This window comes from Fusibacillus kribbianus (assembly GCF_030053595.1).
Taxonomy (GTDB): domain Bacteria; phylum Bacillota; class Clostridia; order Lachnospirales; family Lachnospiraceae; genus Lientehia; species Lientehia kribbiana.
Genome location: NZ_JASGBQ010000015.1, coordinates 1 through 57,671, shown reverse-complemented (window position 1 = coordinate 57,671; position 57,671 = coordinate 1). Strand labels below are relative to the sequence as shown.

At 49.1% G+C, this 57,671-nt stretch carries 54 protein-coding genes (1 of these 54 running past the window's edge); 6 read left to right on the top strand and 48 right to left on the bottom strand.

The features are described 5' to 3' along the window. Positions 1-405 carry the 5' end (the start) of an aldo/keto reductase gene (locus QJ036_RS09040; RefSeq protein ID WP_283231065.1) on the bottom strand. 555 nt of this gene lie to the left of the window's left edge, so only the first 405 of its 960 coding nucleotides appear in the window; its start codon is at positions 403-405; its stop codon lies beyond the left edge, outside the window. Between the two features lie 418 nt (positions 406-823). Between QJ036_RS09040 and glmS the strand changes: the two genes are divergently transcribed. Beyond that, a complete protein-coding gene (gene glmS, locus QJ036_RS09035) occupies positions 824-2,644 on the top strand; it encodes a glutamine--fructose-6-phosphate transaminase (isomerizing) (protein WP_283231064.1) in 1,821 nt (606 codons plus the stop codon). Between the two features lie 80 nt (positions 2,645-2,724). On the opposite strand, the gene QJ036_RS09030 is transcribed toward glmS, so the two are convergent. The 7 genes from QJ036_RS09030 to QJ036_RS09000 form a co-directional block, all read right to left on the bottom strand. Continuing rightward, complete coding sequence (locus tag QJ036_RS09030; protein WP_283231063.1) at positions 2,725-3,363, bottom strand: cytidylate kinase-like family protein; 639 nt, start codon at positions 3,361-3,363, stop codon at positions 2,725-2,727. Between the two features lie 64 nt (positions 3,364-3,427). Next, entirely contained in the window at positions 3,428-4,339 is a 912-nt protein-coding gene (locus tag QJ036_RS09025) for an RluA family pseudouridine synthase (RefSeq protein WP_283231062.1), read from the bottom strand. Continuing rightward, positions 4,336-4,908, bottom strand: a complete 573-nt coding sequence (gene lspA / locus QJ036_RS09020; RefSeq protein ID WP_283231061.1) for a signal peptidase II — start codon at positions 4,906-4,908, stop codon at positions 4,336-4,338. The genes QJ036_RS09025 and lspA overlap by 4 nt, the downstream gene beginning before the upstream one ends. Positions 4,909-4,938: 30 nt before the next feature. Next, the gene (gene aroB / locus QJ036_RS09015) at positions 4,939-6,045 is read right to left on the bottom strand and encodes a 3-dehydroquinate synthase (RefSeq protein WP_283231060.1); all 1,107 of its coding nucleotides are present in this window, start codon (positions 6,043-6,045) and stop codon (positions 4,939-4,941) included. Between the two features lie 33 nt (positions 6,046-6,078). Then, on the bottom strand, positions 6,079-6,840 hold the full coding sequence (locus tag QJ036_RS09010; RefSeq protein ID WP_283231059.1) for a YlmH family RNA-binding protein: 762 nt from the start codon (positions 6,838-6,840) through the stop codon (positions 6,079-6,081). Positions 6,841-6,851: 11 nt separating this feature from the next. Further along, positions 6,852-7,355 (bottom strand): cell division protein SepF, encoded by a 504-nt coding sequence (locus QJ036_RS09005; RefSeq protein WP_283231058.1) that lies wholly within the window; start codon positions 7,353-7,355, stop codon positions 6,852-6,854. Between the two features lie 92 nt (positions 7,356-7,447). After that, entirely contained in the window at positions 7,448-8,884 is a 1,437-nt protein-coding gene (locus tag QJ036_RS09000) for a biotin/lipoyl attachment domain-containing protein (protein ID WP_283231057.1), read from the bottom strand. A gap of 87 nt (positions 8,885-8,971) precedes the next feature. On the opposite strand from QJ036_RS09000, the gene QJ036_RS08995 reads away from it, so the two are divergent. After that, complete coding sequence (locus QJ036_RS08995; RefSeq protein ID WP_283231056.1) at positions 8,972-9,181, top strand: DUF378 domain-containing protein; 210 nt, start codon at positions 8,972-8,974, stop codon at positions 9,179-9,181. Between the two features lie 84 nt (positions 9,182-9,265). Here the strand turns inward: QJ036_RS08995 and QJ036_RS08990 are convergent, their stop codons facing one another. The 33 genes from QJ036_RS08990 to QJ036_RS08830 all read right to left on the bottom strand — a co-directional run bounded on the left by QJ036_RS08990 (position 9,266) and on the right by QJ036_RS08830 (position 43,596). Continuing rightward, complete coding sequence (locus QJ036_RS08990) at positions 9,266-9,685, bottom strand: twitching motility protein PilT (RefSeq protein ID WP_283231055.1); 420 nt, start codon at positions 9,683-9,685, stop codon at positions 9,266-9,268. A 91-nt stretch (positions 9,686-9,776) separates the two neighbouring features. Next, positions 9,777-10,811: a D-alanyl-D-alanine carboxypeptidase family protein gene (locus QJ036_RS08985; RefSeq protein WP_283231054.1), complete on the bottom strand. Its 1,035-nt coding sequence runs from the start codon at positions 10,809-10,811 to the stop codon at positions 9,777-9,779. A gap of 23 nt (positions 10,812-10,834) precedes the next feature. Beyond that, positions 10,835-11,230 carry a methylglyoxal synthase gene (locus QJ036_RS08980; RefSeq protein WP_283231053.1) on the bottom strand — a complete coding sequence of 132 codons (396 nt, stop codon included), beginning with the start codon at positions 11,228-11,230 and terminating at the stop codon, positions 10,835-10,837. Positions 11,231-11,232: 2 nt separating this feature from the next. Beyond that, positions 11,233-12,378 carry an FtsW/RodA/SpoVE family cell cycle protein gene (locus QJ036_RS08975; RefSeq protein ID WP_283231052.1) on the bottom strand — a complete coding sequence of 382 codons (1,146 nt, stop codon included), beginning with the start codon at positions 12,376-12,378 and terminating at the stop codon, positions 11,233-11,235. A gap of 10 nt (positions 12,379-12,388) precedes the next feature. Next, complete coding sequence (minE, locus tag QJ036_RS08970) at positions 12,389-12,670, bottom strand: cell division topological specificity factor MinE (RefSeq protein ID WP_283231051.1); 282 nt, start codon at positions 12,668-12,670, stop codon at positions 12,389-12,391. 11 nt (positions 12,671-12,681) lie between these two features. Next, positions 12,682-13,473, bottom strand: a complete 792-nt coding sequence (minD, locus tag QJ036_RS08965) for a septum site-determining protein MinD (protein WP_283231050.1) — start codon at positions 13,471-13,473, stop codon at positions 12,682-12,684. Positions 13,474-13,504: 31 nt separating this feature from the next. After that, positions 13,505-14,179, bottom strand: coding sequence for a septum site-determining protein MinC (gene minC / locus QJ036_RS08960; protein WP_283231049.1), 675 nt, complete (start codon positions 14,177-14,179; stop codon positions 13,505-13,507). A gap of 16 nt (positions 14,180-14,195) precedes the next feature. Beyond that, positions 14,196-17,078, bottom strand: coding sequence for a penicillin-binding transpeptidase domain-containing protein (locus QJ036_RS08955; protein WP_283231048.1), 2,883 nt, complete (start codon positions 17,076-17,078; stop codon positions 14,196-14,198). Further along, positions 17,071-17,595, bottom strand: a complete 525-nt coding sequence (gene mreD, locus QJ036_RS08950) for a rod shape-determining protein MreD (RefSeq protein WP_283231047.1) — start codon at positions 17,593-17,595, stop codon at positions 17,071-17,073. The genes QJ036_RS08955 and mreD overlap by 8 nt, the downstream gene beginning before the upstream one ends. Next, positions 17,592-18,452, bottom strand: coding sequence for a rod shape-determining protein MreC (gene mreC, locus QJ036_RS08945; RefSeq protein WP_283231046.1), 861 nt, complete (start codon positions 18,450-18,452; stop codon positions 17,592-17,594). The genes mreD and mreC overlap by 4 nt, the downstream gene beginning before the upstream one ends. 1 nt (position 18,453) lies before the next feature. Then, on the bottom strand, positions 18,454-19,146 hold the full coding sequence (gene radC, locus QJ036_RS08940) for a RadC family protein (RefSeq protein WP_283231045.1): 693 nt from the start codon (positions 19,144-19,146) through the stop codon (positions 18,454-18,456). A 43-nt stretch (positions 19,147-19,189) separates the two neighbouring features. Then, a complete protein-coding gene (locus QJ036_RS08935) occupies positions 19,190-19,444 on the bottom strand; it encodes a DUF4321 domain-containing protein (RefSeq protein WP_283231044.1) in 255 nt (84 codons plus the stop codon). Between the two features lie 115 nt (positions 19,445-19,559). After that, on the bottom strand, positions 19,560-20,843 hold the full coding sequence (locus QJ036_RS08930; RefSeq protein WP_283231043.1) for a methionine gamma-lyase family protein: 1,284 nt from the start codon (positions 20,841-20,843) through the stop codon (positions 19,560-19,562). Between the two features lie 13 nt (positions 20,844-20,856). Further along, entirely contained in the window at positions 20,857-21,828 is a 972-nt protein-coding gene (gene miaA / locus QJ036_RS08925; protein ID WP_283231042.1) for a tRNA (adenosine(37)-N6)-dimethylallyltransferase MiaA, read from the bottom strand. Positions 21,829-21,847: 19 nt separating this feature from the next. Continuing rightward, on the bottom strand, positions 21,848-23,809 hold the full coding sequence (gene mutL / locus QJ036_RS08920) for a DNA mismatch repair endonuclease MutL (RefSeq protein ID WP_283231041.1): 1,962 nt from the start codon (positions 23,807-23,809) through the stop codon (positions 21,848-21,850). 17 nt (positions 23,810-23,826) lie between these two features. Then, positions 23,827-26,457 carry a DNA mismatch repair protein MutS gene (mutS, locus tag QJ036_RS08915; RefSeq protein ID WP_283231077.1) on the bottom strand — a complete coding sequence of 877 codons (2,631 nt, stop codon included), beginning with the start codon at positions 26,455-26,457 and terminating at the stop codon, positions 23,827-23,829. Positions 26,458-26,509: 52 nt separating this feature from the next. Next, complete coding sequence (locus QJ036_RS08910) at positions 26,510-27,505, bottom strand: SH3 domain-containing protein (RefSeq protein WP_283231040.1); 996 nt, start codon at positions 27,503-27,505, stop codon at positions 26,510-26,512. A 12-nt stretch (positions 27,506-27,517) separates the two neighbouring features. After that, on the bottom strand, positions 27,518-28,957 hold the full coding sequence (miaB, locus tag QJ036_RS08905; RefSeq protein WP_283231039.1) for a tRNA (N6-isopentenyl adenosine(37)-C2)-methylthiotransferase MiaB: 1,440 nt from the start codon (positions 28,955-28,957) through the stop codon (positions 27,518-27,520). A 13-nt stretch (positions 28,958-28,970) separates the two neighbouring features. After that, entirely contained in the window at positions 28,971-30,218 is a 1,248-nt protein-coding gene (locus QJ036_RS08900; RefSeq protein ID WP_283231038.1) for a glutamate-5-semialdehyde dehydrogenase, read from the bottom strand. A gap of 36 nt (positions 30,219-30,254) precedes the next feature. Next, positions 30,255-30,821: a 5-formyltetrahydrofolate cyclo-ligase gene (locus tag QJ036_RS08895; RefSeq protein ID WP_283231037.1), complete on the bottom strand. Its 567-nt coding sequence runs from the start codon at positions 30,819-30,821 to the stop codon at positions 30,255-30,257. Between the two features lie 13 nt (positions 30,822-30,834). Further along, entirely contained in the window at positions 30,835-31,062 is a 228-nt protein-coding gene (locus QJ036_RS08890) for a DUF896 domain-containing protein (protein WP_283231036.1), read from the bottom strand. A gap of 52 nt (positions 31,063-31,114) precedes the next feature. Further along, positions 31,115-31,957 carry a glutamate 5-kinase gene (gene proB / locus QJ036_RS08885; protein ID WP_283231035.1) on the bottom strand — a complete coding sequence of 281 codons (843 nt, stop codon included), beginning with the start codon at positions 31,955-31,957 and terminating at the stop codon, positions 31,115-31,117. 78 nt (positions 31,958-32,035) lie between these two features. Continuing rightward, the gene (locus tag QJ036_RS08880; protein ID WP_283231034.1) at positions 32,036-33,670 is read right to left on the bottom strand and encodes an NAD(P)/FAD-dependent oxidoreductase; all 1,635 of its coding nucleotides are present in this window, start codon (positions 33,668-33,670) and stop codon (positions 32,036-32,038) included. Continuing rightward, positions 33,667-34,893 carry a BaiN/RdsA family NAD(P)/FAD-dependent oxidoreductase gene (locus tag QJ036_RS08875; RefSeq protein ID WP_283231033.1) on the bottom strand — a complete coding sequence of 409 codons (1,227 nt, stop codon included), beginning with the start codon at positions 34,891-34,893 and terminating at the stop codon, positions 33,667-33,669. The genes QJ036_RS08880 and QJ036_RS08875 overlap by 4 nt, the downstream gene beginning before the upstream one ends. A gap of 81 nt (positions 34,894-34,974) precedes the next feature. Further along, on the bottom strand, positions 34,975-35,604 hold the full coding sequence (locus QJ036_RS08870) for a hypothetical protein (protein WP_283231032.1): 630 nt from the start codon (positions 35,602-35,604) through the stop codon (positions 34,975-34,977). An 87-nt stretch (positions 35,605-35,691) separates the two neighbouring features. After that, the gene (locus QJ036_RS08865; protein ID WP_283231031.1) at positions 35,692-37,359 is read right to left on the bottom strand and encodes a putative polysaccharide biosynthesis protein; all 1,668 of its coding nucleotides are present in this window, start codon (positions 37,357-37,359) and stop codon (positions 35,692-35,694) included. A 17-nt stretch (positions 37,360-37,376) separates the two neighbouring features. After that, on the bottom strand, positions 37,377-37,880 hold the full coding sequence (gene ybeY, locus QJ036_RS08860; RefSeq protein ID WP_283231030.1) for an rRNA maturation RNase YbeY: 504 nt from the start codon (positions 37,878-37,880) through the stop codon (positions 37,377-37,379). Then, entirely contained in the window at positions 37,877-38,875 is a 999-nt protein-coding gene (locus QJ036_RS08855) for a PhoH family protein (RefSeq protein ID WP_283231029.1), read from the bottom strand. The genes ybeY and QJ036_RS08855 overlap by 4 nt, the downstream gene beginning before the upstream one ends. A gap of 80 nt (positions 38,876-38,955) precedes the next feature. Next, positions 38,956-40,152 (bottom strand): sporulation protein YqfD, encoded by a 1,197-nt coding sequence (locus QJ036_RS08850; protein ID WP_283231028.1) that lies wholly within the window; start codon positions 40,150-40,152, stop codon positions 38,956-38,958. Then, positions 40,145-40,408, bottom strand: coding sequence for a YabP/YqfC family sporulation protein (locus QJ036_RS08845; RefSeq protein WP_283231027.1), 264 nt, complete (start codon positions 40,406-40,408; stop codon positions 40,145-40,147). Before QJ036_RS08845 ends, QJ036_RS08850 begins: the two co-directional genes overlap by 8 nt. Positions 40,409-40,499: 91 nt before the next feature. Beyond that, positions 40,500-40,676 (bottom strand): 30S ribosomal protein S21, encoded by a 177-nt coding sequence (gene rpsU / locus QJ036_RS08840; RefSeq protein ID WP_003504099.1) that lies wholly within the window; start codon positions 40,674-40,676, stop codon positions 40,500-40,502. A gap of 108 nt (positions 40,677-40,784) precedes the next feature. Continuing rightward, entirely contained in the window at positions 40,785-43,427 is a 2,643-nt protein-coding gene (alaS, locus tag QJ036_RS08835) for an alanine--tRNA ligase (RefSeq protein WP_283231026.1), read from the bottom strand. Between the two features lie 25 nt (positions 43,428-43,452). Then, positions 43,453-43,596 (bottom strand): hypothetical protein, encoded by a 144-nt coding sequence (locus QJ036_RS08830; protein WP_283231025.1) that lies wholly within the window; start codon positions 43,594-43,596, stop codon positions 43,453-43,455. 143 nt (positions 43,597-43,739) lie between these two features. Here QJ036_RS08830 and QJ036_RS08825 point away from each other — a divergent pair, with 143 nt between their 5' ends. Next, positions 43,740-44,546: an amidohydrolase family protein gene (locus QJ036_RS08825; protein WP_283231024.1), complete on the top strand. Its 807-nt coding sequence runs from the start codon at positions 43,740-43,742 to the stop codon at positions 44,544-44,546. Here QJ036_RS08825 and rnhA read toward each other — a convergent pair. The 4 genes from rnhA to QJ036_RS08805 form a co-directional block, all read right to left on the bottom strand. Then, the gene (gene rnhA, locus QJ036_RS08820; protein ID WP_283231076.1) at positions 44,543-45,034 is read right to left on the bottom strand and encodes a ribonuclease HI; all 492 of its coding nucleotides are present in this window, start codon (positions 45,032-45,034) and stop codon (positions 44,543-44,545) included. The genes QJ036_RS08825 and rnhA overlap by 4 nt on opposite strands. 12 nt (positions 45,035-45,046) lie before the next feature. Further along, entirely contained in the window at positions 45,047-46,750 is a 1,704-nt protein-coding gene (locus tag QJ036_RS08815) for a MutS-related protein (protein ID WP_283231023.1), read from the bottom strand. 120 nt (positions 46,751-46,870) lie between these two features. Further along, positions 46,871-48,343, bottom strand: coding sequence for a stage IV sporulation protein A (gene spoIVA / locus QJ036_RS08810; RefSeq protein ID WP_283231022.1), 1,473 nt, complete (start codon positions 48,341-48,343; stop codon positions 46,871-46,873). A gap of 61 nt (positions 48,344-48,404) precedes the next feature. Next, positions 48,405-49,523, bottom strand: a complete 1,119-nt coding sequence (locus QJ036_RS08805; protein ID WP_283231021.1) for a DUF3048 domain-containing protein — start codon at positions 49,521-49,523, stop codon at positions 48,405-48,407. Between the two features lie 249 nt (positions 49,524-49,772). Between QJ036_RS08805 and QJ036_RS08800 the strand changes: the two genes are divergently transcribed. Continuing rightward, on the top strand, positions 49,773-50,828 hold the full coding sequence (locus tag QJ036_RS08800) for a PTS sugar transporter subunit IIC (RefSeq protein ID WP_283231020.1): 1,056 nt from the start codon (positions 49,773-49,775) through the stop codon (positions 50,826-50,828). Between the two features lie 62 nt (positions 50,829-50,890). On the opposite strand, the gene QJ036_RS08795 is transcribed toward QJ036_RS08800, so the two are convergent. Genes QJ036_RS08795 through deoD form a run of 3 tightly spaced genes read right to left on the bottom strand, consistent with a single transcriptional unit; the run spans position 50,891 to position 55,023 of the window. After that, positions 50,891-52,717 (bottom strand): glycoside hydrolase family 2 TIM barrel-domain containing protein, encoded by a 1,827-nt coding sequence (locus QJ036_RS08795; RefSeq protein ID WP_283231019.1) that lies wholly within the window; start codon positions 52,715-52,717, stop codon positions 50,891-50,893. A gap of 42 nt (positions 52,718-52,759) precedes the next feature. Further along, positions 52,760-54,292, bottom strand: a complete 1,533-nt coding sequence (gene cls / locus QJ036_RS08790) for a cardiolipin synthase (protein ID WP_283231018.1) — start codon at positions 54,290-54,292, stop codon at positions 52,760-52,762. A 17-nt stretch (positions 54,293-54,309) separates the two neighbouring features. Beyond that, positions 54,310-55,023, bottom strand: a complete 714-nt coding sequence (gene deoD / locus QJ036_RS08785; protein WP_283231017.1) for a purine-nucleoside phosphorylase — start codon at positions 55,021-55,023, stop codon at positions 54,310-54,312. A gap of 148 nt (positions 55,024-55,171) precedes the next feature. On the opposite strand from deoD, the gene QJ036_RS08780 reads away from it, so the two are divergent. Next, complete coding sequence (locus QJ036_RS08780) at positions 55,172-56,068, top strand: DMT family transporter (protein ID WP_283231016.1); 897 nt, start codon at positions 55,172-55,174, stop codon at positions 56,066-56,068. Positions 56,069-56,170: 102 nt separating this feature from the next. Next, entirely contained in the window at positions 56,171-57,535 is a 1,365-nt protein-coding gene (locus QJ036_RS08775; RefSeq protein ID WP_283231015.1) for an MATE family efflux transporter, read from the top strand. Positions 57,536-57,671 lie beyond the last annotated feature (136 nt).

The following is a 57,671-nucleotide window of genomic DNA, read 5'->3' as shown; positions in this document are numbered from 1 at the left end:
CTCCTCAGGCTCCATAAGAGTGTCCGGACGATGCAAAAGCAGAAAGTCCAGATATTCTGTTCCCAGACGCTTTAATATGCCGTCTGTGGCCTCAATAATGTGTTCCTTGGAAAAATCATAGGCACCGGTCGCACTTTTGATAATGCCGCATTTGCTCTGGATGATCATTTGCTCGCGAACAGACGGCTTTGAAAGAGAAACTGCCTTTCCAAAAATTTCCTCACATTCGCCCCGAAGGCCGGCGCTTCCATACACATCAGCATGATCAAAGAAATTGATGCCTTCGTCCATGGCTGTCCGGATGATGGCCTCTGCTTCCTTTGGCGTTTTTCCCTTCAGCCTCATGCAGCCCATGATCAGATTGGATGCCTGAATTCCGGATTTTCCAACTTCAATATATTTCATGATGCCATTCCCTCCTGTTTCAATAGACTAAAAAACATACTGTAAAACAGTGACCCATATCCTATTATAGAATTATCTTTTTTCTCAGGCAAGCAGAATTTTGAGATAACGCCAAAAGCTTTCCAAAACTTGACTCATATTGTCCGAAATGTTATAGTTAAGTAGGCTGTTGTTTAAGGAGGCAATTGCAGAAAAATTGAATACTGATAAGCGCCATGTCCCTTATTTGTAAGTATTTGTAAGTATTTGTAAGTAAGGGTAACGAGGAGAAGAGAAAATCGAAAATTCGGCGGATGCTCTTCCATGCTCCCTGAGCGTGAATATATTGGCAAATATGCCGGAAACGGCAAAACAAATTCAATATAATCAGGGATCATAATCAGACTTTTACATAATATGGAAATATAAGGAGATTTTTATGTGCGGAATTATTGGATATACAGGACATCTGGATGCCCTGAAGGTTTTGCTGGACGGATTGGAACAGCTGGAATACCGGGGCTATGACAGTGCCGGTATTGCCCTTCTTTCCGGGAAAAATGACGACCGGCTGCTCATCAAAAAAGCCGGACCTGTTTCTACCCTGAAGGATGCCTGTTCCACTCTTAACGTGGAAGCCCACTGCGGCATTGGTCACACCAGATGGGCGACTCACGGAGGCGTCAATGATACCAATGCCCATCCTCATATTGCAGGAAAGGTGACGCTGATCCACAACGGAATTATTGAAAATTACCACAATTTGATTGAACGATTTGACTTCCGCGGCAGCCTGGTTTCAGAAACAGATACAGAGGTTGCTGCCAGAGTTCTCGATTATTATTATGAGGGTGATCCTTATGAGGCAATTGAAAAAACGATCCGGGAAATTACCGGTTCTTATGCATTTTGTATCATGTTTGAGGATATTCCGGATCAGATTTTCTGTGTAAGAAATGTGAGTCCCATGGTTGCTGCCCATATGGAGGACGGTTCTTTTGTGGCGTCGGATGTGACTGCCATCATTCCCTACACGAACCGTTATTTTGTGATTCCTGAGTATCAGATCGTGACTCTGAAAAGGGATGGGATCTTTGTGCAGGATCTGGACGGAAACCAGGTCGAGCCCGAAATTCTTGAGGTCAACTGGAATGTGGAGGCTGCCAAGAAAAACGGTTATCCCCATTATATGCTGAAAGAGATCCATGAGCAGCCGGATGCACTTCATAACACTATTACTCCACGGTTACGGGACGGTCTTCCGGATTTTTCAGACGATGGAATTCCCGATCAGGTATTTGCAGACTGCGATCAGATTGCCATTGTGGCCTGCGGAACCGCCATGTACGCCGGCATGGTGGGCAAGGCGCTTATGGAGCCCCTTCTCAAAATTCCGGTATCGGTGAACATTGCTTCGGAATACCGCTATGAAAGCCCGCTTGTTGATGAAAAGACTCTTGTCATCGTTATCTCCCAGTCCGGAGAGACTATTGATACGCTGGCTGCACTCCGCCTTTCCAAAGAGCGTGGGGCAAAGGTCCTCTCTGTCGTCAACGTAAAAGGTTCCACAATTGCCAGAGAAAGTGATTATGTGTTCTATACCCATGCAGGTCCTGAGATCGCTGTGGCAAGCACAAAGGCTTATATGGTCCAGCTTTCCAGCCTCTATCTCATTGGCTGCCGCATGGCCATGGTCCGAGGGAAGTTTACGGAACAGGAGGCAGCAGCGTTTGTCGATCAGCTGCTCTCTTCCATTCCTGCTGTAGAAAAGATACTGGAGCATAAGTCCCGGATCAAAACAGCTGCCGGTGTTCTTTCCAAGGCAAAGGACGCGTTTTTTGTCGGCCGCGGTCTTGATTACGCGTTTTCGCTGGAAGGTTCCTTAAAACTGAAGGAGATCTCTTACATCCATGCGGAAGCCTATGCTGCCGGTGAACTGAAACATGGCACCATTGCACTGATTGAGGAAAATACTCCGGTCATTGCCGTTGCGACCCAGGATCATATTTACGGAAAAACCATTTCCAATATCCGCGAGGTGCGGGCAAGAGGCGCCTTTGTGATCCTGATCACCAAAAAGGGAGCAGAGATTCCGGAAGGAATCTGCGATATTCATTTTGAAGTGCCTGTTTCCGATGATCGGTTTGCGGTGTTTCCTGTGGCAGTGATCCTTCAGCTGCTGGCATATTATACCTCGGATCTGAAAGGACTCAATGTGGATAAGCCCAGGAATCTGGCAAAGTCTGTAACGGTCGAATAAACGATCTGACAGAATCGATAAAACAAATCAGTGCCGCCTCCGAATGTGGAAGCGGCACCGATTATTTTTACTCATTAATCTTATTCGATTTGTCCTGCTTTACGTTTCATTTCAACGAAATTGAGAATCACATCCACAGCTCCGTCAAAGCCCACTGCGCTTCGGTTGATGCACAGATCATAGCATTTGGCACTGCCCCACTTTTTGTTGGTGTAATAATTATAATAGGAGGCGCGTTTTTTATCTGTTTTTGTGATAAAGTCCTTGATCTTGGAAGGCTCAATGTGATAATGCTCTTTTAAATATTCTACCTTGTCATCGTAGGAAGCCGTGGTAAAGACAGATACCACATTGGGATATTCCGCCAGAGCATAATCCGCACACCGTCCAACGATCACGCAGGATTCCTCCTCCGCCAGCTTCTTGATCGTATCAAACTGAGCAAGAAAGACCTTTTGATTCAGAGGCATATCCAAAAATCCGGATGGATTATAGCTCATGGAATATGTGTCCATAACCAGGGAATATAAAAAACTGTTGGTAGGCTTTTCATCATGATGCTCAAATATTTCTTCACAAAGTCCACTGTTTTTCGCAGAGAGGGCAAGCAGCTCTTTGTCATAACACTTGACTCCCAGCCGTTCTGCAAGCTTCTGTCCGATGAATCTTCCGCCGCTGCCACATTCTCTTCCGATAGTGATAATCAGATTTCCATGCATAATCTTCAGCTCCTTTCCTCTTCTGATTATATATATTATACTATATTTATCAAAAAAAGTACAGTTATATATGCAATTTTACCAAAAGTTTTTGAAAATACTCCGGAAGAGGCGCCTCAAATTCCATATACTTACCATTTCGGGGATGAATGAAACCAAGAACCTTCGCGTGAAGAGCCTGACCTTCTATTGGAAAAGCAGGCTTTGCAGGACCGTAAACCGTATCTCCCAGAAGAGGATGACGGATGGATGCCATATGGACGCGGATCTGATGGGTCCGTCCTGTTTCCAGCCGGCACTCCACATAGGTGAATTTTTTCAGCTGCTCCAGAATATGATAATGGGTCACAGCATCCTTACCGTTTTTGTAATTGACTGCCATTTTCATTCTGTCGTTGGGATTCCTTCCGATGGGAGCATCCACAGTTCCGTCACAGGCAAGCTCACCATGGACAATAGCATGATACCGTCTGGTTATGGAATGAACCTTTAGCTGCTCCGCAATGGCAGCATGAGAAAAATCATTTTTGCACACGAGAAGAAGGCCTGTCGTATCACGGTCGATCCGATGAACAATACCGGGGCGAAGAACACCGTTGATGCCGGAAAGATTCCCGCGGCAGTGATAAAGAAGGCCGTTGACCAGGGTATGGGTCTCGTGACCGGCAGCCGGATGGACCACTAGTCCCTTTGGTTTATTGACCACCAAAAGGTCATCGTCCTCATAGACGATATTCAGGTCCATTTGCTCAGCTTCCACGGAGAGTTCCTTCGGCTCCGGTACGGATATGGCAATTTCATTTCCCTCCTGAAGCCTGTAATTGCTCTTTACAGGCTTTTTATCCACGAGGACCTGTCCTTCTTCAATGAGGCGCTGTAAATAGCTTCTGGAGGGCAATTCAGGCCTTTCAGACAGATATTTATCCAGTCGTACTCCGGCGTCCTTAGCCTCTGCCCGGAAGGAAAAGGCCGTCATGGTTTCTTCTCCTCTTCTGTCTGTCCGGCAGCGTCTTTTTTCTTTTTCAGAAAACCGGGGACAAAGGCAGCAAGTTCCTCATCCTTATAATAAAACAGAAAGATCAACACAAAAACAATTCCCGCAACGACTACATAGCAGTCCGCCACGTTAAAAATCGGAAAATTGATGAGGCAGAAGGAAAAAAAGTCAATGACATATCCATTTACAAACCGGTCAATGAGATTTCCCACAGCACCGGCAGCCAGGACCGTGAGAACTGCCCTAAGAAGACTGTATCTCCTGGTGAGAGGAGCCTTCAGGAACGCATACACGATCAACGCGAGGATCAGAATTGTTCCCGCCAGGAAAAGCCATCTTCCTCCGGCCAGAAGTCCCCATGCCATTCCGGTGTTTTCCAGATAGGTCAGCTCAAAAACTCCGTCCAGAATTACAAAGGAAGCCTTTCCCTTCAGATTTACGGAAGCCAGATGCTTGGTCCACTGGTCGAAAAAAATCAAAGCCAGTGAAAGGATGAGATAACAAAGGCATACTGCTGTTTTCTTTTTAGTCTGTATCGTTTTATTCATATGATCTCCACACAATCCATTGATAATCCGTCAGACGTTTCCTGACAGATAAGAAAGCGCCCCTTCCATTTCCCGGGCAGTCACGGTTTTATCGATATACGCTTCTCCGATCCGTTTCAGCAGGATAAATCTGATCACGCCGGAATCCATTTTTTTGTCATGTCTGGCCGCCTCCAGGATCCGCTCCGGAGAGAATCCGGAAACTCTTGTCGGAAGATCGAAAAAGCGGAGAAGCTCTTCCAGATGACTTAGTTCTTCTGCCGAAATCAGTCCTCTTTTCATGGAAATCCATGCTGCAGCCGTACATCCCGCACCGACGCAGGCTCCGTGGCTCATGGTAAAATTCATTTCCTTCTCAATGGCATGGCCAAGGGTATGGCCGAAATTTAAGATGGCACGGACGCCTTTCTCTGTCGGATCCTCCTCCACGACGGCTCTTTTGATGAGGCAGCTTCCGCGTACCACTTCCATGAGCGCAGCAGCCTCACGTCTCCCGATATCCTCCCGGTGATCCGAAAGCCACCGGTAATAATTCTCAGAACGGATACAGCCATGCTTGATGACCTCTCCCATACCGGAGGAGAACTGGCCTGCCGGAAGACTTTTCAGTACCGATACGTTGATATAAACAAGCTTCGGCATATAAAAGGCTCCTACCATATTTTTGTAGGAATCAAAATCCACCCCTGTTTTGCCTCCGATGCTGGAATCCACCTGAGAAAGAAGCGTCGTGGGCATCTGGATAAAACGGATCCCTCTCAGATAGGTGGCTGCTGTATAGCCGGTCAGATCGCCGACTACGCCGCCGCCCAGAGCGATCAGCAAGTCGTTCCTGTCGAAGGACTCCCTGATCAAAAACTCATACAGCTTTTTTACTGTATCGAGAGTTTTATTTTCCTCTCCTGCTGGAAAAACAAAGGAAACTGCCTTTGCTGCCAGTTTTGCGTACACCGCTTTTATCTCATCGAGATAAAGTCCGGCCACGTTGCTGTCTGTCACAATACAGACTTTCCGATCTGTAAGAAAAAGTCCGTCCAGGGCGTCCGGAAGGGCACGGAAAGAATCTGTCAGCCATATAGAATATACCGGCTCTTTATCCTGGCAAACCACAAGTTTTTCCGTGTTGTTTGCTGTCATAGAAACCACACTCCTCATTGTATCATTCATATTTTAACCGTATATGCGGATCTTTACCATCAGACGCCCTTTCTTTGTGGATGAAAGGACACCGTCAAAAACAAATTTTCCTGCACCGCGGACTGATATGATGTCACCCTCCCGGGGTACTGCACCATGGGAAACACAAAGCCGTCCATTTACAAAAACCCGTTCCCCATCCAGACAGGAAACGGCAGCTGTCCTGGAGCTTTTCATAAACAGCGCAAGAAGAGAATCCATGCGGAGAGATGCCAGGGACCCGGTAAGCTCCCGATAGGAAACCTGGCCCGTCAGCTCAGAGAAGGGAACGATCCTGCAGATGACAGGATTTCTTTTCACGGAAGTCAGGCTGTTCATGAGAAAGTCGGCCATGTTTTTCGTACACAATACATAGGCATAACCGTCTCCCACCAGGAAATCCCCGATTTTTCCCCGCTCGATCCCCAGATTCAAAACAGCTCCAAGATAATCCCTGTGAGTACAGGGGACCGTAAATTTTCCGGCGGAAGAGCTGATTTTCAGGGGAACTATGGGAAGCCTTTCCCGATCTGCTTCCTCCTCATAAACAGGAAGAAAGCAAACAATCTTCCTCTCCGCTTCCTCATATCCGCCGTCCAGGCGGATGCGGACATGGGAAAACTCCGGCATTTTTGCCAGAAAGACTGTTTGCTCATGCAAATTCAAAAAATCTGTATAAACCGGGATCCCTCTCTGGTAACACAGATCAGCCAGATCCCGGAGATGATTGACAAATAACTGATCATCCTTGTCCATATCCTGCTCCGTCAATTTCCTCCGCCCATCAGATCTTCAAAATCACCGGACAGTTCTACAGACTGAGGAGTTGCAATAAAGATGAAATTGGAGATCTTCTGCAGATTTCCATTTATGGAATAGCAGGCACCTGAGGTAAAATCGATAATCTTCTGAGCAATTTCTGTCGGGATTCCCTCCATGTTTATGACAACCGCGCGGCCGCTCAGCAGGGTATCAACGATTTCACGGGCATCACCGATCGTTCCGGGCTTTACCATGCAGACCTCCATGCCGCCTCTGGTGGCAGAACGCATGGGAACTACATTGCTGGCTGTACGGGGTCTTGTCCTGGATATAGGCTCCATCTCCGGCTCATCATCGGGAACAGCCGCCTTTTTCTCTCTGCGGAAAAAGCTCTTTTTGGGCTGCTCTTCCTCCTCTTCCTCATCATACATATAATCATCTTCATATTCGTAATCGTCTTCGTCATTTAACTTCATGGAATCCAGAAATTTATCGATAAATTTACTCATTTAATGAACCACCTTTCCGCTTTTTCACTCATCTATCATTATCAATGTTTTTTTGAATACTGTCAACTGATAATCCGAATTTTTTCAAAAAATCAGTGTAGAATCGCGTCGTCCGATACACGGTCTCCATGGAGCGCGATCTGGTCATAAGTACGAAGGCTGTAGGACACGTTCTTCTTTGCAATACAGTATTCGCTGTTGTCATCAAGGATCCGGATATATTTAAATACGGCATATCCACGGTTTACATTATAAACACCGGTCAGGACCTCCTTCTGTCCGATCTGATACCGCTCATTGGAATCGGGAAGAAGAAGGTAATCACCTTCCGAAAAATTGTCGATGGACACATAGCAGTTATCCGTGATTTCTTCCCCCGCCGCTTCTGCAGCCTGTTTTTCATCCTCATCGGTGATCCGGAGGATGTCCGCCTCCACAAACTCAGTCGTAACCGTGCCGTCATTGCCATAGGCCTGTTTATAAAACCCCTCGTTCAGACTGTCGCCGCCGGTGGTCAGATATTCCATGGGGATCACAAAGGCTTCCTTTGAAACCAGCGCAGTTTTCGGAATTTTAAGACCGTGGGCCTGGGAATTTTTAACTTCGATTTCCACAAAGCGGTCTCCGGCAAACTGAATCATATATTTTGTCAGATCAATTTTTCCGTAAGATGCCCCGTCTCTGCCCCGAACAATGGAAAAGCCGGCTGTCGCGTCAAGATCTTTACCGGGAAAGTGAACGGCTACGCTTTTCACATCCGTATAATCAGAAAGCTCCTCTTCGGAAAGCGGGATCACAACAGACCAGGAATCGTCTGTGATAACCTTATAGGCGGCACTCCCGCTGCTGATCAGCTCTCCTCCTGTCAGAGAGGTCTTCTGATAATTGTCCTGGGAAAAGATATCAGCAGATACCTGTTCTGCAGTCAGACCCTCCAGGCCATCGATAGAATAAATGACAACTCCGCTTATTTTTGCGTAGCATTTCTGGAAAGAGATGGAGTTTTCCAGTTCTGTAAAAGACGACAGCTCCTGAAGGTTGTTAACATTGATGCATTCCATAAGTCTGGAAGAAAGAGCTGCACTTGCATCATAGACCTCCGAAAAACGGCTGTCTGAATAGGAGGAACTGAAATTTGCAAGAAGCTCCTTCAGTTCCTTTAGGTTTTCATCCGACAGACGGCTTTTATCTCCGGAGGACTGATTCAGATATTCCTTCATGGAACCGTTCTCATCCACAGTGAATACCAGATTTCCGACTGCCGCCTTCTGTTTTTCGCGGAGGTAATAATTGACATATCCCGAATAATCGGAATTAATCACCATCTCCTCCCGGAGGATCACTCCGGTATAATAAGAGGTGTTTGCAATGTCTCCGTCCTGCACCTCGTACATTTTTACCTTCGGCTTGATCATGTACTGAACCAGGACAATAATCAGATATAAAAAGATAACGGCAAATACTGCCATGCCGATATTCAAATTTTTCGGTTTTTTATAACGAATGATTTTTTTTCCTGTTTTTGCCACAAATCTGCTCCCTCAGCCTGGAAAATCTTCCCAATAATAATATGGAAAAATCAGAATACAATAAAAAGAAAAAAGGAGGAAATAACAATGAACTCAAAACCATTGGATTATACGGCCCTTGCCATCGCGATCATCGGCGCGGTGAACTGGGGACTGATCGGATTTTTCCGCTTTGATCTGGTTGCGTTTCTGTTCGGCGACATGACACTGCTTTCCCGCATTGTCTATGGAATCGTCGGCATCTGCGGCCTCTACCTCATCAGTATGTTTGGACGCGTCGGGAACAGTCATGAATGAAATGCCGCAGAACAAAGCCTGAATAAAAAAGTACGGGACGTGGGGTACACGTCCCGGACCTATTTATCAATATTATGTAAGTTACTACAGGGAAACAATCACCTTAGACTGTGCGTGCTCCGGAAGATCCTGAGCGTCCATGGAAATGCTCAGAATGATGGTAACTCCATATTGCTGTCCAAGCTGTTCCAACTCAATAAGCGCAGCGGAGATATCCTGCTCCTCCAGATGCGCAAGCTTCAAAAAACTGTCTAAAAACAGGTATTCCAGGTCATAATCCTGTGAGATGATTCCACATAAAAATCCAATAAAAGCATTATAAGAACGAATCGGATAATCATAGACATTGATGAGACGAACCTTATTGTCAAGCTCGTGCATATTTTTTGTGTTTTTGTCAAGATATACGAGGGACCCCTTACATTCTTTTACTGCCACATTTGCTTTTTCAAGCAGAAATTTCGTTTTTCCCTTACCCATCTTTCCTGCTATGATCTGCACCATAATGCACTCCTCCTTTAGTCACTGGTTATAATTCGGATTTCTGTAAAAACCCTGTTTTAATTATAGTATAAATTCCCGGAAAGTACAATCCTTATTTCGGAATTTTTGAAAGTAGTGTCGTCATATTTTCATACAGAGAAGGACGGCTCTCTGATTTTAAAACAACCGAAACATACAGATCCCCCGTTTCATCTGTGGAAAGGAGAGACAGGCAGTATCCCGCCTCCGGCGTTGTACCGGTTTTTCCTCCAAGGGGCGTCACACCGTTCGGCGCTTTGTATTCTCCGGTGAAATAACGGATCCCGCGGGACCACTCATTGGTGACCGGACCGTTTGCTCCTGTATACCGGGCCGTATAGGAGGGCGCTTCGATAATATCCAGAAATTCCTGATAATTCAGAAGCTCATTGTAGATCAGATAAATATCGTAGGCTGTCGTATAATGGGACGGGTCCGTAAGGCCGTGGGCATTTACGAAATGACTTCCGGTGGCACCGATCCTGCCGGCCTCTTCATTCATAAGCTCCACAAATGCCTCTTCACTGCCGGCCACACAGTAGGCGATGACATTGGCGGCATCGTTTCCGGAAGGCAGCATCAGACCATATAAAAGATCACGGAGGGTTAAAGTGTCTCCTGCTTTGATATAAGCCAGGGAAGACCCGGGATCCAGATCGGAAAGCATGGATCCTTCCACTGTAATCTGCGAGGACAGATCACCATATTTTAAAGCCACCAACAGAGTCATGCACTTGGTGATACTGGCCGGATACAGGCGCTCATAGGCATTGTGGCTGTAAAGCACCTCTCCTGTTGTCTGATCAAAGATGACAGCCGCTTCTGCGGTAATTCCGGGATCCGGTTCCGATTCAAACGCCACACAAAGCTTTTCACCAAAGAGGGACATTTCATCCCAGAAGGCGGAAGGCTCCGATTCAAAGGTTTTCAGTTCGGTCTGCCCCTCGTAAGCAGCAAGCATCGGAATACCGCTGCTGTCTGTCGGGGAATCAGGCACCACAAAATGAACAATTATGGCAATACAAATAGAAACAGCCAAAAGCGCTGCAGAAAACTGAAGAAATTTTCTGGTGCGCTTCACCTGCTTTGCAGTTGTTTTCCTGGGCATGATAAAAAACTTACACTCCTGTTTTACTTAAACGCTTCTCTCCACTCCATATCTCCCCGTTCCAGAGCCTTGATCAAAAGCTCTGCCGTTGCCAGATTGGTGGCCAGAGGAATGTTATGGGTGTCGCACAGGCGGATCACTTTAAAAACATCCGGCTCATGAGACTTTGGATGGAGAGGATCTCTTAAAAAGATCACCAGATCGATCTGATTGTTTTCGATCTGTGCGGCCAGCTGCTGCTCACCGCCGAGATGTCCCGCCAGAAATTTGTGCACATTCAGATTGGTGACTTCTTCAATCAGGCGGCCGGTTGTACCGGTCGCGAACAGCTCATGCCGGCATAAAATTCCACGGTAGGCAATACAGAAATTCTGCATCAGTTTTTTCTTTGCATCATGTGCAATAAGCCCGACATTCATGTTTAGAACCCTCCTCTGTTATTTTCATAATTTCTTTGAAGACCCACATTAAGAACCAGACCGATTCCGATAAAGCAGCTTAAAAGCGAACTCAAACCGGCACTGATAAAAGGAAGCGGCAGGCCTGTATTGGGCAGAAGCCCAGTGGCCACGCCCACATTTACAAAGGACTGGAAAGCCAGCAGCGCAGCCATACCACTGCAGATCAGTCTACCGGCCATATCCTTTGCCCTTGCAGCCATATAAATACATTCTGCCACAAGAATGAGCAAAAGTGCAAGGATAATTACGCTTCCGACAAATCCTACTTCCTCGCCGATGACGGCAAAAATGAAATCGCAGTCTTCCTCTGAAAGAAACTTTCCGTTTTTTACAGAAGCCAGAGTCGTATTGGCCAGTCCCTTCCCCCGAAGCTGGCCGGAACCGATGGCCATGATGGAATTCCTTTGCTGCTGGGTATTATCCGCCGGATATTTGGCTGGATTGATCCAGGACATGATCCGGTTGACCTGATAAGGCTCCAGAAGCTTTTGTCCCTCCTGCTGGATATAATAAACAAACCAGACGCTGAAGGGCACCATGACTGCAAAAGCGCCGCCGATCCATTTGTAACTGATCTTTGCCACATAGAGCATGACCAGGAAGATCACCACAACCACCAGCGTAGTGGACAGATTTGGCTGGTCCAGAATCAGATAGGCTGGAACGGCAAAAAGCACAGCAGAGCTGACTACGATCCGAAGGGAACTGATTTTTTCCCGATGCTTGTAAAAATACATGGAAAAGAAACAGATCATTATAATCTTGGAAAACTCAGAGGGCTGGATCTGTCCGATGACAGGAAGCATCAGCCATCTCTGTGCTCCGCCGCCGCTCTCTCCCATAAACTTCGTGGCCAGCAGCATGGCAATATTCACCGCATAAATGGGCCAGTAAAGCTTCAGGATCCAGTGATAGTCAATGACTGACACCAGAAGCATACAGAAAATACCAACAGCCACACCAAATATCTGTTTGTTGTACGTATCCGCTCCGGTCCCGATGGTCGCACTCTTCACAAAAAGGATTCCGATCACCGCTAAAATCAGGACGTAAAGGATGATTCTCATGTTATAGTATCGGAAACGGTATTCTTTGAATTTAAACATTTTTTATCCTTTATTTGTTAGGATTCCCATTTTTTATATCTTTAATTGGAATATTTGCGAAAAGCGCCGGAACGACTTCTTTTCCATCCTCCGACTGGGTCTGAGTAATCTGGATATCAAGCGCTTCCGTATCCACATCCATATATTTGGAAATCACTTTTATAATGTCATTTTTAATAGCTTCCATGATCTCAGGAGAACAGTTGGCCCTGTCAGAAACAAGAAGGAGCTTTAAACGGTCCTTTGCCACATTCCCTGACTTGTTCTTTGCAAAAAAGTCAAAAAATCCCATGACACGTCCCCCTATTTCTTTTTGAATACTCCGGCCAGTCTGGAAAAGAAGCCGTTTTTTACATTCAGATCCAACATGGGAACTTCTTCTCCGGTGATACGCCGTGCAATATTCATATAGGCCTGTCCTGACAGACAGTCGGAACCGGTAAGGGGCTCTCCCTGGTTGGTGGAGATCACGATATGCTCATCATCGGGAACCGCGCCGATCAGATGAACAGCAAGAATATCAATGACATCCTCTATGGACATCATATCTCCTCTCTTCACCATATCCATGCGGATCCGGTTCACAATGAGGTCGATGTGGTGGATGTCATTGGCCTCCAGAAGGCCGATGATCCGGTCTGCATCCCGAATGGCGGAGACCTCCGGGGTAGTGACTACAACAGCCCGGTCTGCGCCTGCAATGGCATTTTTAAATCCCTGTTCGATCCCGGCCGGACAGTCCAGAAGAATATAATCAAACTCTTCCTTCAGGGATTCAATCAGTTTTTTCATCTGCTCCGGAGAGACACTGGATTTATCTCGTGTCTGCGCCGAAGGCAGAAGCTGTAAATTGGGATAACGCTTGTCCTTGATGAGTGCCTGGGAAAGCCGGCAGCTTCCCTCAATGACATCCACCAGATTGTATACGATCCTGTTTTCCAGTCCCATGACCACATCCAGATTTCTGAGACCGATATCCGTATCGATCAGGACCACCTTCTTATGAAGCATGGCAAGGCCGGTGCCAAGATTGGCAGAAGTGGTTGTCTTTCCGACCCCACCTTTGCCGGACGTAATTACGATTACTTCACTCATTTTTCTTTCCTCCACAATTCAAATTCCTGCTCTAGCGAAAGCTTACTTCGTCAATGACCTCTTTACAGAGAGGCTCGATCCGGAGCTTCCCGAAATCCAGGTAGGCGATCTGCGCTCCCTTTGGAAAGGTTTTCTTTGCGGCCATGCGTGCCGTCACCTCACCGATGCGGATTTGAATGGGTTCCATCTCCAGAGCCACGACGATGGCGTGCTTCTTTCCGCCCAGTCCGGCAATTGCCGTACCGCGCAGCGCGCCAAGCACAATAATGTTTCCTTTGGCAACGATTCTGGCCCCGGGATTCACATCGCCGAGCATGACAATGTTTCCTTCCGCTTCCAGAACCTGTCCGGAACGCAGTGTTCCTTTATAGAACTGACCGCTGCCGGCAGGCTGACCGTTTCCTTCCTCTTCCGCCTTTTCATCCAGCGCCCGCCGAAAAAAGGCTTCCCGTGCTTTGTCTGTGTCAATGACACAGGAGATATCTATCTCTGAATTTTCACAAATGGTATTTACAACTGCATTGGTTTCCTCCGGTGTAAGTGTCCGGCCCTCAAAGGTAATGGCCATTTTTGCTCCGCGGAAAAATTTCGCAGAGTCCCGCATCTTGGATGCAATGTCCGAAAGCAGCTTCTCCATGGGAAGTTCCGGATCCAAAAACACGGAAAGACCATATTTATTTCCCTTGATAATGACTGTCTGACGCATCTTACCACCTCTTGGTTTAATCGGATACATGCTTTGTCTCAGCATCGATGGCATGATTCTCGGAAAGAATCGTATCAAGGCTGATGTATCCGTAATAATAGCTGAGAATCTGCTCCGACAGAGCTCCTGAATAGCTGGAGCCGTATCCGTTGGGGATGGCCACAGAGAGAGCCATCTCCGGATTCGTGGCAGGCGCATAGGCAATGAAGGTTGCGTGGTTTGCACGTCCCTTGGTCTGCTCTGCTGTACCGGACTTGGCTGCGAAGGTGACCTCCTTAAGGACCTGAGAATCCTTAAAGTTGGAAGCAAAGGTTCCATTGGGACCAACCACTTCCTGCATTCCCTCATGTATAGTGTCCCAGGTGGACTGGCGAAGCTCAATATGGTTCTCGATCTGAGGCGTATATTCCCTTATGACCTCTCCATCGTTTTTCTGAACCTTTGAGATCAGACTGTACTGATACAGATTTCCGCTGCTGGCAAGGGCGGTCACATAACGGGAAAGATGAATGCCTGCATACGTATGAGTACCCTGGCCGATACAGGAGGGAATCGGGTTCTGATCCGTGATATGGGGAGAACTCTCCGCGATCTCAACACCGGATTTTTCGCCAAGGCCGAACATGGAGGCATACTGCCGGATGGTGGCAATACCCTGTTCGCCGTCGTATTCTCCGTTATCCTCAGAAATCAGCCAGCCAATCTCAGAAAAGTAATAGTTACAGGACTGTGCAATGGCTCCGACCACATTGAGATCTCCGTGGCCGCTGGTATCCCAACATCGCAGATGGAGGCCCTGTCGTTCAAAAACACCAGTATCGTAAATGAGGGTATCTTTGTTTACCACACCCTCCTCCAGGCCGATGACAGAGGTCAGCACTTTGAAGATGGAGCCGGGAGCCGTTTCAACCTGAGTGGCACGGTTTAAGAACGGCTGACTCAGATCATTATAGAGGCTTCTGTAATATTCCACATCTATGGAACCGGAAAACCGGTTGATGTCATAACCCGGATACGTGACCAGAGCCAGGAGTTCACCTGTATTGACATCGGTAATGACACAGGATGCCGAGCAGGGGTCCAGGGCCAGCTGGGCCGGCGTGAGCTCCAGATTGTATATCTTCTGCTTCAAAAACTCAAAAGCGTTTGTCTCATCTCCGGACTGCAGGCTGGCAATGGCTGCCTCATCATAGGGCAGAACCCCCTGCTCAAAGAGGCAGAGGCAAAGCTCTCTTCCGGTGATGGAATTGTCCTTGATCAGATATTTATAGATCAGCTTCTGGAACCCGGAATCGTTTGCCATGGAAGAAATCAGGGTATCAATCAGAGTCTGAAACGTATCGTCGGTGCTTGTGTACTTGGACTCTGACTGGATTTTCTGCAGATTGATCCAGTTCTCTTCCACCGCGTGATACAGAAAATCATGGAAGCTTATAGTTTCATTGACCCAACCCATATAAATATCATCATCGGTGCTGAAGGATCCCTCCACAAAGAATCCCTCATCCTTCATATAATCAAAAATGTAATCCTGATAATCCTGCATATCCCTGGCGCATTTATCGAATGACGGCGCCCCCTCAGAGGAAAGCTGCCCTGATATTTCAGGGAGAACCGTGGAAAGCCGGCTGCTGAAGCGGGAATAGATACTCTTTTCCAGCTCGCTGGCATCTTCGGATGCAAACCGGGACATAGACAGGATGTTGTTGTTGATAAACTGAAAATATGCATTTTTTACAGGAATCTGAACCTTGGATCCGTCCGCATCATCTGCCACTTCATAATTGGGGTCGCTGTTCAGCCTCTGGATCAGAATACCGGCCAGGTTCTGTTCGATCAGGGCATAGATTCCTACCTGCAGATCCCGGTCAATAGTCAGGTAAATATCATTTCCTGTTTCCGCCTCAACAACCTTTGTGGTTTCAAGAATACGTCCCTCACTGTCCAGATACATGGTCCTGCTTCCCTTTTCTCCGGAAAGCTCCAGCTCCATGGCAGACTCGATACCGGATTTTCCGACCACATCTCCAAGCTCGTAGGATTCATCCTGGCTCTGAAGCTCCTCCAGCTCCTCGGAATCTGCCTGGCCTGTATAGCCGAGAATATGAGAAAACGCATAGCTGTCGTTATAAACGCGAATGGTCTGCTCCTCCACATTGACATCCTTCAATTCATCGGAATGCTCCTTGATGTCAGCCACTGTTTCAAGCTTGATGTCTTTGGCCACTGTCACCGCATCGTAACGGCGGAAAGCAGTTAAAGTCATGGAATATCGGACATTCAAAACCTTAAGAGCCAGTGCGTCTTCGATCTCATAGGTGGTCTTGTCCTCATTGACTCCGATCCCGTACCGCTCCTTCAGCTTATCAAACAGTTCCCTTGCTGAAATGGAGGAGGGATATTTGCCGTCTTCATCATCCAGTTCTTCTACGCTCTTAAGACCGTAAACATCACGCAGAAACCGGAGCCGTTCCTCCTCGCTTCCGGTGGTATACTGGAAATTTCCGTTTCCATCAATGGCGATGGACAGGGAGGTGATCAGCGTCTCCCCGTGTTTTTCCAGAATCGGGATCAGCTTCAGCAGCATTTTATTTCTCTGATAGCCGTTTTTGTAATAACCGGAATCACCGACTGTAACCGCATAAGCCAGTTCATTATAGGCCAGAAGATTTCCGTTTCTGTCGTAAATGTCGCCTCTTGTTCCGGAGATGCTGACTGTTTTCAGGGTTTTTTGAACATAATTCTCCTGATAATCCTCGCCATTCACGATCTGAAGCTTGAACAGGCGGAATACAAGTGCCCCGAACATGGCGATAAACAGAATGCTCACCACAAACAGGCGGGACTTTAACACTTTTTTAATTCCGGTTATCAGGATTTCCCATAATTCATTAAACAAATTTCGTCGCGCTCCTTCGTTCTGTCATTTCCAGTTTGTAATTGATAAAGGATAAAATCTGATAAATCAGGCTGGTCAGGATCACCGTATAGATAACCTCCGGCAGGATAACATGAAGCAGATAATAAACAAAATCCAGCCGGTTCCTTATGAGAAACTGGAACACATAGAGGTACATGCCGTAGATCAAACTGCTGAATGTGGTAACGATCAGCGGAAATACGATATAATCGGAATACATCCACTGATGAAGGGCTCCCGTCATATAACCTAGAATGATCAGAATGATCATATGAAATCCGACGGAGCTCATGGATACAATATCCAAAAGCAGCCCACAGGCAAAGCCGATGGCCATTCCCTGATTTTTCCCCTTCATAAACCCGAAAGATACCGTAATGATCAGCAGAATGTTGGGAACCGTATCGATGAGCGGACTGTTCGCAAACAGCCCGAACTGAAGAAGATATCCCACAAATATAACAAGCGCCATTACTAAAAAACGTTTGATTTTCAAGACTGACTCTCCTCACCTGTTACCTTAAGCGTCTTGATGACCAGAACTGTCTGCAGATGATCAAAATCCACAGCCGGAATCAGATATCCGGACTTGGTCACGTTGTTGCTGTCCACCTGAATATCCGTTGCATATCCGATCAGGATATTGGGAAGATATTTATCACTGATGTTGGAGGTGACGATCTTATCGTCATCCCAGATATTGTCATTTTTATCGATATAGCTTAACCGGAGCTTCCCTTCCGCGTAAAGCTTCAGATCACCGGATACGATACAGGTATCACTGGAATTTAAGGACATGGCGCTGACATTGCTGTCGTCGTCAATGATGGAACGAACCCTGGCAAAGTTGCTTCCAACCTCGGTAACAATGCCCACAAGGCCGCCCTCGGCGATCACATTCATATTCTTTTCAATGCCGTCATCAGATCCTTTGTCAATGACGAAAGAATGATACCAGTTTCCGGCATCCTTCTGGATGACCCTCGCTCCTGTCATTTCATAATCGGTATACTGCCCCTTCAGTTCAAACAGCTCCCGCAGTTCCTGAAGCTCGATCTGACCCTGCTGATAATTTCCGATTTCTTCCCGAAGCTGCGCTACTTCCTCCTTCAGCCGTTTGTTTTCCTCTCTGGCTTCCTCCAGACTCTGATAATCATATGCCGTATCGGCAAAGCCTGTCCCAAGATGATTGATTCCCTTCTGCATGGGGACAAGCACTGAATTCACTGCATTTGTGACAGGGCTTAAAAAACCCGGCTTAAAATAACTGACAGCCATCAGTGCCACACAGAATAAAACCAGAAAAAACAGCACATATCTGGCCGGCAAAGAAGTCTTCTTTTTATTTTTCATCCTACCATATTCCTCGTTCTTTTAAGCTGATATAACAATGATCCCCGATAATGATATGATCGAGGAGACAGATGTCGAGAAGCTCTCCTGCTGCTGCGATCCGTTTCGTCACAAGAATGTCCTCCCTGCTCGGCTCCGGATCTCCGCTGGGATGATTGTGGAGCAGGATCACGCTGACTGCCCGGCACTTGAGGGCCTCCAGAAAAATCTCCCTGGGAGAGATCAGTGATCCGTTTACGGTTCCCACAAAGAGGACTTCTTCTTTCAAAAGCTGTCCTTTTGTATCCAGAAACACGGATCTTAATTCCTCTTTTTCCAGATGTCGCATATCCTCCATAAAATAGGAGGCCACCTCACCAGGCGTACCAAAGGTCCGGGCCTTTTCAAAACGATTCCTGCTCATACGCTTTGCCAGTTCTCCGATGCAGGAGAGCTGGAGAGCCTTCACAGAACCGATCCCCGGTATTCCTCTGAGCTCATCCGCAGTCAGATGGTAAAGCCCAAGAAGCCCGCCGTGTGGGACACTCATATCCAGTACTTTTCTGGCAGTCTCCAGAGCTCCCTGCCCTTTCGTACCGGTTCGCAGAATGACTGCCAGAAGCTCTGCGTCGGTCAGGCTCTCCGGGCCCTTCGCCCGGCATTTTTCATACGGTCGTTCGGAAGCAGGAAGCTCCCGGATTGTATTTCTGTTCATATGACCCTCCTCCTTCAAGAAGTCAGGTCTGAAATCGGCAGCCCTACAGCAGTCTGTAGATCAGAATCGCAATCACTATACCAATAATTCCGCCAATGGTAACCTTGATCGTAAGAGCAAAGGTAAGGGTCATGATCCCAAGATCCAGAACCAGCGGATTGGTAAGGCCGAAGGTCTGTCCGAAATTAAGCCACTGAAAAGCGGAAAGACCGCCAAGCAGGTGGCCGATAAACCCTCCGAGCACAATTCCTGACAGGATCAAGATCAGCAGAGACCATTTACTTTTTGCAGTTCTCATCGGTAATTCACTCCTGTTTTCTTAAAATCCTCTCCAAAGCAAAAATTTAACTGCATATCATTTTAACACAAATTTGATTCCCTGTACACCAAAAATAAAAATCTTAATGAATTCCTCAGAAAGTTATTAAATTCGCGTCGAGAAGCTTCTGTACGGAAAACAGAATTCCCGTCTTCGCATGGTACCAGGTCAGGCCGCCCTGAAAGAACACCGTATAAGGCGGTCTTAAGGGACCGTCGGCAGAAAGCTCGATGGAGGATCCCTGCACAAAGGCACCTGCTGCCATGATCACATCCGAATCATAGCCAGGCATGGCCCAGGGCTCAGGAGTCACGAAGGAATCCACCGGTGCTGCAGCCTGAATACCTCGGCAGAATGCCTTCAGAGCCTCCGGCGAATGAAGGTCGATGGCCTGAATGATGTCGTGACGGATCGTATCCGAAGACGGAAATACAGGAAAGCCAAGACGTTCGTAGAGAGCTGCTGCAAAGACGGCACCCTTGATTGCTCCTGCCGTAACCGTAGGAGCCAGAAAAAAGCCCTGATAGAGAGTCTGGGACAGCCCAAGGCTGGCTCCCACCTCTTTGCCCAGTCCCGGGGAGGTAAGACGATAGGCTGCCTGCTCCACATACTCCTCTTTTCCTACGATATAGCCGCCGCAGGGAGCCAGTCCGCCGCCCGGATTCTTGATGAGAGATCCTACACAAAGATCTGCTCCCACGTCCGTAGGCTCGATCTCCTCCGTAAATTCTCCGTAGCAGTTGTCCACCATGCAGATGATATCCGGCTTCTTTTCTTTTAAAAAGGCGATAAGCTCACCGATTCTATCCACCGAAAAAGTCGGCCTTGAGGCATATCCCTTGGACCGCTGGATGGTAGCCAGCTTCGTCCTGTCGTTTATGGAACGGGCGATGGCATCAAAATCGAAAGACCCGTCCTCCAAAAGGTCTGCCTGGGCATAAGTGATCCCGTATTCCTTCAGAGAGCCTTTGGAATCCCGGATTCCGATGACCTCCTCCAGGGTATCGTAGGGCTTTCCGGCCGGAGACAAAAGCTCATCTCCCGGACGCAGGTTTGCGGCCAGAGCCACGTTGAGTGCATGGGTTCCGCAGGTGATCTGAGGGCGGACAAGCGCCGATTCTGCGTGAAAAACATCGGCATAGATCTGCTCCAGCGTTTCCCTTCCCATGTCATTATAGCCATAGCCGGTGGAACCAGAAAAATGTGCTTCTGCCACCCGGTTTTTCTGCATGGCATGAAGCACTTTCAGCTGATTGTATTCTGCAGTTTTATCGATCGTCTCAAAACGTTCCCGGAGAGAAGCTTCCACTTCCAGCCCCAGCTCCAGGACCTTTTTGTCAATTCCGATGGTTTCATACATCTGATTCAGTGATTCCATGATTTTCTCCTTTTCATGATTGTGAGAGGATCGCAAAAGGATCCTGCGAAGCAAGCCCGCGCTTTACAAGAATCTCCGTAAGCTCTGCGAGGGCTTCCTCTACCGTTTTATGATCAAGGGAAAGCCAGTCTGTCTGTCTTTCTCTCTTAAACCAGGTAAGCTGCCGTTTGGCAAAATGTCGGGTATCCCGCTTCAGGATCCGGACAGCTTCCTCGTAACTGATCTCTCCGTCTAGATAGGCAAGGAGCTCCTTATAGCCCAGCCCCTGCATGGAAACCATGTTCCTGTTAAGCCCAAGGTCCCGAAGACGCTTCACCTCTTCCAGAAGTCCGTCATGAAGCATAGTATCCACCCGAAGATCAATTCTTCGGTACAGTTCTGCACGGTCTCTGTTTAAAACTACATAGGCAAACCGGTAAGGGGATTCCTTTTCCCGTTCGGCCTGGTTATGCTCGGAAATAGGTTTTCCTGTCTTTTCATAAAACTCCAGGGCACGGATCACCCGTTTTACATTATTTTCATGGATCTCTTCGGCCGCCCTGGGATCCCGCTCTGCGAGAAGTCCGTGAAGATAGGAAGCCCCCTTCGTTTTTGCCAGCTCCTCCAGCTGTTCTCTGTACTCATTGTCCGCATCGTTTTCTGTAAAGTCAATATCGTATAACAGGGCCTGAATATAGAATCCGGTACCGCCTGTGACAATGGGCAGATGTCCCCGGCTGTATATCCCGTCCATGGCAGCTTTGGCCATCTGCTGGAAACGAACCACATGAAAGGGTTCCTCCGGCGAAAGCACATCAATGAGATGATGAGGAATTCCATCCATCTCCTCTGCCGTGACCTTTGCGGATCCAATATCCATTCCCCGGTAGACCTGCATGGAGTCGGCACTTATGATCTCTCCGTGAAAGGCTTTTGCTGCCTTCACAGACAGAGCCGTCTTTCCCACCGCCGTGGGACCGGTCAGAATCAGTAACGGTTTTTTCATCTGCTATCCTTTCTCTGCTTTATACGATTCTCTTGAATTTTTTCTCCAGCTCCCGCCTGCTCATGGAAATGATCGTCGGTCTTCCATGGGGACAGGCATAGGGATTTTCCAGAGTGAGCAGCTCGTCGATGAGAGCCTCTGCCTCTTTTCCGGATAAGGTATCACCGCCTTTGACGGCTGCTTTGCAGCTCATGGAGGCCAGCTTTTCCAGAATGATCTCATCCGATTCTCTGGAAAGCTCTTCTGAAAGACTGTCGAGAAGCTCTGTGAGAAGCTCCTTCTGGGCGATGCCGTAAAGATTGGCCGGAACAGAATACACCGCATATTCTTTTCCGCCAAAGGGCTCGATCTCAAATCCCATGGCCTTAAACCGATCGTGAAAACGATTCAGGATCTCCTCCTCCCTCATATTTAAAGTCAGAAGAATGGGGGGATTGATCATCTGCCCGTAGATCTTCTTTTCTGCCAGTTCTTTTACAAGCCGTTCATAGAGGACCTTTTCGTGGGCGGCATGCTGGTCTATGATCAGAAATTCATCCCGGTACTGGATCAGCCAGTAGGTGTCAAAGAGCTGTCCGATGAAACGATATTCTGCTCTGGCTTTTCTGGAGAGAAGCTTCTCTTCAAAGAGCTCCAGCTGTTTTCCCGCCTCTTCGGCCGGAGCCTGTGTATCTGATAAAGCTCTTGCGTCTTCCGGAGCTTTCTTTTCCGACAGATCTTTCATGTCCGCCGGAACTGCCATGTTCGACGGAGCCGTCTTCTGTATTTTTTCCTCCTGCTTCTTTTCTGCCGGAGCGGACTTTTCTCCATAGGGAGCAGGTTTCTCCCGCACCACGTTTGTTTTGGCAAAATCCGGCGGTTCCACAGGAGGGATGGCTGCGGCCATACTCACCGCATTCCGTTTCACTTCAAAGGGTTCCGGCAGCCGCACGTCCTGTCTCTGCGGCTTTTCGTTCTTCTCCGGTGCATCCAGAGTCACCTTCCGGATCAGCTCCCGGCCGGATAAGGTCTCCCGGATGGCATTTGAGAGAAGCTCATAGATCTCCTCCTGATTGCGGAAGCGAAGCTCCATCTTGGAGGGATGGACGTTGACGTCCAGAAACTCCGGCTCGATCTCCAGATGTAGCACGACAAAGGGATATTTGTGCTGCATCATAAAGGAATGGTAACCGTCCTCGATGGCTTTATTGATCAGATTGCTTTTGATATAACGGCCATTGATAAAATAATTCTCATAGGTGCGGTTTCCTCTGGAAATGACCGGCTTTCCCAGGAAGCCATGAATCCGTACATGCTCTTTTTCCACCTCTATGGGAAGCAGGTTTCCCGCGATTTCCCGGCCGAATATCATATAGATCAGATCCTTCAGATTGTGATTGCCGGAGGTGTGGAGGCGGTTCTGATTATTCTGGATAAACCGAATGGAAATGTCCGGTCTGGAAAGAGCCATCCGTTCCATCAGGTTACCGATATAGGCGCCCTCTGTCTGAGGAGTCTTTAAAAACTTTTTCCTGGCAGGTGTATTGTAAAACAGATTCCGGACGAGGAACGTCGTACCCTCCGGTGCTCCGATCTCCTCCATGGAAAGCTCTTCGCCCCCATGGATCTGATACCTCGCCCCCGTCAGCTCCGCCGCCGTCTTTGTGATCAGCTCCACCTGGGAAACAGCCGCAATACTGGAAAGCGCCTCACCGCGAAAGCCCAGGGACGAAACCGTCAGAAGGTCCACTGCCGACTTGATCTTGCTGGTCGCATGACGGAGAAAAGCGGTTGGTATCTGTTTTTTTTCGATTCCGCATCCATTATCGGTCACACGGATCAGAGAGATCCCGCCGTCGCGGATCTCTACTGTCACTGCAGTAGCGCCTGCATCGATGGCATTTTCCAAAAGCTCCTTCACAACAGAAGAAGGACGATCGATCACCTCGCCTGCAGCGATCTGATTGATGGTTTCCTGATCTAAAACAGTAATGGTCGGCATAAACGCTCACCTTCTCTCTATTTCCACCGGTTTTTCAGGCTGTTCTGCATCCGGTACAGGGTATTTAAAGCATCAATGGGTGTCATGGCAGAAAGCTCCATGGATTCGATCTCTTTTACAATGTCGTCCTCCTTCACCGTGTCAAACAGACTCATCTGCTTAAGGTCCACCTCATCCAGACGGGGAACCGGCTTTTTCGCAGACCGCTCCGTTCCTGCGATCTCTCTGGAACGGACGGAAATATCCGCATCGGAAAGCTCATCCACAAGTTCCTTGGCCCGGGCCAGCACAGGCTCCGGCACACCGGCCAGCCTTGCAACCTGGATGCCGTAGCTTTTATCGGCACCGCCCTTAACGATCTTTCGCAGGAATACGATGTCGTCGCCCATTTCCTTGACTGCGATACAGTAATTGTTGACGCCCTTGATGGATCCCTCCAGCTCTGTCAGCTCGTGGTAATGGGTGGCAAACAGAGTTTTTGCTCCCAGTACCTTTGGATTGGAGATGTATTCAATGACGGCCCAGGCAATGGACATCCCGTCATAGGTGCTGGTTCCGCGCCCGATCTCGTCAAGGATCAGCAGGCTGTTTTTTGTGGCGTTTCGAAGAATATTGGCCACCTCCGTCATCTCCACCATAAAGGTGCTCTGGCCGCTGGCCAGATCATCGGATGCTCCTACCCGGGTAAAGATCCTGTCACAGATTCCGATATTGGCGGAGGATGCAGGCACAAAGCTTCCGATCTGCGCCATAAGGCAGATGAGAGCGGTCTGGCGCATATAGGTGGACTTACCGGCCATATTGGGGCCGGTGATGATGGAAAGCCGGTTGTTTGAACCGTCCAGATAGGTATCATTGGCGATGAACAGATCATCCCGAAGCATCTGTTCCACCACCGGATGACGGCCGTCCCGGATATCGATGACTCCCTTTTCATTGATCCTGGGACGCACGTAATTATTTCTTGTGGCTACTACAGAAAGAGAGGTGAGCACGTCGATCCACGCGATGCAGTGGGCTGTTTTCTGGATCCGCGACACCTGGCCGGCGATCTTTTCCCGGATCTCACAGAAAAGATCATATTCCAGAATGAACAGCTTATCCTCCGCACCCAGGATAATTTCCTCCAGCTTCTTTAATTCATCTGTGGTAAAGCGCTCCGAGCCTGTCAGAGTCTGCTTGCGGACATAATAATCCGGCACCATGGAAAGGAAGGAATTTGTCACCTCAAGATAATAGCCAAACACCTTGTTATACTTGATCCGCAGATTCTTGATCCCGGTTTTTTCTCTTTCCTTTGCCTCCAGCTCCATGAGCCAGGTTTTTCCCTCCGTTTTTGCCTTCCTGAGCCGGTCTGCCTCATCGTTATATCCTTCTTTTATCAGACCGCCCTCCCGGATCACAAGGGGCGGATCTTCCACGATTGCCCTGTCAATGAGCTCCGTAAGATCCACCAGAGGATCAAGATCCTCATAAAGTTCCCGGAACAGAGGGGAATGAAGCCCGGAAAGCAGCGTACGGATATGCGGCATCATCTCCAGGGAATTCTTAAAGGCAATCAGATCCCTCGCGTTGGCAGACTGATAGGAGATCCTTCCGATCAGCCGTTCCAGATCGTAAATGGGATTCAGATATTCAATAAGCTCTTCTCTGGTAATATACTCTCCGTTCAGTTCCTCAATGGCATCCTGCCTGCGCAGGATCTCACTGTGCTCAATGAGCGGCTGCTCTATAAAGCTCCGGAGCATTCTGGCTCCCATGGCAGTCCGCGTTTTATCAAGAACCCAGAGAAGGGAACCCCTCTTCTGCTTTTCCCTGAGCGTTTCGAGAAGCTCCAGATTCCTTCTGGTGGAAGTGTCTATGATCATATATTTTCCGGAGCGATAGGGAACGATCTTCGTAATGTGGCTCAGAGAATTCTTCTGAGTCTCAAGAAGGTAACAGAACGCTGCCCCGGCCGCTACAAGACCAATGGGATAATCCTTAAGCCCCAGTCCTTCCAGCCTGTCCACATGGAAATGACGTTTCAGTGTATCACTGCAGATATCTTCATCAAAATAATGATTGTCAAGAGAACTGATGATAAAACGGAGTTTTCCCTTCAGTTCCTCCAGATCTACTCCGGACATATAAAAAGCCTCGTTGCAGATGATCTCCGCGGGCGCGTATTTATAGATCTCGTCGAGCAGCGCCCGGATGGAAGAAAGCTCTGTCACCAGAAATTCTCCCGTCGTAATATCCGTTACCGCAATCCCGAAGGATTTTGCCAGATAGACGATACACATGAGATAATTGTTTTTCGTTTCATCAAGAGCCTGGCTGTCGAGAATGGTTCCCGGGGTCACGATTCTGGTCACCTCGCGCTTGACTAACCCCTTTGCCTGCCTCGGGTCCTCCATTTGCTCTGCAATGGCCACCTTGTAGCCTCTCTGCACCAGACGGCTCAAATAGACATCCACAGCGTGATAGGGGACCCCGCACATGGGAGCCCGTTCTTCAAGGCCGCAGTCCTTTCCTGTCAGCGTAAGCTCCAGCTCTTTTGAGGCTATTTTGGCATCCTCAAAGAACATTTCGTAAAAGTCACCGAGCCGGTAAAATAGAATACAGTCCGGATACTGCTTTTTCGTCTCCATATAGTGCTGCATCATTGGTGATAACTGTGCTGCCACGTTTTAACCTCTCTGTTCTGTAATCTGCCGTTTATACACCGGCTCCGTTATAATAGGCGATCTTGTTGTAGATCGGATAATCCGCAAAAAACTCCTGAAGGGTGGGCCGTTCCTCCGATGCCGGGTCATGGATCAGAAAATCCGAAGGATTAAGCTCCGTGCCGTCTCCTGCATACCCCATGATCAGTACCCAGTGGGGATGATCCGCATCCTTAAGGCACCCGATGAGCACGGGGATCCCTTCCCTGAGCTTTGCAAGAGCGATCTCCAGATAATTATCGGCATCGGTGCGCTCGTAGACCTTTGGAAAGCCCAGCATACCATCCTCATTGTACCCCAGCCGCTCCTCCATCTCTGCCGGTGTCGTCACATGCCCCTCCAGATAGGAATAGGCCATGGCCAGACAGGTGGTGGTACAGCCGGCTGTTTTGATGGTCTCATAGCTGTTTCCCAGGCGTTTTCCGCCCCATCGTTCATCGTACTGTTTGAAATCCGGAAGATTTAAGAAAACCCTGCCGTCCTCGGGCTTTTCCTCAGAAAGCTCTTCTCTCAGACAGTAACCCTCCAGATATTCCTCTGAATTGGTCTTTTTATAGAGGACCCGGACGTATCCGGAGTCTTCCTTCCAGAAAACCCTGACTTCATCACCGTAAGCGATTCGTCCCACTGCCGCACTCTCTTTCGAAGGTTCGGTCCGGATATTCAGAAGTCCAAAGCAGGAACAGTACATGACGTCTCCGCCCTTCAGCCTCTCATAGGAAAGCTTTCCTTCTGTCTCCCCGGATATCCCGGGCAGACTGGAGGAGATGTCCTGGCTGCGGATCGTTTTGGAAGCGGCAGGAATCAGTTTTCCGAAGCTGATCGGCTTCTCCCAGGAAAAAAGCGCCCAGGCTAAAAGAAGAAAGCAGCAAAAGGACACGGCTGTAAGGGAAATAAATACAGCCATGTTTCGTTTCTTTCTGTCCTTACAGACAGAAAGGATCTGTTCCATCCATTCATTTATCCGACTGAATATCCGCTCCTTCATGAATCCTCCCTGTCAGGAAATCCGTTCTCCTATATAGTAAAAGCCTCTTGATTCCAAAAGTCTGACCGTCAGAAGCGTTCCGATGTCGGAAGCATCTCCCGGAAAATGCACCATGATGTTGTTGCTCAGGCGTCCCGTTACCATGGAAGGATCGTGGTCATCCATTCCTTCCACAAGGGCAGTCATGGTTTTTCCCACATCCTTGCTGCATCGTTCCGCGGAAATTTTCTGTACTTCCTTCAAAAGCCGGTCAAAACGCGGCTTCACGACCTCCTCCGGTACCTGGTTTTCCATGGCTGCTGCAGGAGTCCCTGTCCGCTTGGAATAGATAAAGGTGAAGGCACTGTCAAACCGAACCTTCCGCACCACATCCAGAGTCTCCTCAAAATCCTCTTCCATCTCTCCCGGGAATCCCACAATAATATCTGTCGTCAGGGACAGATCCGGGATCTCGGTCTGAATTTTTTTAGCAAGAGCCAGATACTGCTCCTTATTGTATACCCGGTTCATCTGCTTTAAGATTCGGGAGCTTCCCGATTGAAGCGGCAGATGAAGATGACGGCAGATCTTGGGGCAGTCTCTCATGACTGCGATCAGCTCGTCAGACAGATCCTTGGGATGCGAGGTCATAAAACGGATTCTCTCCAGTCCCTCAATCTTCGCAACCCGCTTTAAAAGCTCTGCGAAGGTCATGGGAGTTTCCAGAGTCTTTCCGTAGGAATTGACGTTTTGGCCAAGGAGCATGACCTCTACCACGCCGTCAGCCACCAGGGCTTCGATCTCTTTGATGATATCCTCCGGGTTTCTGCTGCGCTCTCTTCCTCTCACATAGGGGACGATGCAGTAGCTGCAGAAATTGTTGCAGCCGTACATGATATTGACACCGGACTTAAAGGAATATTTTCGCTCCGCCGGCAGATTTTCCACAATCTTGTCTGTCCCGTCCCAGACATCAATGATCATCTGTTTTTCAAAATATCTGGTGAAGAGAAGCTCTGCCAGTTTGAAAATGTTGTGGGTACCGAAGATCAGATCCACAAACCGGTAGCTCTTTTTTATCTTTTCCACCACGGTAGGTTCCTGCATCATGCAGCCGCAGAGGGCAATGATCATATTGGGATTTTTCTTCTTCAGGTTATTTAAATAACCCAGACGGCCGTAGACACGCTGATTGGCGTTGTCCCGGACAGTACAGGTGTTATACAGAACAAAATCTGATGCTTCATCCTCGGAGGCCTTAAAGCCTGCCTGTTCCAGAATCCCCAAAAGCTTTTCCGAATCCTTGGCATTCATCTGACAGCCAAAGGTCTGAATGCAGGCCGTCATCGGCCGGCCCAGTTCCCTGCTTTTCTGAAGGACAAGGGTCTTAAGCTGATCCATAAAGTATTCCTGTCGGTCAGGCTCCAGGGAAGGTGCCGCCTCCAGGCGTTGTAAATATTCCGTTCTGTCCACGATTAAACTCCTTTCACGGGCGGATCTGACCGTTTCCGTAAATGATGTATTTCGTCGTTGTCAATGCTTTCAGACCCATGGGGCCCCGGGCATGAAGCTTCTGGGTGCTGATGCCGATCTCCGCCCCGAATCCGAACTCAAAGCCGTCGGTAAAGCGGGTCGACGCGTTGACATACACAGCAGCCGCGTCCACTTCATCCAGAAACTTCTGAGCGTTCGCATAATCCTTCGTAACAATTGATTCCGAGTGCTTAGTGTTGTACCGGTTGATATGGGCGATGGCTTCCTCGACAGAGCCCACGGTTTTTGCTGAGAGAATATAGTCCAGATATTCCCTCCCCCAATCCTCTTCTGTGGCTTTTACCGCTTCCGGAACCAGTCCGCACACCGTCTCATCTCCCCGTATCTCCACCTGTTTTTCCCTGAGCCGTTTGGAAAGAACCGGCCAGAGCCTGTCGGAAACCTTCTCATGGATCAGCAGAGACTCGCAGGCATTGCACACGCCGATCCGCTGGGTTTTGGCGTTGAGTATGATATCCACTGCCATATCGATGTCGGCACTCTCATCCACAAACACATGACAATTTCCTGTTCCCGTCTCAATGACCGGAACTGTGCTGTTCTCCACAACGGTACGAATCAGACCGGCGCCGCCTCTCGGGATCAGCACATCAATATAGCCGTCCATTCTCATGAGCTGTCTGGCCGTCTCCCGGTCGGTGCTTTCCAGAAGCTGAACGGCATCTGCCGGAAGGCCATATGAGGATAGCGCATCCCGAAGAATGCCGGCGATGGCCATATTGGATCTGAGTGCATCACTTCCGCCCTTTAAGATCACGGCATTGCCTGTTTTAAAGCAGAGGCCGAAGGCATCGGCCGTCACATTAGGCCGTGATTCATAAATGATACCGATGACACCGAGGGGAACCCGCTTTTCACCGATGATCAGGCCGTTGGGACGCTTTTTCATGGAAAGTACCTCTCCCACCGGATCCTCCAGGGACGCGATCTGCCTGAGCCCCTCCGCCATGGAAACGATCCGTTCCTCATTCAGCTTAAGCCGGTCAAGGAGTCCTTTATGCATCCCCCTGTTCCGTCCCGTTTCCATATCCTCCCTGTTGGCCTGCAGTATTTTTTCTGTATTGGCAAGAAGGGCATCCGCCGCCGCCAAGAGGCCACGGTTTTTCTCTGTCACACCCAGCTTGCCAAGAGAAGCGGCAGCCTTTCTGGCCCGCTCTCCCATATCGATCAGTTCAAACATAATGCCCTCCATTCTGCTGTCATTCCTTTTTGTCTTTTAAAGCCGGCTGATCCCCGCCTCGGTCACCAGAACCGAAGGCCGGATATCAAAGGCCTCAAAGGGTACCTCATCAAACATCTGGCATTCATAGGCCAGTGCCACGGTTTTAAGCTCCGGCATCCGTTCCAGGTACCTGTCATAGAAGCCGCCGCCATAGCCGACCCTATGATGGGCACGGTCAAAGGCGACCCCTGGCATCAAAAACAGGGCATCCCGCTCCTCCGCCATGGGAAGTCCGTGCTTTGGCTCCATGATACCGAAATAGCCTGCCTCCAGATCCTCCCTGGAAGCAATATAGTAAAAGTCCATGGCAGTGCCGTCCACTCTCGGAACTGCCACCCGTTTTCCGTCTTTTATGGCCTGCTCCATGATGGGCCAGGTCTGTACCTCATGATTGTAATCCACATAACAGTACACACAGGAGGCAGCTTCATATTCCGGCAGGGAAACCACATATGCCAGAATTTGTCTGCTGTCTTCCAGTTCCTTTTTTTCCGTCAGAGCCTGTCTTCTTTCCTTAACGGCTCTTCGGATCTCCTTTTTTGTCCTATACTCCATACTCATCCCTTTTCTCCGTTTAATGGGTATGCCGCTCTTTTGCCTCAGCAACTTTTTTAAGCTCTGTCACACTTCCATCCGGCTCAAGTATGCTTACATTGTCCAGGGTCCGCTTCAGATTATTGCGAATAGCCATAATATAATCGCCACGAAGCTTTGCCTGCTCCGCCTTTTCCTCCGGTGTCAGTCCCTCCGCCTTTGATTTGTGATAAAGCTCATTGATTCTTTTGATCTCTTTCTCTGTCATAGCAGTTCCTCATTTATTATCTGTAGATTTTTGCAGACTGTCCTTCTGCCTGTCAGTAGGCGGTCAGGTATTCTATCAAATCAAAATTCCTGTTCTTATGGGCCAGAAACAGGGTGCCGATTTTTTCCCCATCGAGGACCCGGTAAATATTCTCCACATCGTCGCCGTTGGTGATCACCATATCAATCCCTGCATCGGTGGCCATTCGCGCCGCCACGATCTTTGCCGACATGCCTCCGGTACCCACATTGCTTCCGGGGGCTTCCTTTCCCATCTCCGTTAGATCGTCGGTGATCTCCGCTACCTCATCGATAAAAGCCGCATCCGGATTCTGTTTCGGGTCATCCTCATAAAGACCGTCGATATCCGACAGAAGGATCAGAAGATCGGCATGGATCACAGCCGCCACAATGGCGGAAAGCCTGTCATTGTCGCCAAATTCGATCTCATGGGTCGCCACGGTATCATTTTCGTTGACAATAGGGATCACGCCCATTTTGAGAAGCTCGTCAAAGGTATTTCTCGCATTTCTGCGGGAATCGTCATTCAGCATGGTGGTCTTTGTCATGAGGATCTGTGCCACCACCTGATTATACTCAGAAAAAAGCTTCTGATAGGTCATCATGAGCTTGGCCTGTCCCACTGCCGCCAGGGCCTGTTTCACGGGAAGCTCATTGGGCCGTTCCATATAACCCATGGTTTTCCGTCCCACAGCTCCTGCACCGGAGCTGACCAGTACCACCTCCATGCCCTGATTGCGCAGATCACAGAGAACTCTTGCCAGTTTTTCCACCTTGTTCAGATTCAGATAACCGGTATATTTATGTGTCAGGGAAGAAGAGCCGATTTTGATGACAATCCGCTTTTTTCCTGTCAGTCTTGTCTTTCTGTCCATAGCTTATGTTTCCTTTCCGGAGGTCTTTATGTAAACGGCTGCCCAATATTCCTATTTTAGCAGATTTGCCGGTCAGAATCAATCCCGCACGGGTGAAAACCGCATTGCCAACATCTCGGCCACCCGGATCCCATCCATGGCTGCCGAGGTGATTCCTCCCGCATAGCCAGCCCCTTCTCCGCAGGGATAGATCCCTTCCACACTGCTTTCCAGTTCCTCATTCCTTTCAATCCGCACCGGTGAAGAGGTTCGGCTTTCCACACCGGACAGCACGGCATCATAACGGTCAAAGCCTTTGATCCGTCTGCCGCAGGCATCAATTCCCTCCTGAAGGGCCAGGTTCAGCTTTTCCGGCAGGATCTCCCTGAGATTGGTATAAACAGCTCCGCCCATGGTAGCCGGAAGGATCTCCCCCGGTCCTGTGCTTCGCCTTCCCGCCTTGAAATCTCCGTAAAGCTGTATGGGAACAAGGCCCTTTCCAAGCTGCCATGCCCTTCGTTCCAGTTCCCGCTGAAACTTCACGCCTGATAAAGGATGTCCGTCTCCGAAATCCTCCGGCGAAACCGTGACGATCATGGCACTGTTGGCGTTTCTTCCTGCCCTGTCATGATTGCTCATTCCATTGACAGCGGTCATTTCCTTTTCGGAAGAAGCATTTACCACATAGCCGCCGGGACACATGCAGAAGGAATACACCCCTCTTCCGTCGGAAGCTCTGGCTGTCACCTTATAGGGAGCCGGAGGAAGAAGCTTTCCATACCGTTCGCCGTATTGGGAAAACTGGATCATATCCTGAGGATGTTCGATCCGAAGCCCCACAGCGAAGGCCTTGGCATGCATGGAAAGCTGTTTCTCATAGAGCATCTGAAAGGTATCTCTGGCACTGTGTCCGATGGCAAGGATCAGCCGCTCTGCCGGAAGATAGATTTCACCGTCATCGGAAGAAGCGCTGTCCGTTTTCTTTGTGTCCTTTATATGGACTCCCGTGATCCTGCCCCCGGAAAGCTCCAGATCGGTGACCTTTGAATGGAAGCGAAACTCACCTCCCATCCGTTCTATTTCTTCACGCATGTTTTTCAGGACCACTTTTAAAACATCGGTCCCGATATGGGGCTTTTGTTCATAAAGGATCTCTTCTCCTGCTCCCATGGCCGCAAATATTTCCAGAACCTTTCTTCCGCGGAAAGCCGGATCCTTGACCAGGGTGTTGAGCTTTCCGTCAGAAAAAGTTCCGGCTCCGCCCTCTCCGAACTGGACATTGCACTCCGTATCAAGAATTCCCGTTTCCCAGAAGTGTTGGACCGCCTGATCCCGTTCTTCCACTGGTCCGCCCCGTTCCAGAAGTATGGGACAAAAGCCGGCCTTTGCCAGCATATAGCCGCAGAACAGTCCGGCAGGTCCCGTTCCCACGATCACAGGTCGATGGGAAAGCTGCTCTGACCCGCATTCAGGAAACCGATAGCCGGATTCTTTTATGATCCGCGCCTCAGATTCCTTCAGATGACGAAGGACCTGACTCTCTTTTTTCTTGATTTCCACATCCACCTGATAAATAAAGGTCAGTTCCTCCTTTTTTCTGGCATCTATGGATTTTTTCGTAATTTTGTAGCTTTTCACATCGGCCTCAGAAAGCCTGAGTTTTTTGCATATTCTGGGGAGAAGAAGCTCCTCGCTCTCCTCCGGCCGAAGCCTGATCTGTGTAATACGTATCATGGTCTTCCCTGCTTTCCGGCCAGAAAACCGCTGGCCCATGCCCACTGGAGATTATAGCCGCCGCAGATCCCGTCCACGTCCAGCATTTCCCCGGCAAAATAAAGCCCCGGCACAAGTCTGGACTCCATCGTTTCTTCGTTCACATCCCTGGTATCGATGCCGCCCGCCGTTACCTGCGCCTGCGAAAAATCATTCACCGCCGAAATGGAAAGTCGTAATCTGCAGACCGTATCCACGATTGCCTGCTTTTGTCTTCCAGAAAGACGGCCGGCCGGTATATGGACCGGCAGCCCAGCTTTTTTTAAAAGGACAGCCGCAAGCTTCTCCGGAAACAGACCGAGCAGCAGAGAAAAACAATCCTCCTCTGTTCTTTGCAAAACTGTTTCCAACAGCTCCTCCGCTTCGTCTCTGTCGTATTCCGGAAGGAAATTCAACCGGGCGGTCACACCCATTCCCTGCTCCAGCGCTCTGGATGCAAACCGGCTCACCTGAAAGACGGGAATACCCGAAATCCCGTAATCCGTAAGCTGAAGCTCCCCGGCATCACTTCCCACAAGCCGTTCCTTTCCGTTTTCTTCTATGTACAGGGAGACCCGACCGTCGGTTCTGACCCCCGCCGCTTTTTTGAGGGGGTTTTCCGCTGCCCTCAGACCGGTGAGCGCAGGAACCGGCGGGATCAGCCTGTGCCCCAAAGCCTCTGCCAGCCCATAGCCGCTGCCGTCAGAACCGGTCACAGGAGCCGACTTTCCTCCGCAGGCCAGAATCACGGAATCCCCATAAAAGGAGGTATCTGCCGCAAGCACCAAAAATCCTTTTGTTTTTCTCTGAAGCTTTCGGACTTCACATTCCGTACGGATTTCCACTCCCAGCCTGGAAAGCTCCTCCAGGAGAAGGTTCCGGACTGCCGCAGCCTGCGAGGATCGGGGATAAACGTAACCGTCCCTCTCCTTACAATAAAGCCCCAGACTGTTAAAGAAATTAATGGTTTCCCTGTAACCGAACCGGGTGAGAGCCGGAATAGGAAAACCGGGGTTTTCCGTCCGGTAAAAGGAATCGTCCTGTTTTTTGTTGGTCAGATTGCATCTTCCGTTGCCGGTGGAGAGAAGCTTTTTCCCGAGCGCTTTCGTGTGTTCCAGGATAATGACCTCATCCCCCCTTCCGGCGGCTGAGATGGCAGCCAAAATGCCTGCAGCTCCGCCGCCGATTACGATCACCTTTCCCATGGACGTTTCCTCCTTTCATCTGGCGAATTTATTCGCCCCTTATTATACACTAAGACATGGGAATTTGTCATTCATTTCTTTTCAGCTGGTCAAAGACTCCAGATAATCGTAAAGCTCTTTGACTCCTTTGACATAATACCCCTTTTTCAGAACCGCCGCCTCGTCTTTCGGAAGCTCATCCTCCGTAATATAGGTTTCCATATAGACATCGCTTCTGTCACTGTAATAGATTTTCAGATATCCTTCCTCCAGAATCAGAAGAAATCGGTAATTACCGGGGTCCACCGATTCCCGGCTCCGCACCACCAGGCGGGCCGAGGAAAAGGAAACGAGCGTTTTTCCCCCGCCGTTCCCCTTCAGATAATCGACAAGCTCTTCTCTCGTCATTCCCAGAAAATCCAACGGCATGGGAAGGATCGTTTCCGTAAGAATGCCGTCGGCCTCATTATAGCTCTGAGCAATATAAAGCATCTCATCATTGATCCGCAGCTCCTCCTGCCCTCCGGCAGCCGCGGCACTTTCCGGTTCACTGCTTTCTTCCGAAGACTGTGTATGTTCTTCCGAAGTTTCCGCTTTCCTCCGGCTTTCATATTCGGCTAATTCCAGCTGCTTCTCCAGCTCCAGATTCCGGTAGCTGAAATAGTAGACCGCGGAAAACAGAAAGAATAACAGGCAAAAGCAGGAAAGATAGATCCAGACGGTCTTTTTCATAACGATCACCTCATAAAAATCAAATTAAAAAGAAAAGAGGATATGCTTACCCTCTTTTCCAGTATTGACCGTTATGAAAAAAATATACTACATCAGACGAAGCTTCTTCGCGATCCGTACCATCTTCCCGCCCATTGGCATACTGTGAAGCTCCTTCTCATCCACACATCGGAATACAATCAGCATGACGAAATATACTGCTACAGCCACGATCACTGCTGCCAGACACGCGATGGAGTTTCTTTTTGTGAGCATATTCAGGAGGTAATACACCAGGTAGGAGCAGCCGCCCATGATGAGGGAAGCCAAAAAAGGCAGAACAAATGTCTTTTTCACCTCCTGACGGTAATTCAGATAATTGGCAATGGAAATACCGTTCAGGATACACATGGAAAGTCCAAACAGCATGTTTGCAATAACAACACCGTAAATTCCTGTCTTTAATCCGTATAAAAGGGCAACCAGAATTCCCACATGAAGAATCAGGGAAATTAACGCGTTCCGTACCGGCGTCTTCATCTTGTTGATGCCCTGAAGGACGCCGTTTGTAACGGTGGACAGGGAGAAGAAAATGACAGCCAGTGAGCCCAAAAACAGAAGATCTCCGCCCAGCTTTGTATCCTGATTGAACAGCATTTCAACGATCGGCGCTCCAAGGAGCGTAAGCCCCACCGCCGAAGGGATCGCTACGATCATGGAAAAACGGATGGTCATATTGATCTTTCTTAAGACCTCTCCCTTGTTTCCTTCCGTCACAGTCCTGGTAAGGGAGGGAAGCATGGAGGAGGAAAGGGCGTTTGATATGGCGATCGGTACATTGATTAACAGATAATACTGCCCGGAATACACTCCCCATTTGGCCATATAATGGGCGCTCTCGCCTACAGACTTCATGTAAAAGCCGTAAATACTGTTGTCCACCAGATTGCTCACATTGTATACGGTGCCGCTTATGATAACAGGAACAATGGTCGCCACCAGAACCCTTGCAATATTTCCGTAGGATTCCAGCATTACTGTATTATCCCGCCGCATCTGGCGCTTTAAGATCCGTCTGTACATCCGGAACAGGACAAAACAGAAAATAAGTGCCGTCAAAGCTCCGGCAGCCGTACCGAGGGTTCCGCCGGCAGCGCCGTAGGCATCGGCATAGATATCCGTTCCCTTCGCAATATCGACCCTTGCTCCCATATCAAAGAGCAGAAAAGCGGCGACAATGCTGATGACCGCATTGATGATCTGCTCCAGTACCTGAGAAACAGCTGTCGGAATCATGGTGCCAAGACCCTGGAAATATCCACGCAGAGTCCCCAGGAATGCCATAACAAACACCGTAGGCGCCAATACCTTGATGGCGTAGGCGGCTCCCGGTTCATTGAGCAGCTTTACTGCAAAAAAATCCGCTCCGAAAAACATCAGAAGCCCGGCAACAGAGCCTGATATCAGGGAAAAAATCATGGAGCTTTGGAATATCCGGTATGCATTCTTATGCTGTCCGAGAGCGACCCTGGCCGATACCATCTTGGACACTGCCAGGGGCAGGCTGTAAGAAGACAAAAGAAGTATGATATTGTAGATGTAAAAGGCAGAAGAATACATTCCCATGGCGGCATTGCCGATCTTGTTCTGCATGGGGATCCTGTATACCATGCCAATGATCCGTACAAGGATTCCGGCAACTGCCAGAATGGAACCCTGTATCAGAAAATTACTGGATTTCTTTTTTTTCTTTTTCTGCTGATTCTGAGTACTCATATAATTCTCTTCTCACCTTATTCTCTGGGAATATTCAGGGTTTCCATCAGATGCCGCTGGTGTTCCTCCATCAGTATCCTGTCTTCTTCCTCCATATGATCGTAGCCCATCAGATGAAGCATGCTGTGAGCAGTCAGAAAGGCCAGTTCCCGTTTCAGGGAATGACCGAACTCTTCCGCCTGTTCTTTGATTTTTTCCACGGAAAGGATGATATCACCAAGCAGCAGCTCCCCGGTTTCCGGATTAAAGCAGTCGAAAGCATCGTCTTCTTCCAGAAAGTCAAAATCTGCCGGATGGACATATTCCGCCATAGGAAAAGACAGCACATCCGTCGTCCTGTCGATCCCCCGGAATTCCCGGTTGATCCGCTGTACCTCATCGGCATCCGTGAGGGTCACGCTGACCTCCGCTTCATACGGACAGTTTTCCTGCAGAAGGGCAGCATCCACCACTGCCCGGATGATCTCTTCATATGGAATGGAAAGAGGCTCCGACGCCTCATAAGAAATTTCACAGGTCATTTGTTTCCTCCCGGCCTTCTGGCCCTGTCTCCTGTCCTGTTTTTGCTTTCGTATGCCTCATAGGCCTGTACAATCTTCTGAACCAGCGGATGTCTCACAATATCCTTATCAGAAAGGGTGACAAAGGCAATGTCTTCAATCTTCCGAAGGACCCTGACTGCCACATCCAGACCGGAAGGTCCGTCCCCGGCAAGATCCCTCTGACTCATGTCGCCGGTCACAATAACTTTGGAACCAAAGCCGATTCTGGTTAAAAACATTTTCATCTGAGCAGGAGTCGTATTCTGTGCCTCATCCAGAATAATATAGGCATTATCCAGAGTACGTCCTCTCATATAAGCCAGAGGTGCCACCTCGATGAGCCCCTTTTCCGCATTGTGCAGATAACTGTCCGCCCCCATGATTTCGTAAAGAGCATCATAGAGGGGGCGCAGATAGGGGTCGATCTTACTCTGCAGGTCTCCGGGAAGAAAGCCCAGCTTTTCACCGGCCTCAATAGCCGGCCTTGTGAGAATGATCCGTCCCACCTCATTATTCTTAAAAGCCTGAATTGCCATAGCCATAGCCAGATAGGTTTTTCCCGTTCCGGCAGGACCAAGTCCGAAAACGATCATCTTTTCACGGATGGCATCCACATACTGCTTCTGCCCAATGGTCTTCGGCTTCACCGGCTTTCCGGAAATCGTGCGGCAGATCAGATCTCTGTCGATCTCCAGGATCTTGTCATCCTTCTCCTCAAAGGAAAGAGAAAGAGCATAATCCACATTCTGTTCTGTGATGGTATTTCCCCGTCTGGAAAGCTCAATGAGATTTCCGAATACGCTTCTTGCCTTTCCAACCATGGTTTCCGGTCCGATCACCTTGATACAGCCGTCTCTGGATACCATGGTCACTCGAAGAGTCTTTTCGATCTTCTTTAAAAAGGCATCAAACTGACCGCATACATTCCGCTCATGTTCGGCCGGAATGTCGATCATCGTTTCTACAATCGCCATACCTGTTTGCTGTCTCCTTCTGTTTGCTATCTCTTATTCTAACATTTTTTTCTGTAAATTGAAGCCCTTTTCATAAAAAATTATGAACCGCCCAAAATGCCAATGGCTTCTTCTCCGTTTACAATACCGACAGCACGGCAGGAATCCGCTTCCAGAAAGGTCTCCAGAGAACAGTCAGTGATTGTCACTCCCAGGTCGGAAAGCTGATCACAGTATGCTTCAAACCGAAGCAATGCCTTTTTTTCTGCCTCCTTTGCAGAAATGACCTCCACGGCTTCCCGGTATTCCCTGACTGTAATCACCCCCCATCCCAGAGGCAGATAAAAATTCTCCCACAGATGAACCATTTCATAAGAATCCGTTTCGTCAGAGCAGGCATAGGTGTTTTTTTCTCCCGGCCAGAAGACCCGATGGCCGAACAGCCACAGATAACGTTGTTTTGTTTCCTTTCCCGTATAATATTTTTTCGGTGATGCCAGAGAAAACACATCCTCATAAAGATATTCGGTGGCGGCAACGATATCTCCATCGGCTCTTACTCCCCTGGTGGATAAAAGATTTCCTCCCTCGTCCAGAATCTCCAGAGTACCAGAAATCAGTACCTGGCCTTTCTCCACAGAATCACCCGGATGGACCTTCGGCGTACCGGTCCTTGTGATCACCGACACCACGGTGCCGTTTTTTGATGCGGTCAGATCCATCACTGTTCCTGATTCATCCGAAGCAGGTGTGCCTTCCGCATCGATGATCTGATTTTCCTTGATCCGGATGATCAGCCGGTTTCCGCTGATCTGTGCAGAAACCCAGGTAATGTCCCCGTAGCGGCCCCGGATATCCTTTTCAATTTCCTCGCACACAATTCCCGATTTTTTCATTCCGTGGACATATCCCTTCTCTTCCAGAAAATGAAGCAGTGTGCTGTCGGTATATTTTGTGTTGCCTTCCATATGAATATCCCATATAAAAAGAGAAGAATAATATAAAAGCCCCAGACAGATAAGGATTCCCAGGAAAAAGGCCAGATGCTTCCGGCTTCTTCTGAGGAAAAAAGGAAGCCCCCGTTTTTCTTTGATTCGAAGTTTAACCCCCGCTTTTTTTGCGAGTCTTCCGGCTGCAAAAAAATCCTTTGCCGCCATGCGAAACCGGATGCCGTCTTCTTCCCGCCGCATTTCTTCCAGAGAAATCCCATGAAAACTGCATAAATTAAAAAAACGCTCAGGGCTCCCACCTGATACCCTGACCGTTACGGTCCCATTCCATTTTCCCGCTCTATTCATAGATGATCTCATGAATTCTTCCCCTGATCTTCATAGACTCCCTGCCAAAATAGGAAATCACCAGATCCTCCCCAGTGATCCGGATTCTGCACATACCGCTTAAGATACGGATACAATCCGGACCGTATTCGAGGATTCCCCTGTGATTTTCAATGGTCAGTTCCAGACATCCCACAGAAGTGACAACGGCGGCTCCGAGGCATAGATCCCTGGGAAGCTCCAACGCCTGCACCAGCGCTTCAACCCTTTTTTTCATGGGCATACCTCTTTTCTTTTACAGTTCAGTTTATGTATCGAAGACAAAAAAAAGAACCATTGGCAATCAATGGTTCTTTTCCTTCGCACAATTAATTGTATTTACGTTTTCTAGCGGCTTCAGACTTTTTCTTGCGTCTAACGCTGGGTTTTTCGTAATGCTCTCTCTTACGAATCTCCTGCTGAATGCCGGCCTTCGCACAGTTTCTCTTGAATCTGCGTAAGGCACTATCTAAACTCTCATTGTCTTTCACAATAACGTTTGACATAGACTCACACCTAACCTCCCTCCAGTTGTGTATTGTGCATAATACAACTGTTTGGGTATATTTTTCGCACTACATCTAGTATACCACAAAATTCGTTTTCGTCAATAGTTATTTTACCTGTTCTGCAACAACTTCCAGAGTTTTTTGCAGGGCATCCGGAATTCCTGCCGGATTCTTTCCTCCGGCCTGAGCCATACCGGGACGTCCGCCGCCGCCGCCGCCCACACAGGCTGCAATGGCTTTGATCAGGTTGCCCGCATGGGCTCCCTTCTTCTGAGCTCCATCGGTAACGGTCGCCATCAGGTTCACCTTTCCGGCAGTTTCGGAAATAATGACCACAACGCCCTCACCCAGCTTCTCCTTCATCTGATCGCCCAGATTTCTGAGGCCGTTCATATCCACATCCTTCACGCTGACAGCCAGAACACGGACACCGTTCACCTCAGTCACCTGATTCATCACATCGCCCATGGCTTCGTTGGCCAGCTTGCTCTTAAGCTTTTCATTCTCGGAATGAAGGGTCTTAATCTCCTCCTGAAGAGCTTCAATCTTCTTAATCAGACCGGAGGGCTCTGTTTTTGCCGCCTTTGCCGCTTCATGAAGCTGCGTATCCAGTTCTTTGTAATGGCGGAAAACTCCCTTGCCGGTCAGCGCCTCGATTCTCCGAACGCCTGCTGCAATGCCGGCCTCGGAAATGATCTTGAAGGTGGTAACGGCTGCTGTATTTGCCACATGGGTACCGCCGCAGAGCTCTTTGGAGAAATCTCCCATGGATACCACGCGGACAGTATCGCCGTATTTCTCACCAAAGAGAGCCATGGCACCCGCCTTTTTGGCTTCATCGATGCCCATGATTTCCGTCTGAACGGGAATTGCCGCTGCGATCTCCTCATTGACGATATCCTCCACCCGCTCAATCTCCTCTGCTGTCATGGCAGAGAAATGGGTAAAGTCGAAGCGAAGCCGATCGGCAGCAACGAAAGAGCCTGCCTGTTCCACATGGGAACCGAGGACGATACGCAGAGCCTTCTGTAAAAGATGGGTTGCACTGTGGTTTTTGCAGGTCTCCGTACGGTTCTCCGCATCCACCTTCATGACCACGTGGCTTCCTACCCGGAACATGCCCCTGGTGACATGGCCCACATGGCCGACCTTGCCGCCCTGAAGCTTGATCACATCCTCTACCACAAACTCAGCATCTTCGGCGCTGATCACACCGGTATCGGCCTTCTGGCCGCCCATGGTGGCATAGAAGGGCGTTTTATCGGTAATGATGGTTCCTGTCTGGCCATCGGTCAGCGCTTCTACAATTTCATCGGCTGTGGTGAGCGCTGTTACCACGCCCTCATCACTCAGCCTGTCATAGCCTGTAAATTCCGTTGTAAGCTCCGGGTCAAGGGCCTGGTAAATATCCTCGCGGCCCATGTAATTGCTGGTCTTTCTTGCGCATCTCGCCATCTTCCTCTGAACATCCATGGCCTTTTTAAAGCCATCCTCGTCCACGGAAAAGCCCTTCTCCTCCAGGATCTCCTTTGTCAGATCCAGCGGGAAGCCATAAGTATCATAAAGCCGAAAGGCATCTTCGCCGGAAAGTTCCTTCTTTCCCTCCGCCTTTAACTTTTCTTCCAGGTCACTCAGAATGCTCAGACCCTGATCGATGGTCTTTCCGAACTTGTCCTCCTCCTCGGTGAGAACCTTGAAGATCATTTCCTTCTTCTCATCGAGCTCCGGATAGCCGTCCTTGGAAAGCTCAATAACGGTCTCGGAGAGCTTGGCAAGGAATCTTCCCTCAATGCCCAGAAGCCTGCCATGACGGGCAGCACGGCGGAGAAGTCTTCTCAGCACATAGCCCCGTCCTTCGTTGGAGGGCATAATGCCGTCGGAGATCATAAAGGTGCAGGAACGGATATGGTCTGTGATGAGACGCAGGGAAACATCCTTCTTTTCATCCTCCTGATAGGAAACACCTGCAAGGGAAGACACCTTGTCAAGTAAAGCCTTGATGGTATCCACAGCAAAGATGGAATCCACATCCTGAACTACCACAGCCAGACGTTCCAGTCCCATGCCGGTGTCGATATTCTTCTGTTCCAGTGTCGTGTAATTGTTGTGGCCGTCGTTGTTGAACTGGGTAAACACATTGTTCCAGACCTCCATGTAACGGTCACAATCGCAGCCTACCGTACAGCCGGGCCTGCCGCAGCCGTACTTCTCGCCTCTGTCATAATAGATCTCAGAGCAGGGACCGCAAGGACCTGCGCCATGCTCCCAGAAATTGTCCTCCTTGCCGAATTTGAAAATTCTCTCAGCCGGGATACCGATCTCCTTGTTCCAGATATCAAAGGCCTCGTCATCTTCCACATATACGGACGGATACAGCCTGTCCGCCGAAAGGCCAACCACCTGGGTCAGAAATTCCCAGGACCAGGAAATGGCCTCTCTCTTAAAATAATCTCCAAAGGAAAAGTTGCCCAGCATCTCAAAGAAGGTGCCGTGACGGGCCGTCTTTCCCACATTTTCAATATCACCTGTACGGATACACTTCTGGCAGGTGGTAACTCTTCTTCTGGGCGGAATTTCCTGGCCCGTAAAATAAGGCTTTAAGGGTGCCATACCTGAGTTGATCAGGAGCAGACTGTTGTCATTATGAGGCACCAGTGAGAAGCTTTTCATGGCCAGATGGCCCTTGCTCTCAAAGAATTCCAGAAACATCCGTCTCAGTTGATTTACACCGTACTTTTCCACAATCATTCCTCCACGCATCTTATTCTGCCGTTTATTTCTCCGCAGGGTCTTTCTCTGCCTTTGCATTTTTACGTTTTCTGAATTTTATCCCGCACATCACACCGCCGAAGGCGACTGCGCCCAGAAAAATGAATTTCACTGCCAGCTGATAAAGCTCCGAAAAAAATGCTCCCATGGAAATCCCTCCTATGCAGACAAAACATAAATTTACTCATTATCATATCCTATCACAGACCGTTTGTTTCTGCAAGTTTTTTCTTGCGGTTCCTGTCCTTTCCAGTTATACTGAAACCAAAACGGAATGAGGGAGGTATTTCTTTGAAAATCATAGATGCGCATATTCATTATTGCCCGAAAAAACCTTATTTTGATACCATTGCACGGGAAGCCGGCCATGAAAATACAGAAAGCCATCTTCTCCGGGAGTTTAAAAGACTCGGCATTGAACACGCCGTGGTGATGGGAAATCAGACTCTGGATTCGGACGCTGCTTCCTTCCCGGAAAGTCTTTCCTGGTGTGTCGGCATTGATGAACGGTTTTTTACGGAAGAAACGCCGTCCTGGTGGTATGACAGGACAGAACGTCTGCTCGCCTCAAAGGCCTGCGTCGGAATCAAGCTCTATCCCGGCTACTCCCATCATTATATTACCGATAAAAAGTACGAGCCCATTTATGAGCTGGCTGAGTTCTTTCATAAGCCGGTGGCTGTCCACACAGGCGCCACTGCCGGAACAGGTGCCATGCTCAAATACAGCCATCCGCTCATTGTGGACGAGGCAGCTGTCCGGTTTCCCGGCGTCCGGTTTGTTCTCTGTCATCTTGGCAATCCATGGATCACCGATGCCGCAGCTGTCCTTGACAAGAATGAAAATGTGACTGCCGATCTTTCCGGCATACTGGAGGGAAATCCCTCTATGGATCAGTTCTTAAAGGATAAGGCAGGGTATCTTTCGCATATCCGCACATGGCTTGAGTATCTTGACCGCTATGACAAGCTCATGTACGGAACTGACTGGCCCCTTGCAAACATGGAGGGGTATATCGCCTTTACCATGTCCCTGATTCCGGAAAAAAAGTGGGATCAGGTCTTTTATGAAAATGCCAGGCGCATTTACGGACTTTAAATCTCTGTGACAAGGCCCTCATCCACAAGAAGCATGCTTTCCGTTCCGTCGGCCGCCGCTGTGGCAAGTAGGTCACACCGTTCATTCTCCGGATGACCGGCATGTCCCTTTACCCATCGGAAGGTGACCTGATGGGGAGCCTTTGCCGCCAGGAGCCGCTTCCAGAGGTCCACATTCTTCACCGGTTCATTTTTTCCTCTCTTCCATCCCTTCCTGATCCAGCTCTCCAGCCAGTGCTCGGTAAAAGCCCTGACCACATAGGCGGAATCGGAAACCACCTCCACCTGGCAGGGACGGTTCAGGGCTTCCAGTCCGGCAATGACCCCCATAAGCTCCATCCGGTTATTGGTGGTTTTTTTATAACCTGCCGACAGTTCTTTTTCATGAAGGATCCCCTTTCCGTCCACATACTGAAGAACTGCACCGTATCCGCCCGGTCCGTCCGGATTTCCTCTGGCTGAACCGTCTGTATATAAAGTAACCTTCATCATTCTGCCGACTCACTCCTTTTCTTCCAGACTCCATTTTCCTGTCTCTACAAAACGCTCTGCCATCTGCCCGGCAGCCTCAATGATCTCTTTTTCATATCCCATGATTCCCAGAAGCCGTATGGCATTCCGGCTCCTGGCCCGCCCTGTCTCCAGATGATAGGAAAAGGTAATATCGTTGTCCTCCACCTGCTCCTCAAAATGATAGTTGTCATAAAGCTCTTCCAGAAGCCTTGTCAGCTCGATATCGTGGGTGGCTGCAAAGCAGAGCACCTGTTTTCCGGCCATGCTTTCCAGAATCTTGGATGAGGCGGAGATTCGTTCCACGGTATTGGTACCCCTTAAGACCTCGTCCACAAAGCACAGCACAGAGCTTTCTCCCCCAATGGCATCCAGAATCCGCTTCAGTGCCTTGATCTCCACCATGTAATAACTTTCTCCGGTTTCCAGACTGTCCGTGAGCGCCATGGATGAATAGACACGGCAAAAATCTGTTTCAAAGCGTTCTGCCGCCGCCGTATAAATAGTCTGGGCCAGGATGGCATTGATCCCCACCGTTTTTAAAAAGGTAGATTTGCCGGAGGCATTGGAACCGGTGATCAGAACCGGCCGGTCCGTAGAAATGGAATTTGCCACAGCATGTTCCACCAAAGGATGGTACATGTTTTGTCCGTCAAGGGTATGTCCAGGTGTTTCATGAAGCATCGGCTTGCAGAAGAAAGGAGCCCAGTCCCGGAAGGATCCGATACACAGGGAAAGCTCCAGCTTTCCAAGAGTTTCGATGAGACGTTCCAGGGTATCTCCCTTGTCCCGGACAGTCGTTGCCATCTGACGAAACAGGATCAGATCCAGATGGGTGATCATACAGAAATAATCCAGCACAGCTTTGATCAGATTTCCTCCCATACTGGACTTGTCCACCAGGATCCAGGCCTGGCGGCGCACCTGCCGGAACGCACTGCAGTCCCGGTTAAGTAAAGCTCCATAGGACTCCAGAAGCGATTCCTCTGCCCGGATCCTTCCGATCCTGTTTCCGTATTCCACCAGATCCGCCACCTGGGACATACAGGTAAAATAGACGCCCATATCACCCTTATATTTAAAGTACGTGACCATATTGATGACGATAGCTCCCACTAAAGCGCCGATGCCGTAATAGGGACTGGCAGCAAAAGCCGCCACAGACGCTCCCAGAAGTACCAGAGCCAGCACGTGGGGCCAGAGCGGAAAGGCCGGCAGCTCCGACAGCTTCCCGATATAATCGGAAAGGGCGATCCTGTGTTTTCTTCCCATTTTTGCAAAGCAGACACCGTACTGCTCCCGAACCTCAGGATGGGACCGGAAATAATCTGCCAGCTCTGAGCGCTCCTCTAAAATCTTCCTGTCAAATTCCGGAGTGCGGAGCGCCCAGTACAGATACTCCTCCCCAACAGCCGAGCCGGCCGTATTGAGGAGCATGAAAATCTCATCCATGCCCATATCATTCCAGGTGATGTCATCGATATGGAACCGGTTATCTTTTTTTCTTTCAAAATAATGGGATATTTTATCATATTCCTCCAGAGAATACTCTCTCTCCGGAGCCTTTCCCCACTGTTCCCTGACCTTCTGTTCCAGCTTTTTAATACGCTTTCTCTCAGCCAGCACTCCCTGTACGATGAGAAAAGCGAACACCGCCAGAAAAAAATACACATATGTCATCGTCTGTCCATCCATCGTTTCATCCTCCTGCTATATACCAGGTGTTTCCCTCAGTATATAAGTATGTGCACGGAATGTCAAATAAATCTCCATTCCCGCTTCTGCACGCTATTCTGCACAGACATTAAAAATCCATCAGATAATAATGCAGATCATTCCGCCGTTTCCGTCGTTGATGATCTTCTGAAGGGTGTCCTGAAGCTTCTGCTGGCAGGACTCCGTCAGTTGGGCAATCTTTGCTTCCATACCGTCCGTGACGATCTGCTCGATGGATTTTCCGAAAATACTGGTGTTCCATACACCGTCCTCGTTGTCCCGGCTGTTTTTCTTAATGTAGGCGATCAGATCCTCAGCCTGCTTTTCATCTCCTACAATGGGTGCAAGCTCTGTTTCCAGAGACGCGCGGATGAGATTGATGGAGGGCGCCTGGGCATGGATCTTGACCCCATATTTATTTCCGTGTTTGATCACCTCCGGATCATCCAGTAGGATCTCACTCCTCTCCGGCATAATGACGCCATATCCCTTCTGCCGCACCGCTTCCAGAGCGTTTTTAAGCTTCTCATATTCTCCCTTTGTTTTCGCAAACTGTTTGAGGATCCCCATAAGCTGATATTCTCCGCCTATTTCCAGTCCGGTATAATCGCTCAGGATCTGATAGTAGACGGTCTCATCCACCGCCACATCCATGGCAGCAGTTCCGTCCGAATAATCAGCCTTTCGAAGCCGGATCCCCTTCACGGGTGAAGTCTCCTCCTGCTCATACTCCTGACGGATATCCCTCATATGAAGAACGCTTTCCATCAGTCCTCTCACGATCGCGATGATCTTTTCCTTCAACGGATGAGACGCCGGAAGGATCTCCGCCCATTTCGGCATATAGAAATCCAGCTCCGTCACCGGAAATTCATTCAGCACCTCCCCAAGGATCCTGGTAATATCATCCTTTTTCAACTGTTCACAATTGACCGGAAGCACCTGCACCCCATACTCCTCTTTTAACTTTCCTGCAAGCTCTTTTGCCTCGTCGGAATAAGGCCTGCTGGTGTTCAGGAGCATGATAAACGGTTTTCCGATTTTTTTTAGCTCTTCTATTGTCTGCTTTTCCGCTTCTATGTAAGCATTCCTCGGAATTTCTCCGAAGGAACCATCTGTGGTTATGACGATCCCGATGGTGGAATGCTCTCTTATTACTTTTTCGGTCCCGAGGGCGGCTGCCTGCGTGAAAGGAATCTCATAATCAAACCAGGGAGTTTTTACCAGCCGTTCCTCATCATTTTCTACATGGCCGCTGGCGCCCTCTACCATAAATCCGACACAGTCGATGAGTCGCACCTTCACCTGCGCATCCCCCACCTTGATTTCTGCCGCTTCCTTTGGTATGAATTTGGGCTCCGTCGTCATAATGGTCTTTCCCGCCGCTGACTGGGGAAGCTCATCCTGCGCCCTGCTTTTTTCATGGGAATCCGTCATACCCGGAAGGACAAGAAGATCCATAAACCGTTTAATAAAGGTGGATTTTCCTGTCCGCACAGGTCCCACTACTCCGATATAGATTTCCCCGCCGGTCCTGGCCTGGATATCTTTGTATACATGAAAATTGTCCATAAAAAATCCCTCCTGTATATGCTGATTAAGTATATGCAGAAGGGATTTGCCATTATGCTGTTTACTCGGTGATTTCCACCCGGTTGGCCCGCTCTGTGCGGACGATGCAGACCCAGGTGCGTCCCTGGTTCAGCTTGATCTCGTTGCCCTCAGAATCATAGTAATGGGTCACACCCCATTCCCCGTCCTTTTTCCAGGTGACGGGAATGACCTTTCCATCGGTGATAAACTGGCCGACGCCTTCTCCATGGACAAAAATGTTCAGATAATCCGTATCATAATAATGCTCATAATCACAGACCTGAATGATGATATTTTTATAAGTCAGCTGTGTATCGTCATTCCCCACGTCCACGTGGGGCGCCTCAAACTGATACCGGTAATAAAGTCCGTCCCCTTCATTGTATTCAAACCAGGGCTTGTTGGATACATATCCCACAGACACTTTGTTTGCCGGAGTTGCTCCGGGCATATAAGGCATCTCGCCGTCCTTCACAAACTGATAATGGCCGGTGTAGCTTTCCGGATATTCCGTAGAATAGCCCAGCTTTTCTATAGCGTATTTGATCTCCTCGCCGTTGGTGAAATGGTGGTGCGGCTGCTCTCTGCCCGGCATGCTGTGATATGCCCATTCGCTGGCACCGGTCACACCGTTGACACAGTCACACATGCCGCCCTCCAGATAAGGCCTTGCATATTCGCACTGTCCGTAATGGAAGAAAATCGATTCAAATTCCTTCTGGAAGAAAGCGTGATACGTTCTGGCACTCCGGATGGAGCCGATCTCCTGTATATCATCATACTGCTCAAAAAAAGCCACAAACCGAACGGCACTGGCTTCTCCCGGGGCCTCATAGACCACATCGGCAGCACTCAGTCCGTAGGTTGGCTGTGCATCCTTCACATTGCTGATCATCACGGCAACCGGACGCCTGCGTCCGATCTCCTCCGGCACCCACTCTCCGGTAAGGTAGCTTCGTACCATACCATCCGGGCACGCCTCGGTTTCCGGCTCCGTCTCTGCCTCCGTCGTGGGCGGTGCCAGAGTCACCAGCTCAGCCTCCGTCGTCTCAGGTGCCACGGTGGTCTCCTCCGCTTTCTTTCCACAGCCTGCAGCCATGACAGCCACAAGCATCAAAGCCAGTCCTGTCCGCAAGCCTCTTGTCCATTTCTTTTTCATACTTCTTTTGCCTCCCTCCGGTAGTGTTGCTGTTAATACATTTTACCATATATAGTGGAAATCCGCAATGAAAAAACCTGTTTGGAACCATTTATAAGCCCTGTATTCAGAAAAATACTTGCGTCTTTTTTTTTTCTGTGCTATATTTGGTGAAGTCAACTGACAAGACAGCTGCTATTTAAAATATTTACACTTAATTCTCCGGTTTTACATAAAAAACCGAAGGCACACAGAAAGGCGGTAACACATATGAAAAAATGGCTGAACCGGCTGTTTATCGACGGTCTGAGCGGTATGGCAACAGGCCTCTTCTCCACCCTCATCGTGGGAACCATCATCCAGCAGATCGGAAACCTCATTGGAGGCACGGTGGGAAGCTACTTATTCTTTTTCGGAAAAATGGCGGCAGCACTGACCGGTGCCGGAATCGGCTGCGGCGTTGCCTGCAAATTCAAGGAAAGCCCCCTGGTTGTCCTTTCCGCTGCCACCACCGGTATGGTGGGCGCTTTCGCCAGCAAGATCATTGCCGGGCAGGTGCTTGTGGATGGAACAATCGTCCTCGCCGGTCCCGGAGAGCCTCTTGGAGCTTTTATTGCAGCCTATGTGGGCATTGAGCTCGGTCACCTGATCGCAGGAAAGACAAAGCTTGATATCGTACTGACTCCCATCGTCTGCATCGTTTCCGGTTCGGTCATCGGCCTGATCTTAAGCCCGCCCATCTCAGCTTTTATGACCTCCCTGGGAGCGCTCATCAACTGGGGCACCGAGCAGCAGCCTTTCCTCATGGGAATCATTGTTTCTGTCCTCATGGGCATGATCCTGACCCTTCCCATCAGTTCTGCAGCGCTTGGTGTATCCTTAAGCCTTGCGGGACTGTCGGCGGGAGCTGCCACCGTTGGGTGCTGTGCCAACATGATCGGATTTGCAGTCGCCAGCTATAAGGAAAACAAAATGGGCGGATTTCTGGCACAAGGTATCGGTACCAGCATGCTTCAGGTTCCCAACATTGTAAGAAAGCCCATTATCTGGCTGCCAGCCATCATCACCAGCGCCATTTTAGGACCCCTCTCCACCATGGTCTTCCATATGACTAACAACCCTGTCGGATCGGGAATGGGAACTGCCGGACTGGTGGGACAGATCATGACCTTCCAGACTATGGCTGCCACCGAAGGCGCCGCCATGGTACTGTTTAAAATCGTACTCCTCCATTTCCTGCTTCCGGGTGTGCTGGCTTATGTCATCTCCTGGTTTATGCGGAAAAAGGGCTGGATCAAGGAAGGCGATATGAAGCTGGATGTTTAAACTCTGATATCTCAAACAGGAAAAGGTACTCAGCCGTAGATGCCGGGTACCTTTTTTTGCTTTTATTTTTCTTCGGCCAGAGAAATCATCCTCCGATTCAGCTGCCTCATCCATTCCGCAGGTACCTTTTGTACCAGTCTGTCATATGTGAGGAGCCCGTTGACCTCCTCCTCCACATCGGAAAGCTGGGTGTACACGGCACCGCAGAGGCCTTTTCGGATCTGAGGAAACACCGTTTGTTCCAGTAGCTTTTCCACCCCTCTGCAAAAATCCTCCGACTTGTCAAAGGTCTTGTAGCCGTAAATTTTTTCTGACTGGCAATGACCGTCCACCCGCAGAGAATATCCTCCGTACTCTGTGAGAACTGCTGCACGGTCCTCCTTCCGGAAGGTGAAGGGCAGAAAATAGGAATGAATGCTTTGGATGTCCCCGCCTTTCTGATCATACCATCCGCTTGCCTGATCGATCAGTCTCGTGTTATCCATCCGGCGGATCTCTTCCGTGATCTTTTCCGCGTCAAACTGTCCCCAGCCTTCATTGAAAGGTACCCAGCAGACAATAGACGGATGGTTGTAAAGAGTCTTTATCATATCCCGAAGCTCCCGTCTGAACTGGTTCCTGCCCTCTCTCTCCCTTCTGGACAGCAGCCGCCTGTGGGAGTCCTTCACTGAAATTTTGAGATAGCTGAAGGCGGTGGCCAGATACGTAACAAACCAGTCCTGATACGCACTTCCTCCATTTACCATATCCTGCCATACCAGCATTCCCAGCCTGTCACAGTGATAATACCAACGGGCCGTTTCCACCTTCACATGCTTTCTGAGCATGCGATAGCCCATGGCTTTCGCCGACTGAACATCAAAAATGAGCGCTTCGTCGCATGGTGCCGTATAAAGCCCGTCAGGCCAGTACCCCTGATCCAGGAGTCCGGTCTGAAAGTAAGGCTTATGGTTGAGATACAGTCCGGCATTCCCCGTTTCATCCTTCTCCACCGTACAGGTTCGCATGGCAAAATAACAGAGGACCCGGTCCTTTTCTGTCTCCAGGAGAAGTCCGTAAAGAAAAGGATCTTCCGGTGACCAGTTTTTAAAACCTTGTAGCGGCAGCTCCGTTTCCCTTCCCGTCACAGCCCTTCTGGAGATGACGATATCATGATCAGGAATAGTCCCCGAAAAATTCCCATTCAAAAAGGCATCCAGACACTCCTCATCGAAAGCCTCAAAGACAGTCATCGAGACAGGTTCCCTTTTCCCTGTCACGGCACGGACAAACACGGAACCCCTGTCATAGTCGGGTCGGATACGCACATGACGAAGATACTGGTCCGGCACGACCTCCAGCCATACGGTCTGCCAGATCCCGCTCTGCGCCGTATAATACATACCGCCGGATGCAAGCTTCTGTTTTCCACGGCTGTGCCAGCCGGTATCGCTAATATCCCTGACCTTTACAAGAAGCTCATGCTCCCCGCTTTTCCCTTTTATCAATTCCGTAATATCCAGAGTAAAGGGCAGATAGCCTCCCACATGGCTTCCAGCCTTTTGTCCGTCCACATATACGCAGCAGGACTGATCCACCGCTCCGAAATGGAGAAGCAGCCTGTCTTTTTCACCGACAGAAAGCTCCTCTTTCCCAAAACACCTTCTGTACCAGAGCCATTCCTCCGGCTTCAGTCTTTTTCCCACACCGGAAAGGGGCGCTTCGGGAGAAAAAGGGACGAGAATCTGTCCCTGAAAAGCCTTCGGAACCTTCTCGTCCTCTGTAATGGCATACTCCCACAGTCCGTTCAGATTTTTCCAGTTCGGTCTTGCAAAATCCGGACGCGGATATTCTTTCCAGACATTCTCCGGCGTAACAAGCCTGCTCCATCTTGTTTTCAGTTCTGCCATACGTACGTCTCGCTTTCTGTAAAATGGTCAACTATCGGTTTCTCAGAAAAGCGGTGCAAAAATCCGGAGGACCGCATCAAACAGCCCGCCGAGAATTCCGGTCCGACAATCCTTAAGAAAAACCTGTCTGCTCTTTTTAATGGTCGCAATGGCATCCTTCTTAAGCTCCATGACCGCATCCGTCTGATACATAAAGGTTCCGCATTCAAAATGCAGATATAAACTCCGGTAATCCATATTGATAGTGCCTACCACAGCAAACTCATCATCGCACACATAACTCTTAGCGTGAATGAAGCCCGGTGTATATTCGTAAATTTTTACGCCGGCCTTTAAAAGGGGCGAATAATTGGAACGGGTCAGGCGGAATACGATCGGCTTGTCCGGAATCCCCGGAGTCACGATCCGCACATCCACTCCCCTCCTTGCAGCAAGGGAAAGAGCCAGCTTCATTTCGTTATCCACGATCAAATACGGAGTGAAAATATAACAGTAATGTTTCGCCTGATTTAGAATCTGAATATAGACATTTTCGGCAACCGTCTCATTGTCCAGCGGTGTGTCACTGAAGGGCTGCACATATCCGCGGCCGGTAAAAGGAGCCGGATGATGGATCCTTGGCTTGTACTCCTCAAGCTTTCCCTCCTCTTTTCGGTAGCTGTTCCACATTTCCAGAAACATCAGCGTGAAATTCCAGACGCCTTCCCCATGAAGCCGGATGCCGGTATCCTTCCAATGACCGAACCGGGATTTGATATTGATATATTCATCGGACAGATTAATGCCGCCGGTATAGGCCGTATGGCCGTCAATGACCAGGATCTTCCGATGGTCTCTGTGATTCATTACCATGGCAAAAAACGGTACCACCGGGTTGAAGGCCATGCATTTGATACCCTTAGACTCCATATACCGGTCAAAGCCCCTGGGAAGAAGTGCTACGCAGCCCATATCGTCGTATATGAGACGCACATCCACCCCCTGGGATACCTTCCGCTCCAGGACCTCCATGATCCTGTTCCACATGGTTCCTTCACTGATAATGAAATATTCCAGAAAAATATAATACTGTGCCTTTTCCAGATCCTCCAGCATATCCCGGAACATGAGCTCACCGATCGGGTAGTATTTTGTATCTGTATTTTTATAGAGACTGTAATCACTGGCATTTTTCAGATAAATGCTGATCCCGGAGGCCCGTTCATCCATAGCGCGCATCTCCCGGATAGGAGTCTCATCATTCTGAAAGCCCTTCACCAGACGATGATGCTCTTCGTTGAGGCGCTTGCGCATCTTTTTCGAGGGATTCTTATTTCCCCAGAACAGATACATCAATCCGCCGAAAAGAGGCAGACACAGAATCAGAATGATCCAGGCAATTTTGTAGGCGGAGCATTCATCCTTTCCGATGATGTAGAGTACCATGAGGATACTCAGGACCGAAAATGCAGTGTTGATCCAGACAGAATAACTGCTGAGGCGCAGAAGGAACACCACCATCCATACCGCCTGGATGATCAAAAGCAGCGCCGTGACTACAATTCTGTTTGTTATCAGCTTTTTATACTTTTTCATACGTCTCGCTTCATTCCTTACTCTGTAAAAGCAGCAGCTGTCTCAAGGGCCACCTGCATCATGTTGGTAAAGCCAGTCTGACGCTCTGCAGCCGAAAGCCCTTCGCCGGTGACAATGGAATCGGATACTGTAAAAATTCCAAGGGCCCGTACTCCGGCACGGTTTGCATTGCAGTAGAGCGCATAGCTTTCCATCTCAATGGACAGGATTCCCATTTTCGCCCATTCCTTCCATTCCGGTGTCTCCGTATAAAACAGATCGGAGGACAGGATATTTCCCACCTGACAGGAATACCCATGCTCCCTGGCTGAACGTACAGCACATTCTAAAAGCTCATAGGATGCCGTAGCTGAATATGTTCCCGGCAGCCTGTACTGATGGGCAAAATTTCCGTCAGTGCTGGCGCCCATGGCCATGACCAGCTCTCCCACCTTAAGACTCTCCTGAATGCTTCCGCAGGAGCCCACACGGATCAGATTTTTTACACCGTAAAAATGAATCAGCTCATAAGTATAGATTCCGATAGAGGGGCATCCCATCCCGGTCCCCATGACCGAAATTCTTTTTCCTCCGTAGGTACCGGTAAATCCAAGCATATTTCTTACAGAATTGAACTGTTTGACATCCTCAAGGAAATGCTCTGCAATAAACTGGGCCCGCAAAGGATCGCCCGGCAGCAGAATGCTTTCTGCAATTTCGTTCGTACCTGCCTGGTTATGTGGAGTTGCCATTGCTTTTCCTCCTTGTCTGTTTTTTGTTTTATCATACCATATATTGGGGAATATTGCCAGAAATTGTATTGATTATTTCCTTATGGAATATTATAATCGGAATGTTGAGTTTTTTACATCGTTTCAATCAATCAAAAGGGAGATTTTTATGCTGTACATCATCATAGCCATTATTTCGGGCGCCATGATCTCTGCGCAGAGCAGCTACAATGGCATGCTCTATCCTTTCATCGGCGTTCTGGGTGTCGGGTTCATCAGCCAGCTTCTTAATGCATTTTTCAGCCTGCTCATGGAGCTCATTGCCACGAAAAAATTTCCGAAGCCCAACGGCATGCCTTTCCATGCCTGCTTCGGCGGTGTCTGCGCTATTTTTGTTCTGGGTTTTTCCGGATATCTGGTAGCCCATCTGGGAAGCGCCGTAACCGTATGCCTCTCCGTATCGGGACAGCTGATCATGTCGGCCGTGGTTGACCATTTCGGCTTTTTCGGTTCCGAAAAGGTGGCGTTCCATGCAAACCGTCTGCCCGGTTTTCTCTGCATTCTGGCCGGTGTCTTTGTCATTAATTTTGTGGGAGCAGATTCCTTTACCTCCGTTCCCAACAAGGGGCTTCTGTTCCTGCTTCTTTTATTTGCCATCGGCATTGGCTGCATCACCGTATTTGCAAGAATGTTTAATTTTGAAGCCAGCCATTATGTGGGAAAAATTGCAGGCAGCTTTTATAATGCCGGTTTCGGTGCGATCATTGCCTTTTTCCTGTTCTTAGCCGCTTCCGGTTTCCGGATCCCCGCGGAAGGCTTCCTTATCGCTCCGAAGATCGCATATCTGACCGGACCGCTGGGTGCCTTTGCCTGTGTACTGAACAACATGGCATATTCAAAGATGAAGGTGTTCCATGCCACGATTTTCCTTCTTATCGGTCAGATCGGCGCCAGCATCGTTGCAGACCTGATCCTTCTTGGGAATTTCCCTATGGGAAAGCTTCTCGGCATCGCTGTTGTCTGCCTCGGTATCTTTCTGGACAAGCGGGCTGCTGTCCGGAAATAATCATCCTTCATAAGAAATTTTTTATCCCTGCGCCTGTTCTCACAGGCGCAGGCCTTTTATGTCCTTGATTCTCGAATATGTTTTGTGAGGATGTTGATAATAATGAAAAAAGATCTGACTACCGGAAACATCACTTCCACCATGCTTTGTTTTGCCTTTCCCATGATCCTTGGAAATCTTCTCCAGCAGCTTTACAACATTGCAGATACCCTGATCATCGGTCAGTTTTTAGGCTCCAATGCCCTGGCAGCCGTTGGCTCCGCCTATACACTGATGACCTTTCTGATCTCCATCCTGCTGGGCCTGTGCATGGGAAGCGGCGCCGTGTTTTCCACCCGTTTTGGGGAAAGAAATATGGAACAGCTCAAGTACAGTATTTCCGCTTCCTTTCTTCTGATAGCTGTCTGTACCATGGTTCTCAACGCAGCAGTTTTTATTTTCATCGACCCGATTATGCACCTGTTACAGATTCCTGATGAGATCTACGTCATGATGCGAAGCTATCTGTGGGTCATCTTTCTGGGAATCGCTGCTACCTTCCTTTATAACTTCTTTGCTTCTCTCCTGCGTGCCATCGGAAACTCGGTGATTCCTCTTCTGTTTCTCGGAATCTCCGCCCTTTTGAATATTGTCCTGGACCTGATCTTTGTACTGGTTGTTCACTGGGGTGCCCCCGGTGCGGCAGCCGCCACCGTGATCTCCCAGTACGTGTCCGGCATCGGAATTCTGATCTATACACTGGTGAAATTCCCTGAGCTTCGTCTTGAAAAGCGGCATATGAAGCTTAAAAAGGGCATGCTTCCGGAAATCTCCCAGTTTTCCTTTTTAACCTGCCTTCAGCAGTCCATCATGAACTTTGGAATCCTGATGGTTCAGGGGCGGGTCAACAGCTTTGGTCCAACGGTCATGGCCGCATTCGCAGCCGCCGTCAAAATTGATTCCTTTGCCTATATGCCGGTACAGGACTTCGGAAACGCTTTTTCCACCTTTATCGCGCAGAATTACGGTGCCAGGAAGATGGATCGGATCAAAAAGGGGATCCGGAGCGCTCTGATCACCTCTCTCGTATTCTGCCTGATTCTCTCTCTGACAGTCTGTCTCTTTGCAAGACCACTTATGATGATCTTTGTAAAAACCTACGAAACAGAAATTCTGACCATTGGCGTTCAGTATCTGCGGATCGAAGGAGCTTTTTACTGCGGAATCGGATGTCTGTTTTTGCTCTATGGTCTTTACCGGGCCATTCAGAAACCTGGCATGTCTGTGGTTCTCACCATTGTCTCTCTGGGAACCCGTGTGATCCTGGCTTATACTCTCTCCGCTATTCCTGCGGTAGGCGTCATCGGCATCTGGGTCTCCGTTCCAATCGGCTGGTTCCTTGCTGATGCCCTGGGGCTTGGCTATTACTGGCTCCATAGGAAACACATTCTGCCGGGCTCTGTCACCTCACAGAACGGCTGTCTATGAGTTTCTGAAGCCGAAGGGGCTGTAAAATAAGTCCCTGATTAAGAAGCGCCAACTCCGGCAAATGTCGGTTTTGGCGTTTCTTTGTATGAATTTTTCTATTTCTGAGCAAGTCTGCATCTTTTGGTATAAAAAATGG

Coding starts and splice junctions, on each gene's coding strand:
- glmS (WP_283231064.1), top strand. CDS start 824: ATGTGCGGAATTATTGGATATACAGGACATCTGGATGCCCTGAAGGTT.
- QJ036_RS09030 (WP_283231063.1), bottom strand. CDS start 3,363: ATGCATGGAAATCTGATTATCACTATCGGAAGAGAATGTGGCAGCGGC.
- QJ036_RS09025 (WP_283231062.1), bottom strand. CDS start 4,339: ATGACGGCCTTTTCCTTCCGGGCAGAGGCTAAGGACGCCGGAGTACGA.
- lspA (WP_283231061.1), bottom strand. CDS start 4,908: ATGAATAAAACGATACAGACTAAAAAGAAAACAGCAGTATGCCTTTGT.
- aroB (WP_283231060.1), bottom strand. CDS start 6,045: ATGACAGCAAACAACACGGAAAAACTTGTGGTTTGCCAGGATAAAGAG.
- QJ036_RS09010 (WP_283231059.1), bottom strand. CDS start 6,840: ATGGACAAGGATGATCAGTTATTTGTCAATCATCTCCGGGATCTGGCT.
- QJ036_RS09005 (WP_283231058.1), bottom strand. CDS start 7,355: ATGAGTAAATTTATCGATAAATTTCTGGATTCCATGAAGTTAAATGAC.
- QJ036_RS08995 (WP_283231056.1), top strand. CDS start 8,972: ATGAACTCAAAACCATTGGATTATACGGCCCTTGCCATCGCGATCATC.
- QJ036_RS08990 (WP_283231055.1), bottom strand. CDS start 9,685: ATGGTGCAGATCATAGCAGGAAAGATGGGTAAGGGAAAAACGAAATTT.
- QJ036_RS08985 (WP_283231054.1), bottom strand. CDS start 10,811: ATGCCCAGGAAAACAACTGCAAAGCAGGTGAAGCGCACCAGAAAATTT.
- QJ036_RS08980 (WP_283231053.1), bottom strand. CDS start 11,230: ATGAATGTCGGGCTTATTGCACATGATGCAAAGAAAAAACTGATGCAG.
- QJ036_RS08975 (WP_283231052.1), bottom strand. CDS start 12,378: ATGTTTAAATTCAAAGAATACCGTTTCCGATACTATAACATGAGAATC.
- minE (WP_283231051.1), bottom strand. CDS start 12,670: ATGGGATTTTTTGACTTTTTTGCAAAGAACAAGTCAGGGAATGTGGCA.
- minD (WP_283231050.1), bottom strand. CDS start 13,473: ATGAGTGAAGTAATCGTAATTACGTCCGGCAAAGGTGGGGTCGGAAAG.
- minC (WP_283231049.1), bottom strand. CDS start 14,179: ATGCGTCAGACAGTCATTATCAAGGGAAATAAATATGGTCTTTCCGTG.
- mreC (WP_283231046.1), bottom strand. CDS start 18,452: ATGAAAAATAAAAAGAAGACTTCTTTGCCGGCCAGATATGTGCTGTTT.
- radC (WP_283231045.1), bottom strand. CDS start 19,146: ATGAACAGAAATACAATCCGGGAGCTTCCTGCTTCCGAACGACCGTAT.
- QJ036_RS08935 (WP_283231044.1), bottom strand. CDS start 19,444: ATGAGAACTGCAAAAAGTAAATGGTCTCTGCTGATCTTGATCCTGTCA.
- QJ036_RS08930 (WP_283231043.1), bottom strand. CDS start 20,843: ATGGAATCACTGAATCAGATGTATGAAACCATCGGAATTGACAAAAAG.
- miaA (WP_283231042.1), bottom strand. CDS start 21,828: ATGAAAAAACCGTTACTGATTCTGACCGGTCCCACGGCGGTGGGAAAG.
- mutL (WP_283231041.1), bottom strand. CDS start 23,809: ATGCCGACCATTACTGTTTTAGATCAGGAAACCATCAATCAGATCGCT.
- mutS (WP_283231077.1), bottom strand. CDS start 26,457: ATGATGCAGCACTATATGGAGACGAAAAAGCAGTATCCGGACTGTATT.
- QJ036_RS08910 (WP_283231040.1), bottom strand. CDS start 27,505: ATGAAGGAGCGGATATTCAGTCGGATAAATGAATGGATGGAACAGATC.
- QJ036_RS08900 (WP_283231038.1), bottom strand. CDS start 30,218: ATGTTTGAACTGATCGATATGGGAGAGCGGGCCAGAAAGGCTGCCGCT.
- QJ036_RS08895 (WP_283231037.1), bottom strand. CDS start 30,821: ATGAGTATGGAGTATAGGACAAAAAAGGAGATCCGAAGAGCCGTTAAG.
- QJ036_RS08890 (WP_283231036.1), bottom strand. CDS start 31,062: ATGACAGAGAAAGAGATCAAAAGAATCAATGAGCTTTATCACAAATCA.
- proB (WP_283231035.1), bottom strand. CDS start 31,957: ATGGACAGAAAGACAAGACTGACAGGAAAAAAGCGGATTGTCATCAAA.
- QJ036_RS08880 (WP_283231034.1), bottom strand. CDS start 33,670: ATGATACGTATTACACAGATCAGGCTTCGGCCGGAGGAGAGCGAGGAG.
- QJ036_RS08875 (WP_283231033.1), bottom strand. CDS start 34,893: ATGGGAAAGGTGATCGTAATCGGCGGCGGAGCTGCAGGCATTTTGGCT.
- QJ036_RS08870 (WP_283231032.1), bottom strand. CDS start 35,604: ATGAAAAAGACCGTCTGGATCTATCTTTCCTGCTTTTGCCTGTTATTC.
- QJ036_RS08865 (WP_283231031.1), bottom strand. CDS start 37,359: ATGAGTACTCAGAATCAGCAGAAAAAGAAAAAAAAGAAATCCAGTAAT.
- ybeY (WP_283231030.1), bottom strand. CDS start 37,880: ATGACCTGTGAAATTTCTTATGAGGCGTCGGAGCCTCTTTCCATTCCA.
- QJ036_RS08855 (WP_283231029.1), bottom strand. CDS start 38,875: ATGGCGATTGTAGAAACGATGATCGACATTCCGGCCGAACATGAGCGG.
- QJ036_RS08850 (WP_283231028.1), bottom strand. CDS start 40,152: ATGAATAGAGCGGGAAAATGGAATGGGACCGTAACGGTCAGGGTATCA.
- QJ036_RS08845 (WP_283231027.1), bottom strand. CDS start 40,408: ATGAAAAAAAGGGTTGAAGCGCTGGTGCAGGCGTTGGAGCTTCCCAGG.
- rpsU (WP_003504099.1), bottom strand. CDS start 40,676: ATGTCAAACGTTATTGTGAAAGACAATGAGAGTTTAGATAGTGCCTTA.
- alaS (WP_283231026.1), bottom strand. CDS start 43,427: ATGATTGTGGAAAAGTACGGTGTAAATCAACTGAGACGGATGTTTCTG.
- QJ036_RS08830 (WP_283231025.1), bottom strand. CDS start 43,596: ATGGGAGCATTTTTTTCGGAGCTTTATCAGCTGGCAGTGAAATTCATT.
- rnhA (WP_283231076.1), bottom strand. CDS start 45,034: ATGAAGGTTACTTTATATACAGACGGTTCAGCCAGAGGAAATCCGGAC.
- QJ036_RS08815 (WP_283231023.1), bottom strand. CDS start 46,750: ATGGATGGACAGACGATGACATATGTGTATTTTTTTCTGGCGGTGTTC.
- spoIVA (WP_283231022.1), bottom strand. CDS start 48,343: ATGGACAATTTTCATGTATACAAAGATATCCAGGCCAGGACCGGCGGG.
- QJ036_RS08805 (WP_283231021.1), bottom strand. CDS start 49,523: ATGAAAAAGAAATGGACAAGAGGCTTGCGGACAGGACTGGCTTTGATG.
- QJ036_RS08800 (WP_283231020.1), top strand. CDS start 49,773: ATGAAAAAATGGCTGAACCGGCTGTTTATCGACGGTCTGAGCGGTATG.
- QJ036_RS08795 (WP_283231019.1), bottom strand. CDS start 52,717: ATGGCAGAACTGAAAACAAGATGGAGCAGGCTTGTTACGCCGGAGAAT.
- cls (WP_283231018.1), bottom strand. CDS start 54,292: ATGAAAAAGTATAAAAAGCTGATAACAAACAGAATTGTAGTCACGGCG.
- deoD (WP_283231017.1), bottom strand. CDS start 55,023: ATGGCAACTCCACATAACCAGGCAGGTACGAACGAAATTGCAGAAAGC.
- QJ036_RS08780 (WP_283231016.1), top strand. CDS start 55,172: ATGCTGTACATCATCATAGCCATTATTTCGGGCGCCATGATCTCTGCG.
- QJ036_RS08775 (WP_283231015.1), top strand. CDS start 56,171: ATGAAAAAAGATCTGACTACCGGAAACATCACTTCCACCATGCTTTGT.